The organism is Campylobacter concisus (assembly GCF_001891085.1).
In the GTDB taxonomy this organism is placed as follows: Bacteria; Campylobacterota; Campylobacteria; order Campylobacterales; family Campylobacteraceae; genus Campylobacter_A; species Campylobacter_A concisus_O.
In genome coordinates this window covers 228,893-286,563 of record NZ_JXUP01000003.1, presented here as the reverse complement: position 1 = coordinate 286,563, position 57,671 = coordinate 228,893, and the positions used below count along the sequence as shown (strand labels likewise).

The 57,671-nt window shown below is 38.9% G+C and carries 59 protein-coding genes, 2 tRNA genes and 3 rRNA genes (2 of these 64 running past the window's edge); 34 read left to right on the top strand and 30 right to left on the bottom strand.

Annotated features, from left to right (window positions below; all coding sequences use genetic code 11):
* From TH67_RS03440 to TH67_RS03430, 3 genes are all read left to right on the top strand, one after another.
* Positions 1-901, top strand: the 3' portion of a protein-coding gene (locus TH67_RS03440; RefSeq protein ID WP_072594366.1) for a DKNYY domain-containing protein. Its footprint begins 611 nt before the window's first position; 901 of the gene's 1,512 nt are visible here — the last part of the coding sequence; its start codon lies off the left edge, out of view; the stop codon is at positions 899-901.
* Entirely contained in the window at positions 901-2,346 is a 1,446-nt protein-coding gene (locus TH67_RS03435; protein WP_072594365.1) for a DKNYY domain-containing protein, read from the top strand. Before TH67_RS03440 ends, TH67_RS03435 begins: the two co-directional genes overlap by 1 nt.
* A 126-nt stretch (positions 2,347-2,472) precedes the next feature.
* Positions 2,473-4,413 carry a BCCT family transporter gene (locus TH67_RS03430; RefSeq protein ID WP_072594364.1) on the top strand — a complete coding sequence of 647 codons (1,941 nt, stop codon included), beginning with the start codon at positions 2,473-2,475 and terminating at the stop codon, positions 4,411-4,413.
* Positions 4,414-4,770: 357 nt separating this feature from the next.
* Here TH67_RS03430 and modD read toward each other — a convergent pair whose 3' ends face one another.
* The 10 genes from modD to TH67_RS03380 form a co-directional block, all read right to left on the bottom strand.
* Positions 4,771-5,604 (bottom strand): ModD protein, encoded by an 834-nt coding sequence (modD, locus tag TH67_RS03425; protein WP_072594363.1) that lies wholly within the window; start codon positions 5,602-5,604, stop codon positions 4,771-4,773.
* Position 5,605: 1 nt separating this feature from the next.
* Entirely contained in the window at positions 5,606-5,863 is a 258-nt protein-coding gene (locus tag TH67_RS03420; RefSeq protein ID WP_103625175.1) for a helicase, read from the bottom strand.
* Between the two features lie 12 nt (positions 5,864-5,875).
* Positions 5,876-7,339, bottom strand: a complete 1,464-nt coding sequence (locus TH67_RS03415) for an alanine/glycine:cation symporter family protein (RefSeq protein WP_072594361.1) — start codon at positions 7,337-7,339, stop codon at positions 5,876-5,878.
* 15 nt (positions 7,340-7,354) lie between these two features.
* On the bottom strand, positions 7,355-9,445 hold the full coding sequence (locus tag TH67_RS03410) for a heavy metal translocating P-type ATPase (protein ID WP_374057343.1): 2,091 nt from the start codon (positions 9,443-9,445) through the stop codon (positions 7,355-7,357).
* A complete protein-coding gene (locus TH67_RS03405) occupies positions 9,414-9,737 on the bottom strand; it encodes an oxidoreductase (protein ID WP_072594359.1) in 324 nt (107 codons plus the stop codon). The genes TH67_RS03410 and TH67_RS03405 overlap by 32 nt, the downstream gene beginning before the upstream one ends.
* Entirely contained in the window at positions 9,737-10,051 is a 315-nt protein-coding gene (locus TH67_RS03400; protein WP_072594358.1) for a hypothetical protein, read from the bottom strand. The genes TH67_RS03405 and TH67_RS03400 overlap by 1 nt, the downstream gene beginning before the upstream one ends.
* Before the next feature lie 9 nt (positions 10,052-10,060).
* On the bottom strand, positions 10,061-10,372 hold the full coding sequence (locus TH67_RS03395; protein WP_072594414.1) for a hypothetical protein: 312 nt from the start codon (positions 10,370-10,372) through the stop codon (positions 10,061-10,063).
* 31 nt (positions 10,373-10,403) lie between these two features.
* Positions 10,404-11,054 (bottom strand): ferritin-like domain-containing protein, encoded by a 651-nt coding sequence (locus tag TH67_RS03390; protein WP_072594357.1) that lies wholly within the window; start codon positions 11,052-11,054, stop codon positions 10,404-10,406.
* Positions 11,047-11,370 carry an HMA2 domain-containing protein gene (locus tag TH67_RS03385; protein ID WP_021091233.1) on the bottom strand — a complete coding sequence of 108 codons (324 nt, stop codon included), beginning with the start codon at positions 11,368-11,370 and terminating at the stop codon, positions 11,047-11,049. The genes TH67_RS03390 and TH67_RS03385 overlap by 8 nt, the downstream gene beginning before the upstream one ends.
* Positions 11,371-11,472: 102 nt before the next feature.
* Positions 11,473-11,919: a Fur family transcriptional regulator gene (locus tag TH67_RS03380; protein ID WP_021091224.1), complete on the bottom strand. Its 447-nt coding sequence runs from the start codon at positions 11,917-11,919 to the stop codon at positions 11,473-11,475.
* Positions 11,920-12,069: 150 nt separating this feature from the next.
* Between TH67_RS03380 and TH67_RS03375 the strand changes: the two genes are divergently transcribed.
* Positions 12,070-12,279, top strand: coding sequence for a hypothetical protein (locus TH67_RS03375; protein ID WP_002942234.1), 210 nt, complete (start codon positions 12,070-12,072; stop codon positions 12,277-12,279).
* Positions 12,280-12,370: 91 nt separating this feature from the next.
* Here the strand turns inward: TH67_RS03375 and TH67_RS03370 are convergent, their stop codons facing one another.
* Complete coding sequence (locus TH67_RS03370; RefSeq protein ID WP_072594356.1) at positions 12,371-13,033, bottom strand: lipid-binding SYLF domain-containing protein; 663 nt, start codon at positions 13,031-13,033, stop codon at positions 12,371-12,373.
* Positions 13,034-13,151: 118 nt separating this feature from the next.
* Here TH67_RS03370 and TH67_RS03365 point away from each other — a divergent pair, with 118 nt between their 5' ends.
* Together TH67_RS03365 and TH67_RS03360 are read left to right on the top strand one after the other, a co-directional pair.
* Positions 13,152-13,760, top strand: a complete 609-nt coding sequence (locus TH67_RS03365; RefSeq protein ID WP_072594355.1) for a trimeric intracellular cation channel family protein — start codon at positions 13,152-13,154, stop codon at positions 13,758-13,760.
* Complete coding sequence (locus TH67_RS03360; protein WP_072594354.1) at positions 13,757-14,743, top strand: SAM-dependent methyltransferase; 987 nt, start codon at positions 13,757-13,759, stop codon at positions 14,741-14,743. The genes TH67_RS03365 and TH67_RS03360 overlap by 4 nt, the downstream gene beginning before the upstream one ends.
* On the opposite strand, the gene ybaK is transcribed toward TH67_RS03360, so the two are convergent.
* On the bottom strand, positions 14,732-15,214 hold the full coding sequence (gene ybaK, locus TH67_RS03355; protein WP_072594353.1) for a Cys-tRNA(Pro) deacylase: 483 nt from the start codon (positions 15,212-15,214) through the stop codon (positions 14,732-14,734). The genes TH67_RS03360 and ybaK overlap by 12 nt on opposite strands.
* A 58-nt stretch (positions 15,215-15,272) precedes the next feature.
* On the opposite strand from ybaK, the gene fliL reads away from it, so the two are divergent.
* The 3 genes from fliL to TH67_RS10605 all read left to right on the top strand — a co-directional run bounded on the left by fliL (position 15,273) and on the right by TH67_RS10605 (position 17,065).
* Positions 15,273-15,809 (top strand): flagellar basal body-associated protein FliL, encoded by a 537-nt coding sequence (gene fliL, locus TH67_RS03350; RefSeq protein ID WP_072594352.1) that lies wholly within the window; start codon positions 15,273-15,275, stop codon positions 15,807-15,809.
* Positions 15,806-16,150, top strand: a complete 345-nt coding sequence (acpS, locus tag TH67_RS03345) for a holo-ACP synthase (RefSeq protein WP_072594351.1) — start codon at positions 15,806-15,808, stop codon at positions 16,148-16,150. Before fliL ends, acpS begins: the two co-directional genes overlap by 4 nt.
* 144 nt (positions 16,151-16,294) lie before the next feature.
* A complete protein-coding gene (locus TH67_RS10605; RefSeq protein ID WP_072594350.1) occupies positions 16,295-17,065 on the top strand; it encodes a hypothetical protein in 771 nt (256 codons plus the stop codon).
* 145 nt (positions 17,066-17,210) lie between these two features.
* Here the strand turns inward: TH67_RS10605 and radA are convergent, their stop codons facing one another.
* From radA to TH67_RS03320, 4 genes are read right to left on the bottom strand one after another with little or no spacing between them, the layout of a single operon-like run.
* Positions 17,211-18,551 (bottom strand): DNA repair protein RadA, encoded by a 1,341-nt coding sequence (gene radA, locus TH67_RS03335; RefSeq protein WP_072594349.1) that lies wholly within the window; start codon positions 18,549-18,551, stop codon positions 17,211-17,213.
* Complete coding sequence (locus TH67_RS03330; protein WP_072594348.1) at positions 18,526-18,888, bottom strand: VanZ family protein; 363 nt, start codon at positions 18,886-18,888, stop codon at positions 18,526-18,528. Before TH67_RS03330 ends, radA begins: the two co-directional genes overlap by 26 nt.
* Complete coding sequence (gene ftsY, locus TH67_RS03325; protein WP_072594347.1) at positions 18,881-19,747, bottom strand: signal recognition particle-docking protein FtsY; 867 nt, start codon at positions 19,745-19,747, stop codon at positions 18,881-18,883. The genes TH67_RS03330 and ftsY overlap by 8 nt, the downstream gene beginning before the upstream one ends.
* Complete coding sequence (locus TH67_RS03320) at positions 19,747-20,379, bottom strand: TlpA family protein disulfide reductase (protein WP_054196779.1); 633 nt, start codon at positions 20,377-20,379, stop codon at positions 19,747-19,749. The genes ftsY and TH67_RS03320 overlap by 1 nt, the downstream gene beginning before the upstream one ends.
* A gap of 49 nt (positions 20,380-20,428) precedes the next feature.
* Here TH67_RS03320 and TH67_RS03315 point away from each other — a divergent pair, with 49 nt between their 5' ends.
* The 11 genes from TH67_RS03315 (at position 20,429) to TH67_RS10775 (ending at position 31,239) form a co-directional block, all read left to right on the top strand.
* The gene (locus tag TH67_RS03315) at positions 20,429-21,061 is read left to right on the top strand and encodes a 5-formyltetrahydrofolate cyclo-ligase (RefSeq protein ID WP_072594346.1); all 633 of its coding nucleotides are present in this window, start codon (positions 20,429-20,431) and stop codon (positions 21,059-21,061) included.
* On the top strand, positions 20,994-22,547 hold the full coding sequence (rny, locus tag TH67_RS03310) for a ribonuclease Y (protein WP_072594345.1): 1,554 nt from the start codon (positions 20,994-20,996) through the stop codon (positions 22,545-22,547). The genes TH67_RS03315 and rny overlap by 68 nt, the downstream gene beginning before the upstream one ends.
* A gap of 9 nt (positions 22,548-22,556) precedes the next feature.
* Complete coding sequence (locus TH67_RS03305) at positions 22,557-23,153, top strand: lipid-binding SYLF domain-containing protein (protein WP_072594344.1); 597 nt, start codon at positions 22,557-22,559, stop codon at positions 23,151-23,153.
* Positions 23,153-23,719, top strand: coding sequence for a DedA family protein (locus TH67_RS03300; protein WP_072594343.1), 567 nt, complete (start codon positions 23,153-23,155; stop codon positions 23,717-23,719). The genes TH67_RS03305 and TH67_RS03300 overlap by 1 nt, the downstream gene beginning before the upstream one ends.
* Entirely contained in the window at positions 23,716-25,056 is a 1,341-nt protein-coding gene (locus TH67_RS03295) for a DUF945 family protein (protein WP_072594342.1), read from the top strand. Before TH67_RS03300 ends, TH67_RS03295 begins: the two co-directional genes overlap by 4 nt.
* A 263-nt stretch (positions 25,057-25,319) precedes the next feature.
* Positions 25,320-26,830, top strand: a 16S ribosomal RNA gene (locus TH67_RS03290).
* Positions 26,831-26,924: 94 nt separating this feature from the next.
* Positions 26,925-27,001, top strand: a tRNA-Ile gene (locus TH67_RS03285).
* A gap of 12 nt (positions 27,002-27,013) precedes the next feature.
* A tRNA-Ala gene (locus TH67_RS03280) sits at positions 27,014-27,089 on the top strand.
* Positions 27,090-27,415: 326 nt separating this feature from the next.
* Positions 27,416-30,321: ribosomal RNA gene (locus TH67_RS03275) — 23S ribosomal RNA — on the top strand.
* Positions 30,322-30,454: 133 nt separating this feature from the next.
* Positions 30,455-30,573 (top strand): 5S ribosomal RNA (gene rrf / locus TH67_RS03270).
* The 16S, 23S and 5S rRNA genes sit together here with 2 tRNA genes alongside, the layout of an rRNA operon.
* A 222-nt stretch (positions 30,574-30,795) precedes the next feature.
* Positions 30,796-31,239, top strand: a complete 444-nt coding sequence (locus TH67_RS10775) for a ComEA family DNA-binding protein (RefSeq protein WP_072594341.1) — start codon at positions 30,796-30,798, stop codon at positions 31,237-31,239.
* Positions 31,240-31,388: 149 nt separating this feature from the next.
* On the opposite strand, the gene TH67_RS03260 is transcribed toward TH67_RS10775, so the two are convergent.
* The 3 genes from TH67_RS03260 to TH67_RS03250 form a co-directional block, all read right to left on the bottom strand.
* Positions 31,389-31,805 carry an Rrf2 family transcriptional regulator gene (locus TH67_RS03260; RefSeq protein WP_072594340.1) on the bottom strand — a complete coding sequence of 139 codons (417 nt, stop codon included), beginning with the start codon at positions 31,803-31,805 and terminating at the stop codon, positions 31,389-31,391.
* A 124-nt stretch (positions 31,806-31,929) separates the two neighbouring features.
* Positions 31,930-32,367 carry an NAD(P)-dependent oxidoreductase gene (locus tag TH67_RS03255; protein ID WP_257638030.1) on the bottom strand — a complete coding sequence of 146 codons (438 nt, stop codon included), beginning with the start codon at positions 32,365-32,367 and terminating at the stop codon, positions 31,930-31,932.
* Positions 32,368-32,552: 185 nt separating this feature from the next.
* On the bottom strand, positions 32,553-32,819 hold the full coding sequence (locus TH67_RS03250) for a cupin domain-containing protein (protein ID WP_257638024.1): 267 nt from the start codon (positions 32,817-32,819) through the stop codon (positions 32,553-32,555).
* Between the two features lie 259 nt (positions 32,820-33,078).
* On the opposite strand from TH67_RS03250, the gene TH67_RS03245 reads away from it, so the two are divergent.
* From TH67_RS03245 to TH67_RS03215, 7 genes are all read left to right on the top strand, one after another.
* A complete protein-coding gene (locus TH67_RS03245) occupies positions 33,079-33,963 on the top strand; it encodes an ABC transporter six-transmembrane domain-containing protein (RefSeq protein WP_072594339.1) in 885 nt (294 codons plus the stop codon).
* Positions 33,941-34,861 carry a cation diffusion facilitator family transporter gene (locus tag TH67_RS03240; protein ID WP_072594338.1) on the top strand — a complete coding sequence of 307 codons (921 nt, stop codon included), beginning with the start codon at positions 33,941-33,943 and terminating at the stop codon, positions 34,859-34,861. The genes TH67_RS03245 and TH67_RS03240 overlap by 23 nt, the downstream gene beginning before the upstream one ends.
* A 118-nt stretch (positions 34,862-34,979) precedes the next feature.
* Positions 34,980-36,770: a translation elongation factor 4 gene (gene lepA / locus TH67_RS03235; protein WP_072594337.1), complete on the top strand. Its 1,791-nt coding sequence runs from the start codon at positions 34,980-34,982 to the stop codon at positions 36,768-36,770.
* A gap of 172 nt (positions 36,771-36,942) precedes the next feature.
* The gene (locus TH67_RS03230; protein WP_009294206.1) at positions 36,943-37,173 is read left to right on the top strand and encodes a 2-hydroxymuconate tautomerase family protein; all 231 of its coding nucleotides are present in this window, start codon (positions 36,943-36,945) and stop codon (positions 37,171-37,173) included.
* Positions 37,167-37,889 carry a hypothetical protein gene (locus TH67_RS03225; RefSeq protein WP_072594336.1) on the top strand — a complete coding sequence of 241 codons (723 nt, stop codon included), beginning with the start codon at positions 37,167-37,169 and terminating at the stop codon, positions 37,887-37,889. Before TH67_RS03230 ends, TH67_RS03225 begins: the two co-directional genes overlap by 7 nt.
* An 11-nt stretch (positions 37,890-37,900) precedes the next feature.
* Positions 37,901-38,458, top strand: coding sequence for a YajG family lipoprotein (locus tag TH67_RS03220; protein WP_072594335.1), 558 nt, complete (start codon positions 37,901-37,903; stop codon positions 38,456-38,458).
* A complete protein-coding gene (locus TH67_RS03215; RefSeq protein ID WP_072594334.1) occupies positions 38,458-39,027 on the top strand; it encodes a ComF family protein in 570 nt (189 codons plus the stop codon). Before TH67_RS03220 ends, TH67_RS03215 begins: the two co-directional genes overlap by 1 nt.
* A gap of 99 nt (positions 39,028-39,126) precedes the next feature.
* Here the strand turns inward: TH67_RS03215 and TH67_RS03210 are convergent, their stop codons facing one another.
* From TH67_RS03210 to murJ, 10 genes are all read right to left on the bottom strand, one after another.
* Complete coding sequence (locus TH67_RS03210; RefSeq protein WP_180371720.1) at positions 39,127-39,765, bottom strand: YggS family pyridoxal phosphate-dependent enzyme; 639 nt, start codon at positions 39,763-39,765, stop codon at positions 39,127-39,129.
* Positions 39,762-40,871 (bottom strand): RIP metalloprotease RseP, encoded by a 1,110-nt coding sequence (rseP, locus tag TH67_RS03205; RefSeq protein WP_072594333.1) that lies wholly within the window; start codon positions 40,869-40,871, stop codon positions 39,762-39,764. Before rseP ends, TH67_RS03210 begins: the two co-directional genes overlap by 4 nt.
* A gap of 196 nt (positions 40,872-41,067) precedes the next feature.
* Positions 41,068-41,613: a CDP-diacylglycerol--glycerol-3-phosphate 3-phosphatidyltransferase gene (pgsA, locus tag TH67_RS03200; RefSeq protein ID WP_072594332.1), complete on the bottom strand. Its 546-nt coding sequence runs from the start codon at positions 41,611-41,613 to the stop codon at positions 41,068-41,070.
* 33 nt (positions 41,614-41,646) lie between these two features.
* Complete coding sequence (locus TH67_RS03195) at positions 41,647-42,435, bottom strand: enoyl-ACP reductase (RefSeq protein WP_054196728.1); 789 nt, start codon at positions 42,433-42,435, stop codon at positions 41,647-41,649.
* Positions 42,435-43,304 (bottom strand): 4-hydroxy-tetrahydrodipicolinate synthase, encoded by an 870-nt coding sequence (gene dapA / locus TH67_RS03190; RefSeq protein WP_054197407.1) that lies wholly within the window; start codon positions 43,302-43,304, stop codon positions 42,435-42,437. The genes TH67_RS03195 and dapA overlap by 1 nt, the downstream gene beginning before the upstream one ends.
* A gap of 26 nt (positions 43,305-43,330) precedes the next feature.
* Complete coding sequence (locus tag TH67_RS03185) at positions 43,331-44,572, bottom strand: M16 family metallopeptidase (protein WP_072594330.1); 1,242 nt, start codon at positions 44,570-44,572, stop codon at positions 43,331-43,333.
* An 11-nt stretch (positions 44,573-44,583) separates the two neighbouring features.
* Positions 44,584-45,657 carry a quinone-dependent dihydroorotate dehydrogenase gene (locus tag TH67_RS03180; RefSeq protein ID WP_072594329.1) on the bottom strand — a complete coding sequence of 358 codons (1,074 nt, stop codon included), beginning with the start codon at positions 45,655-45,657 and terminating at the stop codon, positions 44,584-44,586.
* 52 nt (positions 45,658-45,709) lie between these two features.
* Positions 45,710-47,434, bottom strand: a complete 1,725-nt coding sequence (locus tag TH67_RS03175) for an ABC transporter ATP-binding protein (protein WP_072594328.1) — start codon at positions 47,432-47,434, stop codon at positions 45,710-45,712.
* Positions 47,427-48,821 (bottom strand): cysteine--tRNA ligase, encoded by a 1,395-nt coding sequence (gene cysS / locus TH67_RS03170; protein ID WP_072594327.1) that lies wholly within the window; start codon positions 48,819-48,821, stop codon positions 47,427-47,429. Before cysS ends, TH67_RS03175 begins: the two co-directional genes overlap by 8 nt.
* The gene (gene murJ / locus TH67_RS03165) at positions 48,808-50,208 is read right to left on the bottom strand and encodes a murein biosynthesis integral membrane protein MurJ (RefSeq protein ID WP_072594326.1); all 1,401 of its coding nucleotides are present in this window, start codon (positions 50,206-50,208) and stop codon (positions 48,808-48,810) included. The genes cysS and murJ overlap by 14 nt, the downstream gene beginning before the upstream one ends.
* Positions 50,209-50,331: 123 nt before the next feature.
* On the opposite strand from murJ, the gene TH67_RS03160 reads away from it, so the two are divergent.
* The 7 genes from TH67_RS03160 to TH67_RS03130 all read left to right on the top strand — a co-directional run bounded on the left by TH67_RS03160 (position 50,332) and on the right by TH67_RS03130 (position 56,797).
* A complete protein-coding gene (locus TH67_RS03160; protein WP_072594325.1) occupies positions 50,332-52,245 on the top strand; it encodes a flagellar assembly protein A in 1,914 nt (637 codons plus the stop codon).
* 17 nt (positions 52,246-52,262) lie between these two features.
* Positions 52,263-52,817, top strand: coding sequence for a Holliday junction branch migration protein RuvA (gene ruvA, locus TH67_RS03155; RefSeq protein WP_072594324.1), 555 nt, complete (start codon positions 52,263-52,265; stop codon positions 52,815-52,817).
* A gap of 11 nt (positions 52,818-52,828) precedes the next feature.
* The gene (locus TH67_RS03150; protein WP_072594323.1) at positions 52,829-53,869 is read left to right on the top strand and encodes a D-alanine--D-alanine ligase; all 1,041 of its coding nucleotides are present in this window, start codon (positions 52,829-52,831) and stop codon (positions 53,867-53,869) included.
* Between the two features lie 64 nt (positions 53,870-53,933).
* On the top strand, positions 53,934-54,164 hold the full coding sequence (locus tag TH67_RS03145) for a type II toxin-antitoxin system Phd/YefM family antitoxin (protein WP_072594322.1): 231 nt from the start codon (positions 53,934-53,936) through the stop codon (positions 54,162-54,164).
* Positions 54,154-54,939 (top strand): alpha/beta fold hydrolase, encoded by a 786-nt coding sequence (locus TH67_RS03140; RefSeq protein WP_072594321.1) that lies wholly within the window; start codon positions 54,154-54,156, stop codon positions 54,937-54,939. Before TH67_RS03145 ends, TH67_RS03140 begins: the two co-directional genes overlap by 11 nt.
* On the top strand, positions 54,936-56,360 hold the full coding sequence (locus TH67_RS03135) for a Mur ligase family protein (protein ID WP_072594320.1): 1,425 nt from the start codon (positions 54,936-54,938) through the stop codon (positions 56,358-56,360). Before TH67_RS03140 ends, TH67_RS03135 begins: the two co-directional genes overlap by 4 nt.
* Positions 56,357-56,797 (top strand): hypothetical protein, encoded by a 441-nt coding sequence (locus TH67_RS03130; protein WP_072594319.1) that lies wholly within the window; start codon positions 56,357-56,359, stop codon positions 56,795-56,797. Before TH67_RS03135 ends, TH67_RS03130 begins: the two co-directional genes overlap by 4 nt.
* Before the next feature lie 11 nt (positions 56,798-56,808).
* Here TH67_RS03130 and TH67_RS03125 read toward each other — a convergent pair whose 3' ends face one another.
* Positions 56,809-57,671: the 3' portion of an HdrB C-terminal domain-containing protein gene (locus TH67_RS03125; protein ID WP_072594318.1), read on the bottom strand. It continues 151 nt past the right edge of the window; the window shows 863 of its 1,014 coding nt (coding positions 152-1,014); its start codon lies off the right edge, out of view; it ends in the stop codon at positions 56,809-56,811.

The window sequence follows — 57,671 nt, the reverse complement described above, 5'->3', positions numbered from 1 at the left end:
CGAGCAGGCATCTGGCAGAAAGAGCGTGCATTTTACGACTGATGGGGAAAATGTCTATTATGACAGCACAAAGCTAGGGATCAAATTTAGCCCACAAATGCGTGATATCGGCGAGATATGGCGCATTCACTATCTTTATGAGCCAAATTCTGGCATGGTCTATGCAAACGATCATGAATTTGACCCCAAATTTGCCCCATACGAGCCACTTTTTAACCTAAAAGATGAGCACGCCTATCACGCTCTTTTTCGCGGTAAAGGCGGTATCTATCACTGGGAGCGAAAGTGGCAGTGGTATAACAGCATAGACGAGGGTGAGTTTGTAAGAGACGGCGATGATCCATTTAAAGGCGAGATAACGCCGCTATATGGCGACGTGGTGATAAGTGATGGCAAGACATATTTTTTAAAAACCTATGAAATTTGGCACAACACAAAAAATAACCACAGCCTAAGCTCACGCCACACGTCTATCGTTAGGCTTGATACAAAAGAGCAGTGGCGAAAGATAGGGCTTGTTAGAAACGATGGCTACGGAGCGGTCTATGCAAACGGCGATAAGACATATTATTTTGATAATGTCGGCTACGGCTGGCATTTTAACAGCAGCGTTTATGATATAAACGACCTTGGCGTGGTTGAAATTCTCACTCGTCCTTATGGTCCAAATGTTGAGAATTTAAAACTAGATGAGATAGTAAAAATGGTAGATCAAGGCGCTATGGTGCCAGCTGAGGGCGAGGTGGTGATCGATGCGATAAGCGACTTTGATGATTACTCGCAAAAATATGCCTACTGGATATTTTTAGCCATTGCATTTATACTCTCAGTAGTTGGCGCTATTTTTAACAATAAAAAGCAAAAAAGCGAGCTTAAAAAAAGGGTGGATGATTATAGATAATGAGAAAAATTACTATTAGATTTGTTTATTTTTTAGTCATCTTGTCGCTATTTTTTGTTTTGGCTATGCTTTATCTATGGCATGAGGGCGAGTATCAAAGAAATTTCGCAAACATCGATAATAGCGAGTTTTACCGCTCGCCTGAGGGTAAAATTTACGTTCAAATTTCAGGTAGTGGCAAGTATGAGCTAAAAGGCGTCGATGAGGCTAGTTTTAGGGTCTTAAAGCTAAAACACGCATACGACTACTCAAATGTGGGAGCTGATAAAAACAGTGTCTATTGCGCTAGAGAAATTTTGCCAGGACTTGATCCAAACAGCACAAAAGTGCTTGGCAATGGCTATATAAGTGATGGCAAGATAAGCTATTATTGCGCTACTAGAAGCGAGAAAGAGGCGGGATTTAGCGAATTTGGCGCCATTATAAAAAACCTTGTTCACGTTTTTATAAAAAGCTACGATGATGGCCCTTATTTTTACAGGACAAAAAGGGTAGAAAGCACAAATTTAGAGCCTATATTTGACGCTGGCTTTGCAAGAGATGGAGCTACGCTTTACTACAAGGGCGAAAAGCTTGACGCAGATCCTAGTGAGCTAAGATACATCACGACAGAAAGCGGCGCTGCTAGCGGATATTACACAGATGGCAAAAGTTTGTTTATGGGCTTTTATAGGCTTGACACAAGCTACTCAAATGAGACGCGCCGGATATGCTATGACCCAAAGCATGACATAGAATATCTTTTTGAGCCAAAAAGTGGAGCGGTGTTTGCAAATGAGCATAAATTTAGCGCCCAAAATATGCCTTATAGCGCCATTTATAGCGTGGATAATGTGCATTCGTTTTGGCCTCTTTTTGCCAGCAAAGATGGGATTTACTTTTGGGATGGCAGTAAAAACGAACAAGCTAAAATTTCAGACTATCAGCTAAAAGGCGAGCTAAAAAGGCTCTATGCTGACGTTTTTGTAGATGAAATTTCAGCCTATTTTTTACAGCAAGGCGAAGAGTGGCAGCGCTCAAAGCATGGCAGGCACTTAGTGGCACAAACGGTCTCTTTATATAAATTTGCCCCAAGCAGCTCTTGGCGTGAGATAGGGCTGGTAAAAGATGGCGAGTATGGCGCGGTCTATGCAAACGGCGATAAGGTCTATTTTTTTAGCAGCATAAAGCCATTTTACGGCATTAGACATAGCGTTTATGAGGTGGCTGATCTTAGCGTCATAGAAATTTTAACAAGGCCGTCTAAAGAGCTTAGCGCAAAAGATATCAGCCAGATGATAAAGCGCGGTGAGCTAGTGGAGGCAAGTGGCGAAGAGGTCGCAAGGTCGAGGGTAGAGTTTGACTCGCCAAAGATCATCTTGTACATCACATTTGGCATCGCTTTTTTCGTCATAGTGCTAACAACTCTTGCAAAACCAAAGAGAGATAAAAGAGACTTGAGATAAATTTCAAAGTGGCTATTTTTGGTGGCTAAAGCTTAAAATTTCATAAAAAATTTAAAGAGAAAATTTGACCTATTTACTCTTTTTTGTTAGTTTGAAAAGAAGCTAACATTACAAAAAGGAGGAAAAATGATCAAATTTCAACGATCAAAATTTAATAACTCAGTATTTATCCCATCGCTTGTTGTTATAGTTTTAATAACGGCATTTGCAGCGATATTTCCAAATTTCTCAAATGAGTTTTTTAAAGGTATGCAAAACTGCATCGCAGCGAAATTCGGCTGGTTTTACATCCTAGCCGTCGCCGTCATACTTCTAAGCGTCATCATACTTGGCTTTAGTAAGCTTGGTGAGATCAAGCTAGGGGCTGACCACGTAAAGCCAGAGCACAAAAATATCTCGTGGTTTTCTATGCTTTTTGCCGCTGGCATGGGCATAGGACTTGTGTTTTTTGGTGTGGCTGAGCCGCTCATGCACTATCTAAACCCGCCAGTTGGCGACCCGCAAAGCGTCGCTGCAGCAAAGCTTGCAATGAATATCACCTTTTTTCACTGGGGCATGGGCGCATGGTCGGTCTATGCTATCGTGGCGTTAATCCTCGCCTTTTTCTCGTATAGGCACGGCTTGCCGCTAACGCTTAGATCGGCATTTTATCCGATCATCGGCGATAAAATTTACGGCAAGATAGGTAGCGCCATCGATACATTTGCCGTTGTGGCGACCCTTTTTGGTGTGGCGACCTCGCTGGGATACGGCGTACTTCAGGTAAATGCTGGCCTTACGCACGTTTTTGGGCTGCCGACCATGCATATCACGCTTCTAATAGTGCTTTGTTTTGCAGCTACCATATCAGCGGCAAGTGGCGTTGATAAGGGGATTAAAATTTTATCAAACTCAAATATCGCGCTAGCTATATGTTTTATGTTTTTGATACTATTTTTGGGCGATACGACGCAGCTTTTAAAGTCGTTTGTACAAAACAGCGGCGACTACGTCTCGACGCTCATCTCAAATACATTTAATCTCTACGCCTACGAGAGGCAAAACGAGAGCTGGCTTGGCGGCTGGACGCTGCTATACTGGGCTTGGTGGCTATCTTGGTCGCCGTTTGTGGGGCTTTTTATAGCTAAAATTTCAAAAGGCAGGACGATAAGAGAATTTGTGATCGGCGTGCTTCTCGTGCCAACTGGCTTTACTTTTGCTTGGATGAGCTTTTTTGGTAACTCAGCGATCGCTTTAGTGCAAGGCGGCTTTAGCGAGCTAGCGACCACGGTAAATTCCGACTCAGCCTCAGCACTTTTTATGTTTTTGGAGAAATTTAGCTTCTCAGGCGTGCTAAGCACCATCGCAGTCTTTATGATCGTCATATTTTTCGTGACTTCCGCTGACTCTGCGGCGATCGTTATGAACATGCTTTGCTCAAACGGCAAGGACGATACACCAGTTTGGCAAAAGGTCTTTTGGGGCGTTACAGTGGGCGTCGTGGCGGCATTTTTGATGCTAGCAGGCGGTCTTGGCTCACTTCAAGCACTTACGATCACGACCGCACTGCCATTTGCCATAGTGCTACTTGGCGCTATTTACGGGCTATTTAAGGCGCTACGTGTGGATCTAACCAAAAAAGAGACAAATAACTTTAGTAACATGCCTCTTAGCGATCTTTCAAAGCCATGGCAAGAGCGCCTAAGTGCGATCATCACGCTTCCAGGCAAGAAAGATGGCAAGAAATTTTTAAACGAAGTCGTGCTAAAAGCGTTTAACGAGCTAAAAGAGGAATTTGCCAAAAATGGGCTTGAAGCAAAGGTCACAAATGGTGAAAATTTTGTAAATTTAAACGTTGGACTTGGCGATGAGATGGACTTTAGATATGGCGTCTATCTCACCAAAAGCCAGAGCCCAGACTACACCAGAGAGCTTGACGGCGATGATCTTTACTATAGAGCTGAAGTCTATCTAAAAGAGGGCGGTCAGGACTACGACGTGCTTGGCTGGAGCGAAGCCACGCTGATAAACGACGTCATCGAGCAATACCGCAAACACATGCAGTTTTTACATGTTGTTAGAGAGTAGATTTGAGTGAAATTTGCCTGGAATTTGAAAATTTCTAGGCAAATTCTAAATTTTACTCACTCGTTATCGTTTGTTACTGAATTTAAAAGCGTGATATACTTGTTTGTAAATTTTAAAATTTGATTGAGTTTTATACACGTGGTGTTAAGCAAGACATAAGTGTCCTTATTTTTTAGAGAAAACAAATTAGAAAATTTAACTTTATTAGTTTGTATTTTTGCTTGTAGCTATGAGATAAATTTGAAATAAAAAATGTTAATTTTTTGTTGCGTATCGTTCAAATTCCAGAGCCAAAATGCATTTTCTGTAAATTTTTAACTTTGATAGATGTTTTTCTGCATCGGTCATTGTAAAAATTTATAAAATCTCAAGTCTGGTGCTGATATCAGCAACGCCTTTTGAATACATAGCTGACGTTACTATCGCATCGGCTTTTGCGTATTCTTTTACATTTGCTAAATTTATACCACCGGCTGCTAGTATCATTGTATTTGGCGAAATTTCATCTCTTAAAGATAGTACGTTTTTGATAAGCTCAGGGCTAAATTTATCACACTGCACAACATCGCAATTTGCTTTTAAAAGCTTGCTTGCTTCGTCTAAATTTTCAGCTTCAACGCAGATTTTTTTCTCAACCATTTTGGCCTTAAACTCCGGCAAAAGAGATACAAACTCATCAAAATTTCTATAAGCTTTTATGTGGTTTTTAAAAAATAAAATGCTATCACTAAGCCCAAGCCTATGCATTTTACCGCCACCTTCAAGTACTGCTTTTACGCAAAATTTCTTAGCAAATGGAAAGTTCTTTCTGGTTGCTAAAATTTCACATTTTTCATTGACGCACTTTGTGGCATTTACCATTTTGTTTGTATAAGTTGCAATGGCGCTGGCATATTCTAGTGCGACTTGAGCTAACTTCCAAGCTTTATGCACATTTTCATAGTTTCCATAAATTTTTATGATCACATCGCCAGCTTTGCAGATTTGAGAATTTTGCACAAAAATTTTACTCTCACACCCAAGTAGCCTTGCAACACTTACGGCTACATCAACGCAGCTAGCACAAATTTCATCGCGTGAATAAATTTCAAGTGAGGCTTTTTTATCGATATTTTGAAGCGACGTAGTAAGATCAAAGTAAGGTATATCTTCGTTTATATAGCTTAGAATTTCTGCGTCGCTAAGTATCATTTTATGCCTTTTTTGCCTCATTTTTTGCTTTTATTATCATTTTTTTAAAGATTCCATTGTCATAAAGCCCAGCATGATAAAGAGCAAAGCAAGTAAATGCAATGCCTGAAACTGTGTGTAATTTTTTCATACCTCTGCCATTCATGCAAAGTGCCGTTAAGCAAACTGTCGCTAAAGTAACGCCCATACCGACCTTTGCTACCTTTCTGTGAGTATTTATGTCAAGTAGTTTGCCACTTATTTTTGTATCGTTTTTCAAATTCTTCTCCATTTAGTTTTTATTCCAGCAACTTGTATTTTTGATGCTAAGACTTTCTGGGTCAAATTCTGGATTTATCCCAGCTTTTCTTTGAGCTTCGTAGTCTTTGACTGCTATTATCACTACTTTTGAAAGTAAGAATATAGCGATAATATTAATAGTTGCCATTGCAGCCATTGTGATATCAGCGATATTCCAAGCGAGCTTTAAATTCATCTGAGCACCAATAAATATCATAACGACAGCCGTTATCTTAAATAGCAACGTAAGCTTGTGGTTTTTTGTTAAAAATTTCATATTTGCCTGAGCGTAGTAGTAGTTGCCAATAAGCGAAGTGATGGCAAAAAGTACGACTGCAAGAGTGGTAAAATGAACTCCAAATTCACCAAAATACTCTTTCATAGCGGCTTGAACGAGAGGAAGTGCTGTTAGCACCTCACCACTTGATCCAGTTTGCTTCGTAAGATAGGCCTGTGAAAATAGCACGATCATACCAGAAGCGATACATATAGTCATGTCTATAAAGACTGCCATTGCTTGAACTAGGCCTTGTTTTACTGGGTGGCTAGTATGTGCTGCGGCTGCTGCGTTTGGAGCTGAGCCCATGCCAGCTTCGTTTGAAAAAAGGCCTCTTTTGATGCCTATTACGATCACGCTGCCGGCAAATCCGCCAAATATCGCTTTAAAATCAAAGGCATTTTCTAAAATCATCTTAACAACATCAGGAATTTCTTTGAAATTTAAAACAATAGCGATAAGTGCTAGCGAGATGTAGGCAAGTGCCATGAAAGGCACGATGTATGAGCTTACTTTGCCGATGATGTGGCTTTTGCTAAAAAACATTACCGCCGCAAATGCCGTAAGAATAAGGCCAATGCCAACAGGTAGGCCGCTTTGTGCAAAGCTAACGTTGCTACCAGCTTTGTCATAGTAAATTTCAAAGGCTGATGTCATGGTATAGCTTTGAAGCCCGTTAAAGCCGTATGCGTAGGTGATGATGAGAATAACCGCAAAAAGTGAAGCTAGCCACTTTATGCCAAGGCCATTTTTTATGTAATAAGCTGGACCGCCTTTAAACCCAAAAACGTCTTTTGTTTTATAAATTTGTGCAAGTGTGCTCTCTATAAAAGCCGAAGCTGATCCTAAAAAGGCCATCAAGCACATCCAAAAAAGAGCTCCAGGACCGCCCGCGACGATGGCAGCTGAAATTCCAGCGATATTGCCTATGCCAACACGTGAAGCAGTCGAGATCATAAGTGCTTGAAACGGCGTTAAATGGTGCTTATTGTACTTGTCTTTTTTTTCTACTAAGACCCTGCAAGCCTCAAAAAACATCCTAAACTGCACAAAACGAGTCAAATAACTAAAATAAATTCCCGTAGCTACAAGAATAATGACTAAAAAATATCCATATAAAAAGTCGTTGGCTATGTCCATTTTGCCGTTTAAAAAATTTAAGAAACTATCAAGCACCATTCTGCCCTTTCAAATTTATTTTGATTTGAATTTTACGCCCTTCATTGAGTTTAATAAAAGCCAAATCGTTGTGCCATTGTGAAGCATGGCAGTTGCTATTGGATTTAACATACCAAGTGTCGCAGCACTTAGTATAGCTGTGTTTACGCCAACGGTTGAGCGGAAATTTGAGCTAATTAAATCCATTGTTTTATTTGCTAGCTCTTTTACGAGAGCTACGCTCATGATGTCGTCTTTTAAAAGACTTATATCAGCCGTCGCTTTAGCTATATCAGCACCCTTGTGCATACTTATACCCACATTTGCCTTAGTTAGGCTTGGAGCATCATTTATGCCATCTCCCACAAAGGCTACTTTTTTGCCCTCACTCTTTAGCTCTTCGATGATAGCTGCTTTATCTGTTGGCAAGCACTCCGCATAGACCCTATCAAGTCCTAGCTCGCGTGCCACCTCTTCAGCCTTGCTTTTGATGTCACCACTTAGCATGACGACCTCTTTTACACCAAGGCTTCTTAGCTTTTTAACCATATCTTTTGCGTTTTCTCTCATATCATCTTTCATAGCGATGACGCCGACTAGCTCTTTATCATATCCTACGTAGAGTAAAGTTAAACCGCTATTTAATGCTTTGCTTATTAAAGCTTCATGATCTTTAAAACTTATCATCTCGTCATCTTCTAAAAAGTGTCTACTGCCGATAACTACCTCTTTGCCGTGCATCGCAGTTTTTACGCCGTGAGCTACGATAAATTCAACTTCATCGTGATGAATATGGTGGAAGCCACGCTTATTTGCAGCTTCAACTATTGCTTCAGCCACCGGGTGAAAGTAATGCTCCTCGGCACTTGCAGTTAAATTTAATATATCATTTTGAGAAAAGCCCTCTTTAAATGAGTAAATTTCAACTACGCTTAGGCGTCCATGTGTCAGAGTGCCGGTCTTATCAAAGACAAAAGTATCAACTGAGCTTAAAGCCTCGATCGCCTTTGCACCTTTTACAAGAATGCCATTTCTGCCTGCTTTTGAAATACTTGATTTAAAAGCAACTGGTGTAGCAAGCTTTAATGCGCAAGAGTAGTCCGCTTGAAGTACGCTAGCAACACTATTCATATTTTTATTTATAATGTATGAAAGTCCAGCAAGCGAGAGAGTAACAGGCACAAGTTTATCGGCTAGTTTTAACGCTTTTACGCCAATGGCTGATTTTTCATTGAGTGAAGTTTGTATGTACTCTTTGATCCTAGCTGTAGCTGTGTCGCTACCTACATTTTCAGCCCAAATTTTTATCCTACCTTCATCAACCACGGTGCCACTTATAACACGGTCGCCTCTAGCTTTTGGTATAGGTTCAGCCTCTCCAGTCATTGAGACTTGATTTACATCAGCGTTACCTTCAACGATATAACCATCAACGCCTATCGTCTCACCAGCTCCGACTACTACGATGTCGCCCTTTTTTAAATTTTCGGTTTTTACTTTTTCAAGCGTCTTTTCACCATTTAAATTTCTCTCGACCCAGACTTCTTCGATATTTGGTTTTGCTAGCTCTTTGATGAGATCATCACTTCTGTGGCTAGCACTTTCTTCCATATATTCGCCGATATTTATCATCAAATTTGTGCTATTTGCTGCTAAATGATCACCCATTGCTAGGCTAGTACCAATAGCAGTTGCCTCAAGTACTTTTGAAGTGACGCCCTCATGCCTTAGCTCTTTTGCACCTTCTATTAAATTTGGTGCTGTGGCATAAAGAGTCACAGCTGATTTTAGAGTTTTATTGCTCATAAATGGAGTTATACCAAGTGCAGCAGCAGCCTTATAGATATTTGCCTTGCTTGGCAAATTTGGATCTTTTGCCTTTGTTGGAAATTCGTAGCTCTTTATAAAGTTTAAAATTTTATCGTAGTTTTTACTGTATTCAACGATAATGCTTTTTGCGTATTTATTTACACGAACACTTAGTGCATCAGTTCGCTCTGAGATCGCAGCCTCGATAGCGCTGACGTCGCTTCTAGCGTTTAGGCTCTCGCAAATAAACCTCGCTCTATTTTTACTCTTGTGAGCTAGAGTGATATTATTTTTGTGAGTCAAGTTCTGCTTTGACATCTTCAAAACGCTCTTTTAGTTCTTCTATGCCAGCATTTATAAGCTCGCCACCTTTGATAATCGCTTTAAATACGCACTCTTGTGCTTTTGGATTAGTTAGTACATAAGCTGCGATACCACCTAAAACCAGACCTTTTACAAAGCCAGCAGCATTAAAATTTTCAGGTACAAATGGTAAATTTTGAGCTGCATTGTTTATTGCATTATCGATTGCGCTTGGCTGAGTAGCTGCTGCATTGTTAGCCACAGTTTCACTTGTTACGTTTTCTTCATTGATGTAAGGGTTATTCATTATTTACTCTCCAATTTTATTAGTTTTTCTGCTATCAAAAGACCGCCGATACCAGCTGCTGTAAAAGCTGCTGCATTTAGATATTTTTTTTGTGCTATTAAATTTGAAGCATGAATGCCAACAGCGCCTACGAAGCCACCTGTTACAGCGTATTTTGCTATCTTTTTAGCAACATCTTTTTTAGTCGCTCTATTATTTAGATAGTCGCTAAAGCCAAGTGCAGCTGCACCCATGCCAGCGACTAAAGCACCGCTGATGAAGTGATCAAATGGAAGCCTTGTGCTTGAAAGCGTAAAAAGACTATTTCCTTGCATTCTCTATCCTTATGCTATATCGTTTGGTGTGATAGCTTTTGGAGCAGCTGGCTTTTTAGCGCGTGGTTTTCTTGTTTTCTTTACCACTTTTTCAGCCTCTTTTTCTATTTTTTTAGCACCACGTTTTGCTTTTTTCTCTTCTTTTACTATAAAGTCTTTTGCATCTTTTGCAACGCTTTTACCTTTTTTGTAAAGATCTTTTGCAGCCTCTTTGCCTTTATCAAAGCCATCTTGGGCGTACTCTTTGATCTTATCTCTTTTATTCCAAGCAGCTATTGCTAAACCGCCTACTGCTAAACCTGCTAAAAATGGTAATGCCATTTTAAATCCTTTCTTTGTTTGATTTTGTAAATTATTCATTTTCTTCATCCTTATTAAAATTTTTGCTAACTACTGAAATGCCTAATGCCCCAAGCGCAAGCCCGCTAAAAAACGAGAAATTTGGATTATTAGTTATCTTTGCTAACTCGCTTTTATCAGCTTTGCCGCTTGCGATATTTTGCAAGCTTTTAGTTATCTCATTAAAGTCATTTTGATAGTTTTCTAAAATATTTGTTATGCCATTTTGCTCAAAATTTTGTGAAATTTCATTTAAATTTAGCTCATTTTTTATTTCACAGCCACTATAAATTTCTTTTAAGCGTTGCTTTAAAGAGGCAACGTATTCGTTATTTGAAGTAGCCCAAAGTCTAAAAAATAGATCTTTTAGCTCTTCATCATCTAAGCTTTCACAAAATTTTTCATACATTTTATTTAGCTCTAACTCATAGTTTAAAGCTTGTATCAGCGCATCTTCTTTATTTTTTGCTGGCAAAAATATAGCTTCATTTTCGCAAGCAAGCTCATAATCATGTGTGCTCGCAAATTTTTCTATCAAGATGATCGCATTTTTTCTGATATTTGCGATCTCGTTAAAAACATCACCAAATAAAGCTAAATTTTCATATAAGCTAAGTGCGTTCTTTTCGCTGGTGTATGATGCATTTAAAAGTTCATTAAGCATATTTCACTTCTTTTGCAACTTCATTTACTCTAGTTGAAATCTCTTCTAAATTTTGCCCTTTTAAAAGATCCTCCCAAAGATTTTTTGGAAAAATTTCATGATCGTATTCGATCGTTACAGAGCCGATTAGCTTGTTAAATTTTACATTTTTTATACCATTTATCTGAGCTATCACATCATCTAAGCTAGCTAAATTTACGCTGCTACTTAGCTCTTTTATCTTTGGGCTAACTCTTACTCTTAGTCTGCCGTTTGTGTGAGCTATCATTGAAAAATAGCTTGCAACTTGTGCTAAAGTTTGTGTTTTTATATCCATTTTCATCCTTTTTTTTAATTGCGTATTATCTATTTCACAGCTTAAATAAATCTGAAATTTTTTTGTTTTTCATTATCAAAAAGTAAAATGAAATGATAAAATTTAATTTTCATTTTTCTCTTGGCAATCACTGCAAATACCATAAAGTATCATTGTATGCGACTGCTCGCTAAAATTTTTTTCTTTGCAAATTTGCTCTTGCCTTTGCTCTATTATCTCATCTTCAAAATCAACTATCTTTTCACAAATTTCACATATCAAATGATCGTGCGAGGATTTTAAATTTAACTCAAATTTTTTTACTCCATTTTCTTCAAAACAATTTGCAAGATGATGCATTTCGAGAAAATTTAAAAACGAGTAAATTGATGTCATTGAAATTTCATTCTTGTGGATTTTGTAAATTTCTGAAGAAATTTCTTGAGCACTTAGATGAGAGTTGCTAATGAAAAGTACATGCAAAATTTGTTCTTTTAACTCTGAGCTTTTCTGCCCAAAGGCTTCTAAAAATTCTTTAAAATGCTTATAAAATAGTTCAAAATTATCCACAAAAACCTAACTAAAATGATAATGAATATAAGGATTTTACAACTTTACTTATAAAAAAAGCATAAAATTTCTTACGAATTTCAAGTAAAGTATTTTATAAGATTGTTTTGGTATAGTGTCGCATTTTTTAAATCAAAATTAAGGAATGAAATGACTTACGACGAGCTTGAATTAGACGCCGTTTTGTTAGAGGTTTTAGAAAATAGAGGCAGTTTTGATTCTATGGACGATGAGGAGCTTTATGAGCTTATCGAACAAGTTGCACAATATACAGATGGCGATTACGAAGAAGCGTTTGAGTATATGACTCAATTTTCTCCAATCCCTAAAAAACGCTTCGTTTCACTATTTATGGTTTAGCAAAAAGCTAAGCCATAACTTCTATAAAATTAATCATAAAAGTAAAAATAAAAAGAGCTCTTGACTCACTTAATGAGTCAAGGAATTTGAGCTATAAGAAGTATTTTGAGATTATTTCTTTAAATTTTAGAGTGTATTTACTAGCTTTTGGGCTATTGTTGTAGATATTTTCAAAATCATACATTCGCTCATAGTAATCATTTGTATCTTGTATATTTATTTTAAGCCTTGCCACATCTAGGCTAACGCCTACAAAAGCACCACTTGTCTTGCCACGCTCCTCAGCAAATGCTGAAATTTCAGGCAAATCACTTGTGATCGCTGCTTCATTACCAACGCCACCAGTTGCTTCTGCTTTTAGGCTGATCGTATCTTTTGCATTAAATAAATTTGCATAAGCTTCTGAATTTTTAAATAAAATGATCATATCAGCTGAACTGTAACCAAGCTGCAAGCCTATGCTACCAGATGTGTAATTTACAAAAAATGGACTTGACCATTCACCATCATCGTTTTTAGCGATAAATACGCCTTTACCTGTTGAGCCAGTAACGATAGCGCCTGCTTTTGTCACATCAGGGATTATGGCAATCGCTTTTATACCTTCAAATTTAGTGTTTGGCTTTAAATTTCTTGCACCAAAAGCGTTTAAGATATTTATTGCATTTTTTAGCTTTTGATTTTGGATCACATCAGCATTTAAACATGGCGTGAAAAATAAACCAGCAAGAAATATGATTAGTAGTCTTTTCATTAAAATTCCTTCCTTAAATTTTTTCGTTATTATAGCCTAAAATAAACTAATGGTAAAAATATTATTAATGATTTTTTATGAGAGTTCATTATAAAATGCGACCTTTTAAGGAAAAAATATGAGTTTAATACTTTTTGTCGAATACGTCGGTATCGCATCAGCCGCACTTAGTGGGTTTTTATTTGCAGTAAAAAAGGAGTGCGACTGGCTTGGAGTCTTTTTGTCTGCATTTTTGACCGCACTTGGTGGCGGTATCATGCGTGATATGCTTGTTGGTAGGGCGGTTTATTCATTTACGCACTACATGCCAGTAAGCGTTGTTATTTTTATGTTGATTGTTTCAAGAGTGGCAAATTTACACATAAAAAGAGAAGGTTTGGAGCGAAAATTTGTATTCATCTTCGCCGATGCGATCGATGTTATTTGTTTTTCGATCGTCGGAGCGATGGTTGCTATTGAGTACAACTACAATATCTTTGGCGTCATGATGATCGCCTTTTTTAACGGGGTTGGCGGCGGTATCTTAAGAGATATTTTGCTAAATGAAATTCCATGGTTTTTACGCACCGGACTTTACGGCACGATAAGCCTTGGCGTGGGGCTTGCTTACTTTATCCTCTATCATCTAGGCCTTACCAATATATTTTTTACTATGCTCTTGCTTGCTGCTGGCATTACAGTTAGGATGTTTGCGTTTTATAGAGGCTGGAAGCTACCTGATCTATGAAATTTAGCGAGTTTTTTGATATCTGGGTCAATGAAAACTACTATAAATTTGGTATTGATATCGGCAAAAAGGGCGATTTTTATACAAATGTAAGCGTTGGCTATCTCTTTGGCGCTTGCCTTGCAAACTATTTTTTAAAACTGCTTAAAAAAGGCGAAATTTCTAGCTCTTGCAAGGTCGTAGAGATTGGCGCAAACTCTGGCAATATGCTAGCTGATTTTGCGCAAGGAATTTTTACGCTTAAGCCAGAAATTTTGTCAAATTTAGAGTTTATCATCATCGAGCCTCATGAAATTTTACGTAAAAAACAGCTTGAGACTTTTACAAAACGCTTTGGTGACGAAGTTAGAGTAGGGCACTATGAAAATTTAGACGAGTACTCGTTTGATGAAATTTTTGTCATCTCAAATGAGCTACTTGACGCATTTAGTTGCGAGGTTATAGATGGGCAAAATATGCTTTTTGTGGACGAAGACCTAAAATTTCACTGGCAAAAGGCGGATCAAAATTTACTAGCTCTTGCAAAAAAATTTGGCATAAAAAAGGGCGAGATATCAACTAGCTACGCTAAATTTGCGCTCCAGCTTGCAAGTGTGGCAAAAAAGGTGAGATTTTTAAGCTTTGACTACGGCGAATTTGAGCCAAAAAATGAGTTTAGTTTAAGAGTCTTTAAAGATCATCAAGTTTTTTCTTTATTTGAAATTTCAAACCTCGCGTCATACTTTAAAAGATCGGATCTAACATATAGCCTTTGCTTTAAGCAGGTAAAAGAGACTTTTTGTGAGGCTGGCTTTGAGATGCTTAAATTTAAAAAACAAAACGAAGCTTTAGTTTGTGATCTTGGCATGGATGAAATTTTATCTTTAGTGCTTGAAAAAAGTAGCAAGCAAGCCTATGAAAATGCAACCAAACAAGCAAAATTTCTAATCTCGCCTGAGTTTTTAGGCGAGAAGTTTAAATTTATAGAGTTTTTAAAGAGCTAGCCTAGCGATATTGGCAAAACTTGCTTCGCAAGTCTTTAAAAGATCATTTGGTGCTATTTTTATTTGTTTGCCTCTTACTCCAGCACTTACTAACACGTATTCTTGTTCTTTCGCGCGTTCATCGATAAATGTTGCAAAGTGTTTTTTCATAGCAAGCGGTGAACAGCCGCCCCTAATGTAGCCAGTGATCTTTTCTAAGTCTTTTAAATTTATAAGCTCGCAGCGTTTGGCGCCACACGCGTGAGCAAGTGCTTTTAGATCAAGCTCCAAATCGCCCTGTAAGCAAGCAACAACGAAATTTTTAGGCTCACACTCACAAACGATAGTTTTATAAATTTGCTTTATATTTTGCTTGGTGCTAGCTGCCACGTGAATGGCTGAAAGATCGTTCAAATCAACCTCATACTCTAAAATTTCATAATTAATTTTTAGCTTATCTAAAGCTCTGGCAGCATTTGTCTTATGCATCATTTTTTCTCATTTTTGCGAATTTTTTGTATAATTATAGCCAAAACTTAAAGGAGGAAAGATGGCTGAAGAAGTTGAAGAGAAAAAAGCAAAAAAAGGTGGCAATGGTGCATTAATGATAATTATCATTGCGATATTTGTTTTGCTACTAGTTATTGGAGGGCTAGTCGCGTTTTTGATGCTTAGTTCTGACGAGCCAAAAGAGGCAAACATGATGCAAGCACCAACTCAGACTCAAACGCAGTCCATGCCAGCTCAAAATAAAGCAAAGCATGGTAGCAACGACTATTCAAATATGGGGCCGATATATCCGCTTGATCAGTTTATTGTAAATTTGCTTAGCGAAAATGGCTCAAGATTTCTTAAAACTAAGATCGATATGGAGCAAAGCGATGAGTTGCTAACTCCTGAGCTTGATAAGAAAAAGGCACTTTTAAGAGATATTATCATCAGGACACTTTCGTCAAAAACTTACGAAGAAGTAAGTACCGCAAAGGGCAAAGATAGGCTAAAAGACGAGATCGTGGGTAAGTTAAATGAAGTGCTAAATGATGGCTACATCAAAAACATATTTTTTACTGATTTTGTGGTGCAATGATAGGTATTGATATCGTTAGGATAGATAGGATTTCAAGACTAAAGGCTCGTCATGGCGAGCTTTTTTTAAAGAGATTTTTAAGCGATAGCGAGATCGCGCTAGCAAAAAATGATGCGACTTTGGCTGGATTTTGGGCGGCCAAAGAAGCAGCTAGCAAAGCCCTTGGTGTGGGGATTAGTAAAGAGTGTGGCTTTTTGGACATTGAGCTTAGCAAAGACGCAAAAAACGCACCAAAGATAAAATTTAGCCCAAAAATTTATACAAATTTTAATATCAAAGAAGCAAGCCTTAGCATAACTCACGACGGCGGTTTTGCTGTAGCTGCAGTGATGATTGTATGAAATTTACACATTTTTACAAAACTTTTTAATGTCTTTTAACTACTTCTGATAAATTTAAAAAACGTATTTTTATAAAATTTTTTAAAGAAAAGACGATATCTTTAATTAAGATTTAATGGAACTAAAGAGACTAAGGATAGTAAAATGCGAATTTCTAATAATCTCCCAACTACTAACTATCTCTCAAGAGAAAACATAGCAAGAGAGATGGGCTTTCAATTTAACGATATAAATGAGATACTTAGTAACGATATGGGTCATGGCATGACATTTCCTAAGTATATGAGCCTAGACGATAAAGCTAAAGCAAGGGAATACGACAGATATGAGCACTCACTCACTGGCTTCGTAAAAGGTGAAGGAGAGGCAAGGATTAGCATACTTGGCAAGCTTATGGGCTATGACGACACTTTTTCAAAAGATGAGATAGATGAGCTAAAGAAATTTATAGATGATAGCGGTGCTTTGGGGCTTGAGAGAGCTTTTGGTGACTCAGAGACTTTATCTGTTAACGAATTTATAAAAAGATATACCAGAAAGCATGGTTTCTCTGACTTTACCTTTGGTGGAACAAAAACAGCCGAGTTACTTGATAGCGATATGAGCGTTGATGAGTTTAAAGCTAATTGGACTAAATTTGCACTAAAGAAGCGCTTTGGTTTAGAGCTTGACGAGGAGTTAGCAAAAGAGACTATAAATTCCATTAATGATCTTGAAACACAAAACGAAGAAGATAAAAAAGAGAAGAAATTTACACCTATACAAGTTACTAAAAAGTCTCAAACCTATAAGCTTGAAGCCGATGAGAGATTTAAAGAGCTTTATAAATTTATAAAGAGTGAATTTGATAGTGGTAAGAGTATGTTTGAAATTTTAGAAAAAGTGGCAAAGCTTAAAGTGGATAAGAGGGCATAGGTATTTTATAAGCAAAGAATGGAATTTTTATAATTTAAATTTCAAAGAAAAAGCATAGATGCTCTCAGTCTTATGTAAAAGATAAATTTCAAAAAACATGGCCTAGCCAGCAAAGTATTGATATTAAGTCGCTGGCAAGACAAATTTACATCCATTCAAGCACTTGCGTGATATCTTTGGCGTAAAAGCATTTTAGCCCTTGCGTGTCAAGCGGTTTGTTTGGGATGATAGCATTTTTAAATTTCTGCATTTTTGCCTCTTTTAGGCGCTGATCGAGGTTGAAAATTTCTCTTATTTCGCCGTTTAGGCTTAGCTCACCGATGAATACGCTATCCTTGCTAATAGGGCGATTTTTGAAGCTACTGATTATCGCTGCTATGACGGCTAGATCGGCCGCTGTTTCGCTTATCTTAACGCCACCTGAAACGTTTATGAAGACGTCGTAGTGCCCAAGTGGAATTTCTAGCTTTCGCTCAAGTAGGGCTAGCAGCATATCTAGGCGGTTTCTCTCAAAACCAGTCGAGCTTCTTTTTGGGTAGGCACTTTCGCAAACAAGTGCTTGTATCTCGATGCTAAGCGCTCTTGAGCCCTCCATTATGATGGTGATCGCACTACCACTCATAGCCCCACCACGTGTGAAAAATTTACTCGATACCTCATTTGCACTCACCAGTCCGTGCTGGCTCATCTCAAATATACCAACCTCACTCGTCGAGCCAAAGCGGTTTTTAAACCCACGCAAAATTCTCAGCTCTCTGCTCGCGTCACCCTCAAAATAAAGCACCACATCGACCATGTGTTCAAGCACTCTTGGCCCTGCGATCGAGCCCTCTTTGGTGATGTGTCCGATAATGAAGACGCAGATATTTTGGTTTTTTGCAAGTCTCATTAGCTCAAATGTGATCTCACGAACCTGCGTGATCGAGCCTGGGGCGGAGGTTATATTTTGGCTATAAAGCGTTTGAATAGAGTCGATTACTAGCACTTTATAGTCGCTCTTTTGCACCTCTAGCAGGATATCTTCTAGGCAAATTTCAGTTAGCAGGTATAAATTTTTATCCACCGCATTTAGCCTATCAGCTCTCATTTTTATCTGGCTTTGGCTCTCTTCGCCGCTTACATAGAGCGTTTTTTTGCCGTCTTTTGCTAAATTTGAGCCGATTTTTAGAAGCAGGGTTGATTTGCCAATTCCTGGGCTGCCACCTATTAAAACGAGCGAGCCTTCGACAACGCCACCACCAAGAACGAGGTCTAGCTCGCTATCTTTGGTGCTAAATCTCGTGAAATTTTGAATTTCAACTTCGTCTATGCTTATGGCTTTGCTAGGTGTGCTAGCACTTTTTGCTATCTCTTTGCTTATCTTTATCTCTGCTTGACTAAGCTCGATAAAGCTATCCCAAGCACCACATTGTGGGCATTTGCCCAGCCACTTTGCCTGTTGATTACCGCAGGCTTGACACTCAAAAACTGGCTTTGCTTTTGCCATAAATTATCCTTTTTAAAATTTCAACTACTATCACTCCAAAAGCCGCTCCGATCATGTCAGCCACGATGTCAAGCAAGCTAAATTCCCTATTTGGTAAAAACGCCTGAACGAGCTCTATTTGCACACCAAAGGCTAAAAGTAGGGCTAAATTTTTTAAAATTTTAAACTCATAGCCAAGGTAGAGCAGTATATAAAGGACGAAAAAAGCTAAAAAATGGTTAGCTTTATCCCACGAATTTTCGATGATAGTAGGAGATTTTGGAGTAAATGCAAGAAAATCAATTGCCAAAAGAGCAGCGAAAAAGCAAATTTTACTAAGAAATTTTACCCTACTCAAAAATGGCGTCCATTAGCTCGTCTAAAAACTCGTCTGGATTAAATTTGATGATATCATCCATGCTCTCGCCAACGCCTATATAAAATATAGGTAGCTCAAGCTCTCTTGCCACGCCAAATAGCGCTCCACCCTTTGCGGTACCATCAAGCTTTGTGATGATGACACCATCAAGCGAGACAATATCGTTAAATGCTTTCGCTTGCGCAACTCCGGCGTTACCTTGCGTGCCATCAAGAATCAAAATTTTTCGGTGAGGCGCTTTTTCGTAAGCTTTTTTGCTAATGCGAACGATCTTTTCTAGCTCGTTTGCTAAATTTGTCTGGTTTTGAAGTCTGCCGGCTGTGTCAAGGATGACTCGGTCGATACCTTTTGCAAGGGCTGAGCTAATCGTATCGTAAGCAACAGCTGAAGGATCATGACCTTGCTGTGTGGCGACTATTGGCACATTTAGTCTAATTGACCACTGGCGCAGCTGCTCGATAGCTCCAGCTCTAAATGTATCACAAGCGCCTAAAATAACGCTTTTGCCGTTATTTTTATATAAATTTGCAAGCTTTGCGATTGTAGTCGTCTTGCCAGCACCGTTTACGCCAAGGATGAGATCGACAAATGGCTTATCAGGCTCGATCACGCGCTCATTTTCGTAGATAAAATAGCTACTCATAACGCGCCTAAGATCAGCTCTGCTCACTTCATCTTGTGGCGGCAAGTAGTATAAAATTTCCTCCACGATCTCGTAAGCTACGTCAGCTTCAAGCAAAATTTCTTCTAAGCTCTCTTTGTCTATCTTTTTTGACTTCTTAGCTGAGCTTATCGCTCCAAAAGTCTTCTCAAAGCCTTTTTTTAGAAAGTCAAGCATTATTTTGTTGCCCTATTTATGTCATTTTCAAGCATCTCTTCAGGCACAAGACCGATGTAGCCTTGAACGTAGTCGCCATTTGCTTTAAAAAGTGCTGACGCAGGCAAGCCTTTTATGCCACCCATTGCTTTTTCAAATAAAAAATTTCCCTCACCAACCGCAACTTCATATTTTATTTTATACTTTTGAGCAAAATCTTTTACTTCATCTTCACTTTTGTCTTCAAGTAGCACACCAACGATATCTAGCTCGTTTTTAAATTTCTCGCTTAGGTTGTTTAGGTGCGGGATCTCGGCCTTACAAGGTGGGCACCAAGTGGCGAAAAATACGTAAAGAGTTGCTTTTTTGCCATCTTTTACATCAAAGCCATTGCTTCTTTTTGTAATCTGCATAGTTGCTCCACTTAGCAGCTTTAGATTTATCTCTTTTATCTCGCTATCTTGGGCATTTTCACTCATTTTTGGAGTGAGTGAGTCTTTGCTTAAATTTTCATCTTTGCTAGCATTTTTATCTAAAATTTTGCCTTGCGTTTGTTCGCTTGTATTTTGCTCTTTTTTTTGCTTGTTCTCGTCGCCGCATCCAAAAAATGCAAAAATGCAAAGTGATGTTATAATTGCTCGTTTTAATGTCATGAATTTCCTTTTGAATAAGATTTCAGGATTATACAAGAAAGAGCATAAAATGAGCGTTAATTTAGAAAAAAATGAATTTAGAAAAAATGCAAGAGCAAATTTGATAAAACTTACTAAATTTAAGGCCAAATGCTCGCACTATAAAGCTACAAAAACGCTTTTGAAATTGATAAATTTTACAAATTCTAAGAAAGTATTGTTTTATTTGCCACTTAACTACGAAGTCGATGTGCTTAAAATAAGGCGAAATTTATCACGTAAATGTGAAATTTTTGCCCCTTTTATGGTAGGTCTTAGCTTAAAGATGGTAAGATTGCGACTGCCATTTATAACTTATAAATTTAACGTCAGACAGCCATCTGGCAAAAAAATGAATAATGTTAGACTTGATATGGCAGTAGTTCCAGCGATTGGGGTTGATGGAGCTATGGCTAGGATAGGGCATGGAAAAGGATTTTATGATAGATTTTTTGACTCTTTGCCTATTAAGCCAAAACGGATAGTTTTTCTTGAGATAAAAGACTTTTATACCAAAGATGTGCTTTCAAATACACAAGACGCGGTAGCAGACTTTTATATAACCCCAAATAAAAATTATATAAAAAGAGGAATAAATGATAGAGGTTTTAATAGGCTTAGGAGCCGGTGTGGCGGGCGTTGGAGCAGGGTATCTATACGCTAAAAAGATAAATGATGCAAACTACAACATCTTCTTAGAACAAGCAAAAGCAAAAGCAAAAGCAATAGAATACGAAGCTGAACTAACGCTTAAAAATTCTAAAATTTCAGTACAAGAAGCTGAATTTGAGGCCAAAAAAAGATACGATGACAAGACGACAAAGCTTCAAAAAGAGTATGCGAGTAAATTTGATGAACTAGCCAAAAAAGAGAAAATTTTATTAAATGAGCAAGAGCTTTTAAACGAAAGTAAAGAGCTTTTTGAAAAAGATAAGCAAGATGCAAAGATAACTTACGAAGAGGGCTTAAATTTAAAAGCGACTTATCAAAACAAGGTAGAAGAAGCGATAAGAGTGCTTGAGCACGCTGCTGGCTTAACGGAAGAAGAAGCAAAAGAGGTCGTGCTTAAAAAGGTCGAGGAGAAGTCTCGTGCGGATATCGCTCATATCGTTAGAAAATACGAAGAAGAAGCAAAAAGAGAGGCTAAAAAGAGGGTTAATTACATATTGGCGCAGGCTACGTCAAGATTTGCTGGAGAATTTGCGGCTGAGCGTTTGATAAATGTAGTAAATATCAAAAACGATGAGCTAAAAGGTAGGATTATTGGTAAAGAAGGACGTAATATCAAGACCCTTGAAATGGTGCTTGGCGTTGATATCATCATCGACGATACGCCTCATGCGATTATACTAAGCAGCTTCAATCTTTACAGACGTGCGATCGCAACAAGAGTGATTGAGCTTTTGGTAGAGGATGGAAGAATCCAGCCTGCGAGGATAGAAGACCTTCACAAAAAAGTGACTGAAGAATTTGAGCAAAGTATACAAGAAGAGGGCGAAAATATCGTCATGGATCTTGGTCTAAATAAAATTCATCCAGAGATCGTAAAACTAATAGGCAAGCTTAAATTTAGAGCAAGCTACGGACAAAATGCCCTAGCGCACAGCCTTGAAGTAGCTCACCTTGCTGGTATCATCGCGGCTGAGTGTGGCGGAGATGAGAAGCTAGCAAAAAGAGCCGGCATACTTCACGATATCGGTAAGGCGCTAACTCACGAGTACGAGGGTAGCCACGTCGATCTTGGAGCAGAAATTTGTAAACGCTATAAAGAGCATCCAGTAGTTATCAATGCCATTTATGCCCATCATGGACACGAAGAAGCAACAAGTATAGAAAGTGCGGCTGTTTGCGCAGCTGACGCACTAAGTGCGGCTCGTCCAGGTGCAAGGCGTGAGGTGCTTGAGAGCTTCTTAAAGCGTGTCGAAGAGATCGAAAACATCGCAAAAAGCAAAGATGGCATCAAACAAGCTTATGCAATAAATGCAGGCCGTGAAATTCGTGTCATCGCAAATGCTAAACTCATAAATGACGACGAGGCCGTGCTTGTAGCAAAAGAGATAGCTCAAGAGATTGAGAGCAAGGTGCAGTATCCTGGTGAGATAAAAGTAAGCGTCATCAGAGAGACTCGTGCTGTTGATTTTGCAAAATAACGGCAAGATATGAAATTTCTTTTTTCAATTTTATTATTTTTCTCACTTGCCTTTGCCAGTGAGGAGCTCGTGCTAGACTCGGCAAACTCGTTTATAACAACTATGAGAGGTGCTAGAAACGCTCCTATAAAAGAGCTAATCGAGCAGTCAAAAGCAACGATCATCTTTCCAAGTGTTAAAAAGGTCGGTTTTGTCGTTGGTGGCATGGGCGGAGATGGCATTATGGTTGTTGGCAACATTAACTCGCCAAGTGAAATTTTACCAGTTAGCATAAGTGGCGGTAGCATCGGTATACAGCTTGGTTATGAAGATAGCTCGCTTGTGCTTTTTATATTTAAAGATAGCATTATCCATGATATCAAAGATGCCAAGATCACGCTTGATACAAAGCTATCAGTAGCTTTTGGTGACATTGGACGCAATTATAGTAAAGTAAGCGATTTTAAATTTTCAAGTGATATCTACGCATATGCCGCAAATGATGGTTTTTTTGCGGGAGCTAGCTTTGGCGGAGCAGTCATTAGCGCAAGGGAAGAAATTTTAAAGCAAAGTGGCTATGCATATGAACAGCTAATAGCCTCTGCATCTAAACTTTTAGGAGATTAATGCAAGATATCATAAACTCAGTTTCAACATACGGCTATATTATATTGTTTTTTTATAGCCTTGGTGGCGGCATGGTTGCATTAATCGCCGCTGGAATTTTAAGTTTTGCTGGCAAGATGGATATCACTCTTAGTATAATTGTCGCTGCTGTGGCAAATACAATCGGCGACACGCTAATTTTTTATGTCGCAAGATTTAATAAAAACTCACTTATGCCTTATATCAAAAATCATAAAAGAAAGCTTGCTTATGCAGGAATTTTGGCCAAAAAACACGGCGATAAGATAATATTTATCAAAAAATTTATCTACGGCGTCAAAACTTTGGTTCCTATCGCACTTGGACTTACGAAATATTCATTTTATAAATTTAGCATTATAAATTTGATCTCGTCAGTGCTTTGGGCGGTCATTATCGGATTTGCCAGCTTTAAAGCGGGTGATTATTTTGTAGGTGCAAGCGACTATCTTGGCGAGCATGGATATATTATGCCTCTTGCTATGGTTTGTTTGTTGCTTGGAATTTGGTTTTTTTTACAACATATTACAAAAAGGAGAAAAGCATGAAAAAGGTGATATCTGCTTTAATCGTAGTTATCATGGTAGCCATTGGGGCGGTTTATTTTGCTTCAAATGAGGTGGAAAAGAACTATCAAAGGATAGTGAATGATCTAAACAATATTAAGGGCTTTAAAATTTCTAATAACAATTACAAAAAAGGTTTTTTTGGCTCAAAAGGATCATTTGATTTTAGTGTTTCAAAAGATCTTTTGGAAAATATATTTGGTAAAAATGTAAATGAGGATTTGGTTTTTAAAGTAGAAAATGAAATTTCTCATACAGTGCTTGCTTTTATAGATGGCTTTGAAATAGACTCAAAAATTTCTATTCAAAACGATATGATTAAAAACATTATCGCAACATTCATGGGTTCAAATGTTATTGCAACAACTAAAACAAAAGTTAGCCTAACTGGTGATAAAGATATGGATATTAAATTTAGCAATATTGAATTTAATGATAAGCAAAAAACTGCATTTAATACAAAAGATATAAAGATTGGTATGACGCTTGATTCAAAAGATAGTATAAACAGCTTAAAGATTGAAGCGGACAAGATCGCTTTGAAAGATGTTAGTGAATACAACAAAGTTGATCTAAATATCGAAGGATTTTATATTGACTCAAGTTATAAAGAGCCAGTTAAGTTTTCAAAAATTTTAGAGAGCCAACTTGTACCTTATTTGGCAAAAGTTAAATTTAAAAGGGTCTCTTTCGCATCTAATGATGTAAGTAATATTTTGGTAGATGACTTTAAATATGACTCAAAATTTGAAATCTCAAATGATCTTGGAAGGTCAGACGATGTTATAAAAATAGGTATAGTAGCAGTTGATAAAGTAAAATATACAGATTTTGTCTTTGATAGCAAAATCGCAAATATAAATGTACCTGCTTTAAATAATGTATTAGAAAAGCTTAATAATTTAAATAATGAAGAAAATTATAATGTTTTAGCTGGATTAAATTTTGATGAGATAATAGATCAAATCTTAGAAAAGAATCCAAGCATAAAAATAGATACATTAAGCTTTAAAAAAGGAGATAAGACTTTAAAGCTAAATTTGGATGCAGCAGTAAATGGCTTTAAAAAGGGAACAAATCAGTCAGAAATTTTTGATAAATTATCTCTTAGTGGAAAAGTAAGTGTCGATGAAAGTCTGGCGAATTTTTTTGATACATTAGTGCCAGAAGTAGCTTTTGTTGAGCCTACTTTGATATCTGCTGGATATTTTAAAGAAGAGGATAAAAAAGTAATAAGCGAATTTAAATATGATCCAAATAAAAAAGATATTATATTTAATGGAAAAGTTGGACTTCAAAATTTCTTTATGGGTTTTTAAAAATTCGCCTGATTTTTATCTGTATTTAAGCATCACTTATATATACTTCACTTTCTGTTTTGCAAAACGCAGAGCAGAAAGTTCTTTTAACTTACAATTGTTAAACTATTAGTCAATCTTTGAAATCTAAACAAGTGATCGATTGAGCCAGTCTATTATTTTATAATTATAATAGATTAGACAAACTAATAAATAAAACTAAAAGTTTTTTTGATTAAAAACTTCATAATAAAATCCTATCAAATAAATTTTGCTAGGTAATTAATATGGAGAGTTTGATCCTGGCTCAGAGTGAACGCTGGCGGCGTGCCTAATACATGCAAGTCGAACGGACAAGTAAGAGCTTGCTCTTATGAGTTAGTGGCGCACGGGTGAGTAATGTATAGCTAATCTGCCCTACACTAGAGGACAACAGTTGGAAACGGCTGCTAATACTCTATACTCCTGTCTTACATAAGTTAGATAGGGAAAGTTTTTCGGTGTAGGATGAGGCTATATTGTATCAGCTAGTTGGTGAGGTAATGGCTCACCAAGGCTATGACGCATAACTGGTCTGAGAGGATGATCAGTCACACTGGAACTGAGACACGGTCCAGACTCCTACGGGAGGCAGCAGTAGGGAATATTGCTCAATGGGGGAAACCCTGAAGCAGCAACGCCGCGTGGAGGATGACACTTTTCGGAGCGTAAACTCCTTTTGTTAGGGAAGAACAATGACGGTACCTAACGAATAAGCACCGGCTAACTCCGTGCCAGCAGCCGCGGTAATACGGAGGGTGCAAGCGTTACTCGGAATCACTGGGCGTAAAGGACGCGTAGGCGGATTATCAAGTCTCTTGTGAAATCCTATGGCTTAACCATAGAACTGCTTGGGAAACTGGTAATCTAGAGTGAGGGAGAGGCAGATGGAATTGGTGGTGTAGGGGTAAAATCCGTAGAGATCACCAGGAATACCCATTGCGAAGGCGATCTGCTGGAACTCAACTGACGCTAATGCGTGAAAGCGTGGGGAGCAAACAGGATTAGATACCCTGGTAGTCCACGCCCTAAACGATGTATACTAGTTGTTGCTAAGCTAGTCTTGGCAGTAATGCACCTAACGGATTAAGTATACCGCCTGGGGAGTACGGTCGCAAGATTAAAACTCAAAGGAATAGACGGGGACCCGCACAAGCGGTGGAGCATGTGGTTTAATTCGAAGATACGCGAAGAACCTTACCCGGACTTGATATCTAACAAATCATCTAGAGATAGAAGAGTGTCTGCTTGCAGAAATGTTAAGACAGGTGCTGCACGGCTGTCGTCAGCTCGTGTCGTGAGATGTTGGGTTAAGTCCCGCAACGAGCGCAACCCACGTCATTAGTTGCTAACAGTTCGGCTGAGCACTCTAATGAGACTGCCTTCGTAAGGAGGAGGAAGGTGTGGACGACGTCAAGTCATCATGGCCCTTATGTCCGGGGCGACACACGTGCTACAATGGCATATACAATGAGAAGCAATATCGCGAGATGGAGCAAATCTATAAAATATGTCCCAGTTCGGATTGGAGTCTGCAACTCGACTCCATGAAGCCGGAATCGCTAGTAATCGTAGATCAGCCATGCTACGGTGAATACGTTCCCGGGTCTTGTACTCACCGCCCGTCACACCATGGGAGTTGATTTCACTCGAAGCCGGAATACTAAATTAGTTACCGTCCACAGTGGAATCAGCGACTGGGGTGAAGTCGTAACAAGGTAACCGTAGGAGAACCTGCGGTTGGATCACCTCCTTTCTAGAGTACATATAGATATTCTCTCACAAGATATCTATAAGAAAGATATTCTCAATCATCCTTGTTTAGTTTTGAAAGATTGATAGACCTATAGGGGCCTATAGCTCAGCTGGTTAGAGTGCACCCCTGATAAGGGTGAGGTCACAAGTTCAAGTCTTGTTAGGCCCACCAGAGAATTTAATTGGGGAATTAGCTCAGCTGGGAGAGCGCCTGCTTTGCACGCAGGAGGTCAGCGGTTCGATCCCGCTATTCTCCACCATAAAATAGTTTAACTATATTAAGTCTAATTAGAGAGCTTAAAAATTAAACTTTCTAATTAGACTTTTGTCTAAATGTTCTTTTAATTAATATTGTTAATAGTCACAAGCAAGTTTTAAAAACAATTTTACAGGACTTGTTAAAGATTTAAATTTCTATTCTCTTTGCATTTAATGCAGAAGTTTGACATCACAAACTATTTAGGATTTAAAACTTATCTAAATAGTTGTCAATGCTTTCCGTCTTGAGAGCTAGAATTTAAATATAGTAACATAAAGTTATCTTTAACAAGGAAGTGATGCGAATTAGAATAATCTAATATAGAAAAGGTAAGCTACAAAGAGCAAGTGGTGGATGCCTTGGCTAGTAGAGGCGATGAAAGACGTGCCAGGCTGCGATAAGTCTCGGGGAGCCGTCAAGGGGCTTTGATCCGGGAATTTCTGAATGGGGCAACCCAACTAATAGAGATATTAGTTACCGTATAACGGAGCGAACGAGGGGAATTGAAACATCTTAGTACCCTCAGGAAAAGAAATCAAAAGAGATTACGCTAGTAGCGGCGAGCGAACGCGTAAGAGGGCAAACCGTTAGTTTACTAACGGGGTTGTAGGACTGCAATATAGACTAAACTTAGCTAATAGAATAATCTGGAAAGATTAAGCATAGAGGGTGATACTCCCGTATATGAAAGCTTTGTTTTACTTAGCAGTATCCTGAGTAGGGCGGAACACGTGATATTCTGTCTGAAGCTGGGTAGACCACTATCCAACCCTAAATACTACTACTAGACCGATAGTGTACAAGTACCGTGAGGGAAAGGTGAAAAGAACTGAGGTGATCAGAGTGAAATAGAACCTGAAACCATTTGCTTACAATCATTCAGAGCCCTATGATTTATCAGGGTGATGGACTGCCTTTTGCATAATGAGCCTGCGAGTTGTGATGTCTGGCAAGGTTAAGGAAACCCGGAGCCGTAGCGAAAGCGAGTCTTAATAGGGCGTTTAGTCAGACGTTGCAGACCCGAAACGATGTGATCTATCCATGAGCAGGTTGAAACCGGTGTAAGAGCCGGTGGAGGACCGAACCCGCTAGCGTTGAAAAGCTATGGGATGACTTGTGGATAGGGGTGAAAGGCCAATCAAACATCGTGATAGCTGGTTCTCTCCGAAATATATTTAGGTATAGCGTCATGTAGTAACACTAGGGGGTAGAGCACTGAATGGGCTAGGGCATACACCAATGTACCAAACCCTATCAAACTCCGAATACCTAGTGTGTAATCATGGCAGTCAGGCGGCGAGTGATAAAATCCGTCGTCGAGAGGGGAACAACCCAGACTAACAGCTAAGGTCCCTAAATCTCATTTAAGTGGAAAACGATGTGGAGTTACTTAAACAACCAGGAGGTTGGCTTAGAAGCAGCCATCCTTTAAAGAAAGCGTAATAGCTCACTGGTCTAGTGATTCTGCGCGGAAAATATAACGGGGCTAAAATGAGTACCGAAGCTTTAGACTTAGTTTTACTAAGTGGTAGGAGAGCGTTGTATTTGCGTTGAAGGTATACCGGTAAGGAGTGCTGGAGCGAATACAAGTGAGCATGCAGGCATGAGTAGCGATAATTGGGGTGAGAATCCCCAACGCCGTAAACCCAAGGTTTCCTACGCGATGCTCGTCATCGTAGGGTTAGCCGGGTCCTAAGCAAAGTCCGAAAGGGGTATGCGATGGAAAATTGGTTAATATTCCAATGCCAACTATAATGTGCGATGGAAGGACGCTTAGAGTTAAGCAAGCTAGCGGATGGTAGTGCTAGTCGAAAGGTGTAGGTTAAGATCCAGGCAAATCCGGATCTTTTTAAGCCGAGACCCCACAGGCGTTTGAAGTTCTTCGGAATGGATAGCGAATTGCCGATACTGTCGAGCCAAGAAAAGTTTCTAAGTTTAGTTATAGTTGCCCGTACCGTAAACCGACACAGGTGGGTGGGATGAGTATTCTAAGGCGCGTGGAAGAACTCTCTTCAAGGAACTCTGCAAAATAGCACCGTATCTTCGGTATAAGGTGTGCCTAACTTTGTGAAGGATTTACTCCGTAAGCATTGAAGGTTACAACAAAGAGTCCCTCCCGACTGTTTACCAAAAACACAGCACTCTGCTAACTCGTAAGAGGATGTATAGGGTGTGACGCCTGCCCGGTGCTCGAAGGTTAATTGATGACGTTAGCTCTGCGAAGCGTTTGATCGAAGCCCGAGTAAACGGCGGCCGTAACTATAACGGTCCTAAGGTAGCGAAATTCCTTGTCGATTAAATATCGACCTGCATGAATGGCGTAACGAGATGGGAGCTGTCTCGAAGAGGGATCCAGTGAAATTGTAGTGGAGGTGAAAATTCCTCCTACCCGCGGCAAGACGGAAAGACCCCGTGGACCTTTACTACAGCTTGACACTGCTATTGGGATAAAAATGTGCAGGATAGGTGGGAGGCTTTGATCCATAGACGCCAGTTTATGGTGAGCCGTTGTTGAGATACCACTCTTTTTTATTCTGATAGCTAACTAGCTTGAGTTATCCTCAAGTAGGACAATGTCTGGTGGGTAGTTTGACTGGGGCGGTCGCCTCCCAAAATGTAACGGAGGCTTACAAAGGTTGGCTCAGAACGGTTGGAAATCGTTCATAGAGTATAAAGGCATAAGCCAGCTTAACTGCGAGACATACACGTCAAGCAGAGACGAAAGTCGGTCTTAGTGATCCGGTGGTTCTGTGTGGAAGGGCCATCGCTCAAAGGATAAAAGGTACCCCGGGGATAACAGGCTGATCTCCCCCCAAGAGCTCACATCGACGGGGAGGTTTGGCACCTCGATGTCGGCTCATCGCATCCTGGGGCTGGAGCAGGTCCCAAGGGTATGGCTGTTCGCCATTTAAAGCGGTACGCGAGCTGGGTTCAGAACGTCGTGAGACAGTTCGGTCCCTATCTGCCGTGGGCGTAAGAAGATTGAGGAGAGTTGACCCTAGTACGAGAGGACCGGGTCGAACCAACCACTGGTGTACGAGTTGTTCTGCCAAGAGCACCGCTCGGTAGCTATGTTGGGATGTGATAACTGCTGAAAGCATCTAAGCAGGAAGCCAACTCCAAGATGAATCTTCTTTTAAGAGCTCATATAGACTATGTGTTTGATAGGCTGGGTGTGTAATGGATGAAAGTCCTTTAGCTGACCAGTACTAATAGCTCGTCTGCTTATCTTTTAATAAGCATCACTTCCTTGTTAAGGATAAAAACTTAATAAGATATGTTTTTATAAAACTTTGTTTATGACTTTTAACTTTATCAAGTAGTGTTAAATAAGAGATTTATATGATATATCTTTTATTTAACACTGCCCGTGACTATACAGACGAGGAAACGCCTTGCTCCATCTCGAACCAAGAAGCTAAGCTCGTCCTGGCTGATGATACTCTCCCTTACTGGGATGTTGGAAAAGTAGGTCGTTGCGGGCTTTGTTAGTTTTTAATCTTCTTTATCTAAACAATCTTCTTTTAATATTATTTTTTTAATTTATAACAAAATATCAAATATTACATTTATTTATATTTTTAAATAATCAGACTCTTTATCTCTATGCTTATAAATATCTCTTAGTTTATGCTTTTATACGAGTATTGACTAAAAACACCAAATATGATAGACTCCAAACCCAAATTTACCCAAAAAGGACAAAAATGAAAAAGATTATATTCTCACTATTAGCAGCAGCTTCTACATTACTAGCAGCCATAAATTTAAACACCGCCACAAAAGAAGAGTTAATGAGTTTAGATGGCATAGGATCTTCAAAGGCAGATGCAATAATAGAGTATAGAAAAGCAAATAAATTTAACTCAATAGAAGATATAAAAAATGTAAATGGTATAGGCGACAAGACATTTGAAAATCTAAAATCAGATATATCAGTATCAGGCACTACAAAGATAGATGACACAAAATCAAAAATAAAATCTAAAAAAGATGAGATAAAAGAAAAAGCAAGTAAAAAGAGCGATGAAGTAAAAGAGAAAAAAGATAGTGCTAAAGATGATAGTATAAAAGAGATAAAAGATAATAAAGAAAAGCTAAAAGATAAAGCACAAAAGAGTAAAGCTAAAAAAGAGAAAAGCAAAGAGTAATATAAAGCTAGAAATTTATAAAAATTCTTACATAAAGTATATAAAAATAGTTAGGAGCACATGGTGCTCCTAATAAATAAAATAGATTGGTTTTTATATATTTGCCTACTTTTTAAATTCTATAACTTAGTTTGCCTACTTTTTAAATTTTATAAATTAATAAGTTCATCTAATAGATCTTGTAAAGTAATACTTCTTAAACTATCCTCTAAAGCTTCTTGTGCTTTTAGGAGGTGGTTGGTTAAGAGTCCCTCGATCTTGCCACCAAGCGGGCAGGCTTTAGGTGAGTCAGAGTGGATCTTAAAAAGTTTTTCTTTATCATTTACTGCGTTAAAAATTTGAAGGAGGGTTATATCTTTTGGCTCTCTCGCAAGACTCACACCACCAACTCCAGCTACAACATTCACAAGTCCTGCAGCCTTTAGAGTGCCAAGCAGGCGCCTAACTATGACAGGATTTGTGTTTATACTACCTGCTATAAATTCGCTCGTGACTTTCTCGTCTTTGAAAAAACAAGCTGCTAAAATTACATGGATCGCGGTTGAAAACTTAATCCCTACTTGCACAATCGTCCTTGAAATTTTCTCTGATTATACTTTAAATTTTTACTAAAAGCAGTTTTTTTAGTTTAGATTTGACAAGCTAGCTTTTTTGCCAGCTATGTCAAATCTATAATTTTATGCTCGCTCACTAACTGCTGTGAAGCGTTTTTGTATAAATTTTTTGTTTTTTTAGCTCGTCTATGATCGCAAGCGCAAGGTCTGCATAGCTTATATAGCTCTCATTTTTTGAGTTTAAGATGAGATTATCTCCACCAAGCACGTATTTACCGGTGTGAGCGCCGTTTGCGTTGTAGTCGCCTGCTGGACTTACATACGTCCAAAGCACATTTGTGCTACCTTTTAGCTCAAAATATGACTCCGCCGTAGCCTTTGCCACGCCCATATATGCCGCTGGGAAGTCTGGGGTGTCCATGACCATAGTGCCTTTGCTATCAACAAATAACGTACCAGCGCCAAGAGCTACGATGAGCCTTGTACTAGTGCCTTCTAGTAAATTTACTAGGTGAGCGGCCACTTTTTTGTGAAGTGGAAAAGTCTCTTCGCTCCATGCTGCAAATGCGCTGATAACCGCGTCAAAGCCTGTTAGATCAGCTTTTGTAGGCTAAAAAATATCTTTTATAGATGACTTTTGCGTCGTCGTTTTACTCTTTGTTTCTAACGATCGCCGAGTTTTGAAGCCATTTTTAGATAAATTTGCACCGCTTTTGCCGTTTGTGCCTAAGATTGCTATTTAAATTTTGCTTTTTAAATTTACAGCCAGCTTGGCTTTACGTCATCAACTATCACGCCGTCAGTCATAGTGTATTGCTCTAGGCTACCGCGTTTTGTCTGGATGCAGATCATTTTGATGCCGTTTTTGCCAGCTTTAAAGCACCTTTTACCATCTGGATCTATGCGCACCGCGTCGCCTTTGCCTACTTTTAGCACCTCACCGTCGATGAAAAGCTCACCCTCACCCTCTAGGATGATGTAAAGCTCCTCGTTTTGCTTATGTGCATGGACAAATGGCACGCTCACATTTGCTGGAAGCTAGTTTATAGATACTTCACAGCCAGTTAAATTTAAAGCCTCTTTTAGCTCGACTCTTGGCGCATTTGCGATCTTTGCAACTTGAAAATTTTTCATTTTATTCTCCTTATTTTTTTGTTGTAATCTTTTTTCTTACAACTGATGAGCGAAGTATAATAATTTTTAGCTGTAATGTCAATAGTTACAACAAAAATTTTTCGAAATTTATAAATTTTGGCTAGAATTCGCGAAAATTTTAGGAGTAAATTTGCAAAATAACGCCTTTAAAACGCTAAAGAGCATAGCTACCGAGCACAACAAAAGGCTTATTTTGACCTTTGCTTTAGTGCTAGCAGAGAACGGACTTTTTCTAGCATACCCGATATTTGCGGGCTTTGCGATCAACGCAATTATGCAAGGAAACACATCAAATGCCCTCATTTACGCACTTTTTGTGCTCATAGCGTGGCTTGTAGGAGCCATTAGGCGCCGCGTGGATACGCAAGTTTTTGCAAATATCTACGCAAAGCTTGCTGTAAATGTCATCATGAATGAAAAACAAAATGCCAAAGACGACTCCGCCATCATCGCCAGAGTAGCGCTCTCGCGAGAGTTTGTAAATTTCTTTGAGATGCATTTTCCTATGTTTTTTACATCGGTTATTTCGATCATCGGCTCAGCGTTTATGCTCATCTTTGTTGAGCCAAAGGTCGCTGTGGCGTGCTTTGCCGTGATGATCGTTTTTCTTATATTTTTACCAAGATATATCAAGAAAAATGACGACCTTTATCTTCGCTTAAATGATCGCCTAGAAAAAGAGGCAAAGGTGATAGGTGTTTTTAATAAAAGCACGCTAAATAGGCACTACGATGTCGTTTCTAAATTTCGTATAGCGATCTCAAACAGGGAGGCGATGAGCTATTTTATCATCGGTATTAGCGCTTCGCTGCTCTTTTTGGTGGCGATAATAGTGCTAAGCTCGCAGCAGACAAATGCCGGCAACATCTACTCTGTGATGACCTATATATGGAATTTCGTCATCAGCCTTGACGACTCGCCAAAGCTCATCGAGGAATTTTCAAATTTAAAAGATATCGGCAAGAGGATCGACGCCGAAAAGAAGGATAATGATGCACAACAAGAGCGTTCTTAGAAATTCGTTTTTTCTAATTTTCACGTTTATGATAGTTGAGGCCGTTTTTGGCTTCGTTTCAAACTCGCTTGCGCTTATTAGCGACGCATTTCACATGCTCTCAGACGCTGCGGCTCTCTTTTTGTCGCTGGTTGCTTTTAAGATCGCAGAAAAAAGGGCAAATTTGCAAAAGACCTTTGGCTACAAAAGGGTCGAGATCATCGCTGCTTTCATAAATGCTATCGCTCTTATCGCGCTGGCTATCTTTGTCATAGTCGAAGCTATCATCAGACTTTTTAACGAGCCAGAGATCAAAGCTGAGACGATGCTTTTTGTTAGCATTTTGGGGCTTGTGGTAAATTTAGTCGTGGCTATTTATATGCATAAAAGTGCTGATGCAAAAGAAAATTTAAATATGAAAGGTGCTTATTTGCACGTGCTTGGCGATACGCTTGGCTCGGTTGGTGCCATTATTGCAGCGCTTCTTGTGATGAAATTTAACTTCACTCAGGCCGATAGCATCGCAAGTATCTTTGTCTCGCTACTCATCATAAAAAGTGGCGCTAGCTTGCTAAAAGATAGCTTTAATATCCTGATAGAAGCCGTGCCGCTTAAGCTTGATACGGATGAAATTTTAGGCGTTATAAAGGGCGTAGATGGCGTTAAAATCGTGCATGACCTGCATATCTGGGCGATAAATGCTGGCACAAATGCGCTCATAGCCCACGTGGTGGTGGATGATGCTTTAAGTGTGGCTGAAATTTCAAAGATGATAAAGCGCATTGAGCATGAGCTTTCTCACGCAGGCATCGGTCACGTCACGCTTCAGTTTGAAAGTGAGAATCTTGGACATAAAGACGATCTCATCTGCGAGTTAAATGACGATGAAGGACATGAGCACTTTGGACATTGTCATTAAAATTTTTAAGAATAGAGCCAAGCTCTATTGGCGGGCTTATGATAAAAATATATTTATTGGCATTTAAATCAACTTTAGGCAAAATAAAGCCTAAAATTTAGTAAAAAGTAAAACTTATATGAAAAACATTAGAAACTTTAGCATCATCGCTCACATTGACCACGGCAAAAGCACGCTTGCTGATCGCCTCATTCAGGAGTGTGGCGCCGTAAGTGACCGTGAGATGAGCTCGCAAATCATGGACACGATGGATATCGAAAAAGAGCGTGGCATCACGATCAAAGCCCAGTCTGTCCGCCTAAACTACGCACTAAATGGCGAAAATTTTGTTCTAAATTTGATAGACACCCCAGGACACGTTGATTTTAGCTACGAGGTAAGCCGTAGCCTAGCTAGCTGTGAGGGTGCGCTGCTTGTCGTGGATGCTAGCCAGGGCGTGGAGGCGCAAACCATCGCAAACGTCTATATTGCGCTTGAAAACAACCTAGAGATCATCCCAGTCATCAACAAGATCGATCTGCCAGCGGCTGACCCTGCTAGGGTAAAAGACGAGATCGAGCACATTATCGGACTTGACTGCTCAGGAGCGATCGAAGTGAGCGCAAAAACAGGCGTTGGCATAAAGGAGCTACTTGAAGCGATCATCACGAGGATCCCTGCGCCAAATGGCGACGTAAGTAAGCCTACAAAGGCGCTAATCTACGATAGTTGGTTTGACAACTACCTTGGTGCGCTTGCTCTTGTGCGTGTTTATGATGGTGAAATTTCAAAAAACGATGAAATTTTGGTCATGGGTACAGGTAAAAAACACATCGTGCTAGACCTCATGTATCCAAATCCTATAGCTCCGATCAAGACCAAAACGCTTAGCGCTGGCGAGGTTGGCATAGTCGTGCTTGGTCTTAAAAATGTTAGCGACGTGCAGGTGGGCGATACGATGACGCAGGCTAGAAACCCGCTAAAAGAGCCAGTTGGCGGCTTTGAGAGGGCTAAGCCGTTTGTTTTTGCGGGACTTTATCCAATAGAAACTGATAAATTTGAAGATCTGCGTGACGCGCTGGATAAGCTAAAGCTAAATGACAGCTCCATTAGCTATGAGCCAGAGACCTCGGTCGCACTTGGATTTGGCTTTAGGGTTGGCTTTTTAGGCCTTCTTCATATGGAGGTCGTCAAAGAGAGGCTGGAGCGTGAATTTGACCTAGATCTCATCGCCACAGCGCCAACTGTGACTTATGAAGTCATCCAAACTGATGGGCTAAATTTAAAGATCCAAAACCCAAGCCAGCTGCCGCCTGTAAATAAAATAGACTCGATCCTTGAGCCATACGTGAAGGCTACTATCATCACGCCAAGCGAGTTTTTGGGCAACATCATCACGCTCTTAAACAACCGCCGCGGCATACAAACGAAGATGGACTACATCACGATTGACCGCGTTTTGCTTGAGTATGACATACCGATGAATGAGATCGTGATGGACTTTTACGACAAGCTAAAGTCAAGCACCAAAGGCTACGCGAGCTTTGACTATGAGCCTAGCGACTACCGCGTGGGCGATCTAGTAAAGCTTGATGTCAAAGTGGCCGGCGAGACGGTCGATGCGCTCTCTATCATCGTGCCTGAGAGCAAGGCGCAGACAAAGGGCAGGGACTTTGTAAAAGCGATGAAAGAGATCGTGCCGCGTCAACTCTTTGAGGTGGCGATACAAGCGAGCATCGGCAATAAAATCATAGCTCGCGAAACCGTAAAATCAATGGGCAAAAACGTCACAGCCAAGTGCTACGGCGGCGACATCACTCGTAAGAGGAAGTTGCTAGAAAAGCAAAAAGAGGGTAAGAAGAGGATGAAGGCGATAGGAAAGGTGAATTTGCCGCAGGAGGCGTTTTTATCCGTCCTAAAAATAGACTAGAGGCGTGCCGTGAGCGCCTTTGAATGAGCTTTAAATTTTCTCTCTTCGATGGACTATTTGTCCTATCTTGATCGAAAATTTATGCGCAACATCCAAAATCATCTCACGACATTATGACTTGTCTTATGCTGTTTTGATAGGTTTAAATACTAAATTTGCAAAAAGGAGCACTATGCCATTTGTGAAAATTTGCGTGACAAAAGAGGGCGATAGCCCAAGTGTGGAGCAAAAAGAGAAGATGATAAGCGGAGTTACAAAGCTAATAAGCGAAATTTTAGGTAGAAGCGCTCAAAATACCGTTGTCATTATCGATGAGATCGATACGAATAACTACGGCATCGCAGGCGAGAGTGTGAAAAATCTCCGCAAAAAACAAAAAGAGCAAAAGGAAGTAAAATGCTAAGAATGACATTACTAGCAGTTTTTGCAGCTATCTTTCTAACTGGTTGCGTGGCTAAAGCTAGCCTTTGTCTATCGTGTGAGGGTATAGACGGTGTGCAAAGTGCGAGCATAAACAGCGAAGATAAGATGTATTTTGAAGAGGTTATGAGGATACCGGCTGACTGCAGCGCTTGTAAAGGCAGGGGCGATGGTCTTTTTATAAATGGTGTTAAATACAAAAGTGATGTAGCAATAAACTGCTGCTTGGAAAAAAACATGATCGATACTAATGTTGGATTAAAAAAGGTTTATTTCCACAGGATCGTCGATGCCAGAAGTAGTGCAAGATCGATATATTACACAGGTGTTGAAGGAAATACTGCAGTTTTTAACTCAAATCCGCGCCTTGAAGTGCTTTTTTACATGTTTTTGCAGCGTGAGTTAAATTCTCGCGGGATCGTTGTTGTCGATACTCAAACATCGCCTTATACGTACAGGCTTGATTTTAGATTTGACGAGCTTAGAGGAAGCTATTCGGGAAGTTCAGAAATTTTAAATGGACATCTAAATGGGCTTCTTATCCTTTCAAATATAAATTTCAAAAAAACGTTACCTATCTCGACTAGGCACCATGTGGAGAAGCTAGAGGCTTCAGAGTCTGGTCAGTTTGACTTTTTTATCGCACTTTTAGTTAAACAAGCCGCGATAAAAGTAGCCGATGAGATCACTAAACTTTAAAAGGAAAAACGATGAATAAATTTAAATTTTTAGCTATTTTTGGACTTTTTGTTTTGTTTTTAACTGGTTGTGCGCCAAGTCAAAGTGTTGTCGCATTTGATCCATATAAGGCTGCTGCAAGCCAGCAAAATAGCGGCTTTGAGGCCTATATAAGCGCAGTGTATGACAACCGCAAAAACAAAAGTACCATTGCTACGATCACTGATAGTAAAGGCACAGTAAAAGAATATGTCGTGCTTCAAAACGATCTTGCTACTTATTTTAGCGATTCGCTCAAAAAAGAACTTATGGCGCGCGGTGCAAATGTAAATGGCATGGGTGGCGTTGTAGTTGAAATTTTTATCAACGAATTTGAAGCAAATATGAGCGGATACGGCACTGATAATACAAAAGGCAATATTAAGATTACACTTAAGATCCAAAAAGGCGATCAAAGTATCGTTAAAAATATTTCAAATAATCAAACCAAATTTGAGTTAATTCCCACAGGTGGAGCGTTTAAGCCATTCTTAACAGACATCATCAACGACGCCGTTAAACGCTCTGCGATCGCTATCTTAAATAGCTGATGTTTTGTGCGTTTTGCAAGAGCTTTACGCTAAAGACATTTTGTAAAACCTGCTCGCAAATTTTAAGCGAGCCAAGCCCTGTAGTAAGAGAGCTAGAGGGCTTTAAAATTTATAGCTTTTACGGCTACTCTGAGATCAAAGAGCTTATCCACTCAAAGCACCAAATGCACGGACTTTTTATCTATAAAAATTTAGCCAAATTTGCATTTAAGAAATTTGCTAAAAGCTTTAGCTTTCCGGAGAAAGTCTATGCTCTGCCTATAGATGATAGAGTTCATTTTGGCTACTCACACACGGCTATTTTGGCAAATGCACTAAGGGCTAAAAATCTAAAGCCCATATTTCATGCACTGCATGCAACCAGTAAGATCAGCTATAGTGGTAAGGATTTACAATTTAGACAAAATAACCCAAGAAATTTTAAAATCCTAAAAAAGATCACTGCTCCAGTTATTTTAGTAGATGATATCGTAACTACTGGCACTACGATACTTGAGGCTAGAAATACTCTAGAAAAAGCTGGCGTAAAAGTACTTTTTGCTCTAGTTTTGGCTGACGCTAAACATTAAATTTTAATTTTTTTTGCCTAAGTCTTTTTGGCTAGAAATTTACATAGCTCCAGCAGTAATCTATTTCATTAGTGGTAGGGGCGTACAAAAGCGATAAATTTATAGATAAAGCATTGTCCCAAGGCGAATCATATTTGAGCCGCATTTTATCGCTAGCTCGAAGTCACTACTCATACCCATCGAGCAGATAGTTGCACCTTTTGGCTTTAGGCTATCAAAAATTTTATAAGTTAGCTCAAAGCTCTTTTGAATCTCTTTTGGCTCATCCACATGCGCTCCGATACTCATCACGCCTTTTAGATTGATATTTTTGCACTCGCTTTGGATGCGCCCATAAATTTCTGCCGCATTTGCTACGCTTACACCTTGCTTTGTATCTTCATCAGCTGAGTTTATTTGAAGCAAGGTGTCTAGCTTGTAGCTAAGCCTTTTATCGACCTCTACGGCCCTTTCAAAGCTATCGCAGCTTTGCCAAAGTGTGGGCTTTAGGCTTATCATTTGATTTATTTTGTTATTTTGCAAACGGCCGATCATATGCCATTTTATATCAGTAAAATTTTGCAGTTCTAGCTCTTTTTTGGCTAGCTCTTGGACTCTATTTTCGCCAAAATTCCTTTGCCCTTGTGCGTAAAGCTCTCTTACTTCAGTACTTGTGACATTTTTGCTAACGGCGATTAGCGTCACGTCTTTGCTTAAATTTTCGATCTTTTCTAAAAGCTCTCTTAAAACTATCATCATAAACCTCCACTTAATCTCATAATATCATTAAATGTCGCGAGCACCATGATGCCAAGCAGTAGCGCCCAGCCACAGTAGGTAAGAGCAACAAGCACTCGCTCATTTATTTCGCGTCTAAAAGTTAGCTCATATAAGTTAAAAAGTATGTGCCCACCATCAAGTGCTGGGATGGGGAATAAATTTAGGACACCTAAATTTACTGAGATTAAAGCGACGATCGTCAAAAGTACGCCAAGACTTATTTTTGCGGCTTTTGAAGTGACATCAGCGATCTGTACGATGCCACCGACCTCTTTTAGCGGCACAGCTCCACTTACTAGTTTGGTAAAGCTTTTAAAGATTAGTTTTGATGCCTCGATCGTCTCACTAAAGGCAAAATTTATGCCTGCAAGACCAGTATGGTAAATTTTTATCACTTCTCCATTTGGAGAAATTCCGATCAGTGGGCGCTGCACCTTTTCATTAAATAGATTTATCGTCTCGCCTATTTTTGGTGTTAAATTTATAGTCATTTGCGAGCCGTTGCGATCTATCAAAATGGTGCTTGGCTCAAGCTTTACATTTTTACTGATCTCATCCCACTCGTTTATCTTTACGCCATTTATTGCTAAAATTTTATCATTTTTAGCTAGCCCAGCACTTGCAGCTGCCGAGCCTTCAGCTATGTGGCCTATACTTGGCGCAAGTCTTTCAACTCCGATAGATCCAAGCAAAATGTATATGAAAAACGCCAAGATAAAGTTGAAAAATGGCCCAGCAAAGAGGATGTAAATTCGCTTTATCGGACTTAGCACGTTGTAGCTGTCAGCGTCGTAGTTTTTTGCCTTTGGGTCGGTGTCGTCTTGCCCTTTTAGCTGCACGTATCCGCCAAGTGGGATCGCGCTTAGGCAGTAGTCGGTGCCGCCAACGTTTTTGGTGTAAATTTTCTCGCCAAAGCCAATACTAAAGGTATTTACCTTTACGCCAAGCGTTCTTGCTGCCAAAAAGTGGCCAAGCTCGTGAAAAAATATGAGAAAACTAATGGCTAAAACGGTCACTAAAAAATAAAACGAATACGCATAAAGCCCGATGCAAAGCAGGGCTAGCGTGAAGAGAATGCCTTTCAAAACTTACCTTTTTTTGAAAAATTGATGAGATTTTAGCCAAAATTTATAAATTTACTCTCAAACGGCATTTAACTAAAAATTTCTTTTAGCTAGGAGAAATTTTTAACTTGATTTTACTTATTTTGAAAATGAAGATTTGATTATTTATATAAATTTTTGCAAGTAAAAACTTTGGGTCTTACGAGCGAAAGAAATTTTAGCTCTTTTTCATCGCCTTTACATAGGCAAAAATATACTCAAATCCAGAATAAAGCGTAAGCGCAACAGCTATCCAGAGCAAAAGCTCGCCACCAGGCCAGCTCATCAGTAAAAATCCAACCGCAAACATCTGCGAGACTGTTTTTACTTTGCCAGCCATTGATGCAGCGACCTCGACACCATCACTTGCCATCACGACACGAAAGCCAGTTATAAAAAACTCCCTTACCAAGATGAGATAAACAGCCCAAGCGCTCGCTCTACCAAGCATCATAAGGCCTAAAAATGCAGCCAAGATCAGCATCTTATCAGCTAGTGGGTCAAGGATAGTGCCAAGTTTGGTCTTTTGATCCCAACTTCTGGCGATGTAGCCGTCAAAAAAGTCAGTCACCGAGGCGATCACAAAAATAAGAGCTGCGAAGTAGTTTATCCAGCTTATGTGAATTTGCGTAAAAATTCCTGGCGCATTTACAAGCATAAAAAACATAAGTGGAGCCAGTAGTATCCTAAAAAATGCCAATGCGTTTGGTAAATTTAAACTCACAAATATGCCTTTATGCTTAAAATTTCAATCTTCTCATTTAAAGGTCGTGCCACCATCTATTATAAATGTATGTCCAGTCACCCAGCTAGCCTTAGATGAGCACAAAAATAGACATGCTCCGGCTAGATCAGTCGGCTGTCCCATGCGGTTTAGTGGGCTAAGCTTTGCCGTCATATCGCGAACCTCTTCGTAGTTTGTAAAGGCTCTTAGTGCATCTGTCTCGATAGGGCCGCCACTTACGACGTTTACGCGGATATTTTTCTCGCCAAGCTCAGTTGCGGCATATCTTGCCATCGCCTCAACGGCTGCTTTTGCTGTGCCGTGACCTGCGTAGTTTTCGATATAGACTAAATTTCCAGTCGATGATAGGCTAATGATGCTGCCGCCACCCACTTTTTCCATGCGTTTTGCAGCTTCTTGAGTGCCTACGACAAAGGCATTTACTGTTGCTGTAAAGATATTGTTTATGCCTCTTGGTTTTAGCTTCATAAATTTAGTGTATCCACCAGCTACTGCGCGACCTGAGATGATAGCATTTGAGATGAAAAAATCAATCCTATCAAAATCCTCGTCTATCTTTAAAAATAGCTCTTTATAAGTCTCTGGCTCAAGGATGTTTAGCGCGTAGGCTCTAGCTTTTATCTTATAAGTAGCTTCAAGCTCTTTTGCTTGTTCTTTTGCAAGCTCTTCGTTTGAGTTGTAGGTAAATGCTATATTTACACCAGCTTTTGCAAATTCTTCGACTATGGCTCTACCAATGCCTCTAGTTCCACCGCTGATGACTAGTGTTTTACCTTTAAATTCGTTTAGTGTGTCCTTCATTAAAAACCCTTTATTTCGTAATTTTTTATTACTTCTTCTATCTTTTTAAAATTTTCTTTACTTGGTTTGCAAAGTGGCAAGCGGTACTCCAAAGAGTCGATGAGTCCAGCTAGATACATCGCTGCTTTGATCGGTATCGGATTGCTTTCGCAAAAGAGCGTTTTATTTATAGTATATAGATTATCGTTTATTAGTTTTGCTTTTTTGTACTCTTCGTTCATCGCAAGGTGTGTAAGCTCTGAAATTTGATCTGGTAAGAGGTTTGCAGTAACTGATATAACGCCTTTACCACCATTTGATATGATAGGATAGTTGATCGCATCTTCGCCGCTAATGACTACCAAATTTGGCTCGTGAGCCAGTAGATCGACGCATCTATCGATACTGCCTGTAGCTTCCTTGATGCCGTAGATATTTTTGCACTCTTTAAAAAGTCTAAAAACGGTCGCTGGCAAGATATCCACGCCAACTCTACCTGGAACATTATAAAGAAGCACAGGGATTTCAATGCTATTTGCGATAGCTTTGTAGTGCTCGTAAAGTCCTTCTTGGGTTGGTTTGTTGTAGTAAGGCGCAACTGATAGGATACCATCAGCGCCATGGGCTTGAGCAAATTTAGCGATACCAATAGCCTCGTGAGTTGCGTTACTACCAGCACCAGCTAGTACTTTTACATTTGTGCCTTTACATGCATCTACGGCTATTTCGATACAAATTCTATGCTCATCATGAGTTAGAGTTGCACTTTCGCCAGTAGTTCCTACCGGCACGACGACATCTATGCCGTGTTTTATCTGTCTTTTTATTAGTTTTTCAAAACTGACTTCATCTACTTTTTGATTTTTAAATGGCGTAATGAGTGCGGTCATCGCACCTTGAAGCGAATTTTCCACGTTTATTCCTTTTTTAATATTATTGTTGTGCTGGTTTTTTCATTAAAATATCTATTTGCTATCTCTTTTAAAAGCTTGGCATCAATTTTATCGATATTTTTTTCAAGCCCGTAAAGTGGCTTTATGTCGCCTCTAGCAAGGTATGAACCATATAAATTTGCAACCTTGCTTGCACTCTCAAATGAGTAAATAAAATCAGTTTTTATCAAATTTTTAACTCTTAAAACATCATCTTTGTCGATTGGTTTATTTTTTAAATCATCTATGATCTTTAAAATTTCAGCCTCAACCACGTTTGCTTCGACATCTGGGTTGCAAACTGTTAAAAATATAAATAAATTTTCATCAACGCAGCTCATATTATAAGCATAAATTTGATTTACGAGCATTAGCTCATCGATTAGACGTTGCTGTAAAATCGAGCTTTTGCCAGTAGCTAGATACTCGCTTATCGCGTTTAACCCCACTTGATCAGCATGCCTAAAGTCTGGGATCTTGTAAGCGATAGCTAGCATTTGTGTTTGGCTATCTTTATAGATAATGGCTCTTCTAGCTCCATCTTGCTCAGGTTCTTTACAGTGAGATTTTGGGATGGCTCTTTTATTTTTTATGCTGCTAAAATTTTTCTTAGCCAGTTTAAATGCCTCATCCTTGCCGATGTCGCCACTTATCATCAAAATGGCATTTTTTGGCTGATAATATGTAGCATGAAATTCTTTTATGTCGTTGATATTCCAGTTTTCGATATCTTTTATAAAGCCTATCGGAGTCCAGTGGTATGGATGGTAGATAAATGCGTGGTTGTAGAGTCTAAAGTAGAGGTATCCCATAGGGTTATTATCTGTTCGCCACCTGCGCTCTTCATGCACTACGTCTCGCTCTGGCTGAAATTCTTTATCTTTTAGGCTTAAATTTTTCATAAGCTCGGCAAAAAGACCAAGCGTTTTGTCTAAATTTTCATTTGACGCTTTTATAAAGTAGTGGGTATAGTCAAAGCCTGTACTTGCGTTATTTACGCCGCCAAAGCCTTTTACGATCTCATCAAACTCCCCGGCTCGTAAATTTTTGGTTGATTTGAAATTTAGATGCTCTAACATGTGAGCGATGCCACTTTTGCCCATCACTTCGTTTCTTGAGCCAACTTTATAAAAGACATCGACGCTTATCACTTTTGAGCCAGGATTTACTGGTACGTGATAAATTTCTAGTCCGTTTTCTAGTTTTGTTTTATTAAATTTTATCAATCTTTTGCCTTTTATTTTTTAACATCTATGCCGACTGCTTCGCTAATAGAGGCAAAGCCATCTCTTTTTAAAAGCTCTAAAATTTCTAAATTTATATCTCTTGCGATCATTGGCCCTTTAAAGATAAAGCTTGTAAAAATTTGCACTAAATTTGCTCCCATTTTTATGCGCTCATAAGCCTCTGCACCGCTATCTATGCCGCCGCATGCGATAAGTGTCGTCTTACCATAAAGCTCGTCTGCCACGGCTTTAAAGATATCTTTTGACTTTTTGGCGATCACCTTGCCGCTTAGTCCGCCAAAATCCTTTAAATTTGTTGAGTGAGAGAGCGAATAATCAACGCTTGTATTTGAAACGAGCACGCCACTAGCGCCGTTTTCTACCGCGCAGCTACAAAGTTTGATCGCATCTTCATGGCTCATATCAGGAGCTATTTTAAAGATGATCGGCTTTTTAGTTAGTGGCAAAATGACGCTAAAAAGTTCTTTTATGAAGCTCTCATCTTGCAGTGCTCTTAAATTTGGCGTGTTTGGCGATGAGACGTTTATGACAAATGTGTCGCAAATTTCACGAAATTCTCTTACTAAAATTTCATAGTCTTTTATTGCGTCTTCGTTTGGTGTAACCTTGTTTTTGCCGATATTTGCCCAGATCGGCAAAGTATAAGGATAAAGTTTTTTAACTCTATTTTTAATAGCCTCACAGCCATCGTTGTTAAAGCCCATCGCATTTTGAATGCTCTCTTCGTCTATGAGTCTAAAAAGTCTTGGTTTGTCGTTGCCAGGTTGAGGTTTTGGAGTAAATGTGCCAAATTCTAAATACCCAAAGCCAAGAGCTGTGAGCGCTTCAAACATCGTGGCGTTTTTATCAAAGCCGCCAGCTATGCCAACTGGGTTGTGGTAGGTGCTTGAGAATAAATTTTGTTTTAGCGCGTTGTCATCGACCACGCATTTGTGTGCCAAAAAGCTTAGCGAGCCAGGGAAGATTTTATTTGCTCCGACCATCGCTACTTCAGCGATCTTGTGGGCAGTTTCAGGATCAAATTTGAAAAATATAGATTTTAAAGTATTGTAGTTTAAGCTCATTTTAACCTCTTTAAAATGCCTAAAATTTCTGCAAATCTTAGCAAAAATCGCCTTAAACTAAGGCTTTGCCCTTAAGTCTTGCATAAATTTCATTTCTCTTGCTAAGCTCCTCGTCGCTTCCACTATCAATGATCTTGCCATCACTCAAAACTGCGATCTTATCGGCATTTTCAACCGTGCTTAAGCGGTGGGCGATGACGAAGATGATCTTTTTGCTTCTTAGATTATTTATCGCTTTTGTGATCTCTTTTTCGCTCTCGTTATCAAGCGCAGAGGTAGCCTCGTCAAAGATGAGGATTTGTGGGTTTTGATAAAGCGCTCTAGCTATGGCGATGCGCTGTCTTTGACCGCCTGAGAGGTTGGTGCCAAATTCATTTAAGATAGTGTTTATGCCATCATCAAGCTTGCTTACAAACTCATAGGCATTGGCTAGTTTTAGTGCGTTTATCACGGCATCTTCGTTAAATTCTCTGCCGTAAGCTACGTTTTTGGCAACTGTGTCGTTAAAGATATAGACGCGCTGGGTTACAAGCCCGATATTTTGGCGAAGTGAGTGAATTTTGATATCTTTTAAATTTGTGCCGTTTATCAAAATTTCTCCGCCATTTACGTCGTAAAACCTCATAAGCAAATTCATAAGCGAGCTTTTTCCGCCGCCACTTGAGCCAACAAGGGCTATAAATTCTGACTTATTTGCCTCTAAATTTATCCCTTTTAGGACCTCTTTGTCGTCGTAGCTTAGGCGGACACCCTTAAATTTGATCAAATTTATCTCTTCGTTTAGCTCTTTTTCGCCATCTTTTATCTGGCTTACTTTATCCATCAAGAAAAATGTCCTCTCGCTTGCTGCGATGGCGTCTTGCATTCTATTATAAATATTTACGATGCGTTTTAGTGGGGTGTAGAGCATAAAAAGCGCTGTTAAAAATGAAAAGAATGCGCCCATATTTATATGCCCGTCGATGACGTCTTTACCGCCTATTATTATAACCGCTGCCACGCCTATTGAGCCTATGGTCTCCATTAGTGGGCTTACTAGCTGCTCGATCTTGACGCTTTTTAAATTTAGTCTAAAAAATTTATTATTTTCATCAACAAAGCGTGAATGCTCGTATTCTTGGGCATTATTTGCTTTGATTATCTCGATATTTGTAAAAATTTCACTAAGCGCAGAGGTGATGTCTGATGTTTTTTCTTGTGACTGCTTTGAAATTTTCTTCATCCTTTTAGCAAGGCGCGAGATCGGATAGATCGCCACTGGCATGACGACAAGGGCGAAAAATGCCAGCTTTGGACTTTGATAGATGACGACGCAAAGAAGCCCTATAATGGTGACTGACTCTCTTGTTAGCTCAGGTATGATGCTTGAGACTATCGATCTTATGCGGTCGATGTCGTTTGTTGTTCTGCTGATTAGCTCGCCAGTTCTAAATTCATTGAAAAAATCCATATCTAAATTTAAAAGGTTTGCAACCATCTTTTCGCGAAATCTTCTAATCGTATCTTGCCCGATATATGCCGTAAAATAGGCCTGCATGAAGGTTCCGATGTTTTTTATCACATAGATCGCGATGATGGCGCAAGGCAAGATGTAAAGTAGCTTTTCGTTTTTCTCAACGAAAATTTTATTTAGTACAGGCTCTACCAGATAGGCACTTACCGCCGTTCCACCACTGGCAAGCCCCATGCCGATGATGGCAAAAATAAAGTGTGGGATATAGTCTTTAAAATATGGACCAAAGCGCTTTAGCACATCTTTTAAGCCAAAATTATTCATTATTTCTCTCCCAAACTGCGCCATTTGGCGTATCCATGATAGAGATATTCATTTTTGCTAGCTCATCTCTTATCTCATCAGCTCTTGCAAAATTTCTCTCTTTTTTGGCTACTGCTCGCTCATCAAGAAGCCTTTTAATTTGCTCTTTTTGCTTGCTAGTTACACCAAATTGAAAATACTCTACATAATTTGTGATAGCAATGCCTAAAATTTCGCCTATTAACTCTAAATTTGCCACCACTTCGGCCTTACATGCTTTATCTTTTGGATTATTATCAAGTCTTTCATTTGCCGTTTTTACAAACTCATCGACGCTTGCAAGCGCCTTTGAAGCGTTTAGATCATCACTTAGTGCCTCAAGCAGCTCGCTTTTAAAGCTCTCATTTGCCATGCCAGCTTGCACGCCATCAACTCTTTTTTTGAGGCGGTAAATTTTATCAAGCCTCTTTTTTGAAGCTACTAGATCTTCATCTGAATAGTTAAAATGAGCTCTGTAATGGCTCGTAAGCAAGTAATATCTAAGCACTTCGCCATGAACATTTTTTATGGCGTCCTTTACGAAAAAGCTGTTATTTAGACTCTTGCTCATCTTTTCGTTATTTACTTTTATAAAGCCATTGTGCATCCAGTATTTGCTCAAATTTTTATGATAGGCGCATCTGCACTGACTTGCTTCATTTTCATGGTGTGGGAAGAGTAAGTCAATGCCACCAGCGTGGATGTCGATCTCAAATTTATCGTTTTCTTTGTCGCTTAAAAACTCCCTTATCATCGCTACGCACTCGGTGTGCCAGCCAGGGCGACCCTTGCCAAATGGGCTTTCATACCATTTCTCGTCAAATTTCCAAAGCACAAAGTCTTTCTCATCTCTTTTCTCGCCAAAACTAGCCACGCGCGCGATTAGATCAGTATTGTTATCCTTGCCGCTAATGCTAAAATAGCCACTATCCTTGCTCGTATCGAAGTAAATTCCATCACTCGTCTTATACGCCACACCTTTATCCATAAGCACTTTAATGTAGCTAATGATCGCCTTCAAGCACTGCGTAGCCTTTGGTTTAAAGTCTGGATCAAGCACGTTTAAAGCGCCCATGTCGCTCTCATAATGCGCTATATATTTGTTTGTGATCTCCTCTAGGCTTTGGCCAGTTTGCGCCATTTTATTTAAAATTTTGTCATCAATATCAGTGTAGTTTCTTGCAAATTTGACCTTGTAGCCAAGCGCTTTTAAGACCCTTCTTAAAAGATCAAAGCTAACGGCTGACTTTGCATGTCCCAAATGTGCATCGTCATAGACCGTTGGTCCGCACAGATAGATGCTCGCTTCACCTTCTTTTATCGGGCTAAACTCAACCTTTTCTTTTTTAGAAGTATCAAAAATTCGCATTAAATATATCCTTTAAAAATGTTAAACCAAAATAGAGCAAAATCGCTAAAACAGCGATGGCGGCTATAAATTTAGGCTCGATTATAGCTAAAAATCGCTTAGCTCCAAAGGCTCTTATATATAAAATAAGCTGTAAAAATCCCCCAAGCGAGCTTGCAAATGCAAGACCAGCTGCTCCAAATTTCTGCATCAAAATGACTGCTAGGATCAAATTTATCACAAGGCAGATGATGGAAATTTTGGCTGCCTCTTTTTGCTTCATGTTTGCGTAGAGCCAAAGCGAGAAAATTTTAGCCAGACCAAATGGCGTAAGCCCCACCAAATAGGCGCTTAGCACCTTGGCACACTCGGTCGTATTTGCCCTTACGAAATTTCCCCTTTCAAACAAAAGCCAGATGATAAATTCGCTCATCACTACGCCTGTGATCGTGGCGGCTAGTAGAGCACAAAGAAGCAAGTAAAAGCTCTTTTTTGTCCAAACTAGAGCATTTGCCTCATCTTTTTGCTTTAAAAGTCTCGTAATCTTTGGAAAGAGTGCTTGAGATAGTGCGATCGCAAAGATAGCAAGCGGAAGCTGAAAAATTCTATTTGCATAAAAAAGATAGCTTATCGAGCCACTTACCAAAAAGCTCGCTAGCCAAGTGTCCATAAATGCGCTTATTTGCATCGCACTTGAGCCAAGTAAGCCGTGATAGAAATTTATAAAAAAGCCTTTGCTCTGCGCTCTTTTGCCTTTAAAGTATCCGCTTAGACCGCCCCAAAAAATTTTATTTAAAGCGTTAAATTTCATAGCGATTAGATGCACCAAAACTTGCAAAATACCGCCTGCAACGACGCCAAAGCTAAGATAAAGTGCGACCACGCTTTCACTCTTGCCACGAGCCAAAAGTAATGAAGCGATCATGGCTAAATTTAGTAGCGCTGTAGAAAACGCAGTCGTTGCAAAGTGCCCTTTGTACTGAAGCAGCGCACCCATGAAAGTGACGATATAAACAAGGGCTAGATAGTAGAAATTTATACACACAAGCGGCACTGCATCGGTGATATTTTGCTCGCTTAAGCCGCTTGCGATGATCTTTATAAAATAGGGCGTAAATAAATTTACAAGAAGCGTCAAAATGCCTATAAAAAGTAGAAATTTGATGAAAATTTCAGCTTGAAAGATCGCTTTTTTCTTGCTATTTGTAAAATTTGGCAAAAATGCCTGTGTAAAGGCACCTTCTCCAAAGATACGGCGAAATAAATTTGGGATTTTAAAAGCGATAAAAAAAAGATCGCTAAATATGCCAGCTCCAAGGATGGAAGCTGTTAAAAGGTCTCTTATAAGTCCAAGAATTCTTGAAACCATAATGCCAACTGAGTTTGAAAAAAAACCTTTTATAAACATCGCTCACCTAAATTAAATTTGAAAACGCAATAGTAACAAAAGATGCTTTAAAGCTTACATAACCCAAATTTAATAAAATTTTGGCGATAATAAGAGCCAAATTTTATGTGAAATGGATCAATTTTGAGCGAGAACGTGCAAGAAAACGAGAGATTTTTACCGCCAACGCAAATTCAAACTTCAACGCCTTATATATCGCTTAAAGAACTAAGCAAGCAACACAGCGTACCGGTAGAATTTATAGATTTTAAAATTTTAGATATTTTGACTTATTATAAAAATAAAGATAATGAAGAGCCAGTTTTTGTCCCTGAAGAAAATTTAGACTTTTTTGATGATAATGCATTTTATCTTGACGAGACACTAGAGATTGAGCAGGTCTATGATGTGGAATTTTTTGATGTTAGGCTAAATGCTGTACCAAAGCTTCCAAAGATAGAAATCGGTGTAAATTCAACAGTTACAAAAGTAGTCGCAAAGGTAAAAGCCACAAAATATTGTGAATACGAACAGCATTACGAAGATAAACTTTTTGAATATATCGCCAAACAGCTTATGAAAGCTCAAATTTTAATAGGTATAAGGATCGGCAAACTAAAAGACGAGCTAAAACAAATCGCCTCGGTTGTGCATGTAAAGGGCGAACTTGATAAAGACTACATACTAAACATAACACAAGGTATAAATCCAAAAAAAGCTACTGATGCAAAGATACTTTACTACTACAAAGATAAACTTGATGCGATAAAAGAGGAAGATAAGGTTGATTACGCTGATAGAGGTTTTGTTTTTGGCGTGGCACAAGATGAAGTGATAATGGAAGAGAAAAAGTCTCACGAAGGGCAAAATGGCCGTGATGCGAGAGGCAAATTATTAGCAGTAGAAAAGCCAAAAGAAGATACTGGCAAAGAGATAAGTATAAGTGAAAATATAGAGAGAGTAGAAAATGACGATAGCATAATATATATCGCTAAAAAATCAGGATATGTAGTTGAGAAAAATGGCTCATTTGACATAGAAGAGCGTATAGAGATAAATGAAGCAAATTTTAAAACAACTGGCTCTATTCAAGCAGGCACTGATACAAATGTGACTTTGGTGGTTAGGGAAACTGATACTATAAAAGATGCCATCGGCACTGGCATCATCGTGGAGGCTGACGAGATAGAGGTTAAAGGAAACGTCGGCGCAAATGCGATGGTTAAAGCAAATGAAGTAGTAATCGGCGGTCAAACACACCAAAAGGCTAAAATTTATGCAAAGAATGCAAAAATTTCTATCCATATCGGTAAGGTTGAAGCTGAAAATGTCGAGATAGATAGGCTAGAAGGCGGAAACGTCGTAGCAAAAAGAGTTAAGATAAATAGCGTCGTTGGTGGCTCTATAACCGCTCAAAATATCCAAATAAACACGCTTGGCTCAAACTGCACTATCACAGCTTCACATTTAATAGACGTAAGATATTTAAGAGGTACTGATAATAAATTTATAATCGATACCAGCAAAATGCCTGAGAGTGCTGAGGCTACGCAAGAGCAGTTAAATAAGATCGAAAATACAAAAGCAGAGCTTGCTTCACTTCTAAAAAATATTGAAACAAAGAAAAATGTCATAAATGAAAATAAAGACTCGATTTATACCATAAAAGCAAAGGTAGAAGAGCTCTCAAAAGCTAAAGTGATACCACCAGTTACCTTTATGAAAAAGCTAAAAGAGTATCAAGGTTTAGTCAATGAATACAACACTTTGCTAAAAATTTTTAAAGATAAAAAAGATTTGTTAGCTACTCTAAAAGATGAGCTTGAGATCATGCAAAATGGAATATTTTCTGCAAAAGTGATAAATAGAGGAAACTGGGTTGAATTAAATGAGATTAGATTTGTTATCGTTGATCCTCCGCAAAATGTCACTTATATCTCAAAGCAAAATGAAACCGCGCATGCTATTACTTTGGAGAAGATCGGCGATGGCGATGAGGCTGAGTATAAGATCAAAAAGTCAAATAAATTAGAAGACTACACAGATACAAATTTTTAAGAATAAAAGGTTAAATGATGATAAAAGCGATCGAAGGTATTGTCAGCAGAAAAGATCCCGCATTTGTGATACTTAAGACAAATAGCGGCGTAAGCTATGGAATTTTTATCTCACTTTTTTGCTCAGCCAAGCTTAGTAAGGGCGAAAAAGTCGAGCTTGCCATAACGCAGATCATAAGAGAGGACGCAAATTTACTCTACGGCTTTTTAGACGCAAATGAGCAAAAGATGTTTGAGATGCTTATCAAGCTAAATGGCATCGGGGCAAGTGCAGCGATGGCAGTTTGCTCAAGTCTTAGCTCGCAAGCATTTACAAATGCCATAATAAGCGGCGATGCAGATACCTTTAAAAGTGTGCCAGGCATCGGACCAAAGACTGCTAGACGCATCATAGCTGAGCTAAGCGACGCAAAACTAATAAGTGATGAGAGCGTGCCAAGCTATCAAAATGAGGCACTTTTGGCACTTGAGGCGCTTGGCTTTAAACGTGAGAAGATAGTGAAAATTTTGCCTGAGTGCAAGAGTGAAAATACGAGTGATCTTATAAAAGAAGCATTAAAGAAATTAGGATAAGGATTAAAAAGATGAATTTAGGTGTGATATTTGGAGCAAAGAGCTATGAACATGAGATAAGCATAGTTAGTGCAATAGTTTTAAAAAATGTCCTAAAACAAGAGCTAAAATTTATATTTTGCGACGCAAATAGAGATTTTTATCTTATCGAGCAAAAAGATATGAGAGCAAATTTCTTTAGTTCAGGCAAGTACAAAAATTCAAAAAAGCTCATTTTATCTAAAGGCGGATTTTTCATACACTCTCTTTTTGGCGATAAAAAAGTAGAGTGTGACGTCATTATAAATTTGATCCACGGCATGGACGGCGAAGATGGCAAGATAGCAGCACTTTTTGACTTTTACGGCATAAAATATATAGGTCCAAGGCTTGAAGTAAGTGCGCTTAGCTACAACAAAGAGCTTACTAAATTTCTAGCACAAAAAGCTGGTGTAAAGGCGCTTGATTACGAGATGCTAACTCGACAAAGCGAGCCAAAATTTCACTATCCTATTATATTAAAGCCAGCAAGGCTAGGCAGCAGCATCGGCGTAAGCGTAGTGCATGACGCCAGTGAGCTAGCTTATGCAAAAGACATAGCATTTGAGTTTGATAAAGATGTGCTTGTCGAGCCTTTTATAAAGGGAGTAAAAGAGTACAACCTTGCAGGCTGTAAGATAAATGGAAAGATAAAATTTTCTATCATCGAAGAGCCAAAAAAGAAGGAATTTCTTGACTACGAGCAGAAATATCTTAGCTTTTCAAATGAAAACAAGGTAAAAGAGGCTGAAATGTCTGAGGAGCTAAAACAAAAGCTTAAATTTAACTTTTCAAAAATTTATGATTGTGGATTTGACGGAGCGATCATTAGATGCGACTTTTTTGTGATAGATGATGAGGTCTATCTAAACGAGATAAATCCAAATCCAGGAAGTCTTGCAAACTATCTATTTGAGGATTTTGAGAGCACTTTAAACGCCCTTGCAAACTCACTTCCAAGAGAGCGTAATATAAAGATCGATTATAGCTTTATAAACTCGATCACTTCAGTAAAAGGTCGTGGGAAAATTTAGACCATTTAGTAGATTATAAAGTAGTTTGTGATATTTTACGTAAAATTTTACACAAAGAGCGACAATGGTAACTTTTACAAAAGATGAAATTTATACAGCAACTGAAGTGGTTAGAAATTTTAGTTCAGTGCTCTCTCGTGTGGGAGCTAATGAATTAAAAAGAGCGGTCATTGTTAAAAATAATAAATTTGAAGCTGTGCTTTTAAATATGGAAGAGTATGAGCGTCTTTGCGAAGCAGTGAACGTGCTTGAGAGCATTTATACTGCAAAAAAAAGAGAGAACGATGGCGAGTAGGGCGGTAAAGTACGGCTCAAATGAGTTTGATATAAACTACGAGATTGTAAATCCAAAATGCAAAAAAATAGTGCTTTTCTTGCACGGCTGGGGCGCTAATAAAGAGATAATGAAAAAGGCATTTGGCTCATATTTGAGCGAGCTTTGCCATGTCTATATCGACATGCCAGGCTTTGGTAAAAGCTCAATTACTGATCCTTTAAAAACAAGTGATTACGCAAAAATCGTTGAAAATTTCTGTGGTGAGCTTGGCATAAAGCCAGATATCATCGTAGGTCATAGCTTTGGCGGCAAGGTCGCAACGCTTCTAAAACCGCCACATCTTGTACTTTTAAGCTCAGCTGGCATAGTTGTCAAAAAGCCATTTATCGTGCGCACAAAGATCGCTATTTTTAAAATTTTTAAGCTTTTTGGATTTGGAAAATTTTATAAACTCTTTGCTACAAAAGATGTGAGTGGTATGAGTAGAGTGATGTATGAGACCCTAAAAAACGTTGTTGATGAGGATTTTACAAAGCATTTTGCTAACTTTAGTGGCAAGGCTTTAATATTTTGGGGAGAAAATGACAAGGCAACGCCTATAACAAGCGGAGAGAGCATACATAAGCTCATAAAAAATAGTTCATTTTTTCCGCTTAATGGTGATCATTTTTTCTTTTTACTTCACGCTAAATTCATAAGTGACGAGATAGAAAAAGGGCTAAAATTTGAGCCAAATGAAGCAAAAAATGTTGTGCTAGATGACGATGAGAGCGGGATCGAGGAGATAAGATGAGTATATTTTTAAGCATAAGCACAGTTTTATTTATCTTTGCGCTCGCTTTTTATGTGATTACTTGCTTTCAGTGGTTTTCATATAGGCCCGAGCGCGTGCTCTTTCACTTTACAAAGCCCGCTTGGCACGTCTTTTTCTTTATTGTGCCGTTGGTGCTATTTTACACGACTGGTAAGTGGTTTTTCATCTATTTTTACTTTGCGCTTTTGCCAGCTCTTTATCTTTGGTACAAAAAACTTGATAAAAAGTTAGTAATTACTGGCAGGATCAAGCACTTTTTTGTGATCCTTGCTTGCGCTATCATCTTAAACTACGCTCTAAATTTTATCATTCACAAGGCGTTTTTGGCTCCGATGCCGCTTTTTGTCTTGGTTGTAAGCCTATTTTTTAGTGAAATTTTAGAAAAGATTAAATTTCAAGGCTTTAAAAACAAGGCGCTTAAAAAACTGGGTGCAAATAAAGATCTAAAAATCATCTTGATCACAGCAAGCTACGGCAAAACGAGTATCAAAAATTTCTTATTTGAAATTTTAAAAGATAGCTTCGTCTGCTACAAGACGCCTCGCAGCGTAAATACAATGGCTGGTATCATCAAAGATATCAATGAAAATTTAAACGAGCAAACGCAAATTTACATCGCAGAAGCAGGCGCTAGGCTAAAGGGCGACATCCTAGAGATCACAAAATTTCTAAACCCGCAAATCGTCATCGTTGGCGAGATCGGCGCACAGCACATTGAGTATTTTAAAACGCTTGATAATATCCGCTCTACCAAGCTTGAAGCACTTCAAAGCGCTCGCTTGCAAATGGCATTTTTACATAGCTCGACAAAGAAAGAGCCAAGCCAAAATTTAGAAATTTACGATGAGAGTCTAAAAGATATCAATGCAAATTTAGATGGAATATCATTTATGCTTGATGGCAAAAACTACGCTTCGCCGCTACTTGGCAAATTTAACGCTACAAATTTAGCCGTTTGTATCAAGGTGGCAAGATATCTGAAAATGAGCGATGAAACAGTAAATAGAGCACTATCTAAGATGAAAAACGTCGAGCACCGCCTAAGCAAGATCGAGGCTGGTGGCAAGCTTATAATTGATGATAGTTTTAATGGAAATTTTTCAGGCATGAGTGCAAGCTACGAGCTAGTAAGCACCTACGCTGGCAGAAAAGTGCTGCTAACACCTGGTATCGTTGAGAGCGATGCAGAGCAAAATGCAAATTTAGCCAAGGTGATAAATGAAATTTTTGACCTTGTTATCATCACAAGCCCACTAAACGCCGAAGTTTTGCTAAAACACATCATAAAGCCAAAGATCATCATCTTAAAGGATAAAAATAAAATGCAAGAAATTCTAGCTCAAAATACGCGTGCTGGCGATCTCATACTATTTTCAAACGACGCACCGAGCTTTATATGAAAAAGATAGTTTTTTTAATCCTAGCTTTAAATTTGGTATTTGGCTTTGATATTGATGACTATGACAGAGGCATTGAGGCGCTAAATGCCGGAGATTACGCAAGTGCGTATGAAATTTTTTATGATGGTTGTGAGCAAAAAGATGTGCTTTCATGCGAGGCTTTGGGTGATATGTTTGTAAATGAAGAGATAAATGAGCAAATGGATAGCGATCTAAAAAAGCACTCAAATATCGAGCTTGGCGTGAGTTATTATATGAAAAGCTGCGACCTTGGCTACCAAAATGCTTGTGATGATGTGATTAGCTTAAGAGATGATTTAAATATAAGCCTACCAGCTGGTGTTTATGAAAACGCCAAAGCAAGGTACGATGAGATAAGACAAGAAGACGAAAAAGAAGAAGCCTTAAGCGAGCAAAATACGACTTTGCAAAAATAAATTCTCTAGTTTTAGACTAGATTTACTTTTAGCGTATGCTCTTTTAGGCTTGCTGGAATTTTGCCATTTTCAAGCTCGATCAGTTCGCTAACTCTTAAAATATAAAAATCCTGCAAACTTCTGTTTGCAAATTTTTCAAGCTTTTTTGAAAGCGTGTCAAACATATAAAACTCAGCTTCATTGCTAGCTAGTAAAAAATCACCCCCGCTATCAAACGCATTAAAGATGGTCTTGCTTGCAAGTGCAAATGCAAGCTTTTCGTTTGCTTTTAAAAGTTCAAATCCACAAGGAAATTTATTGTTTAGATTTATAAAATTTGCTCTAAATTTATCTAAATTTTCAGGGATTTTATCGCTTACGGCTATTTTAAACTCTTTAAATTTATCCAAGCTCTTTATCTTTTTAAGCTCATTTTTTGAGGTTTCATTCTCTTTTATCCCTAAAATTTCTTTAAAAAACCTAATCGCTTCGGTGTAAATTTCGCTTCCGCCAAAGATAAAATCATCAATCTTGCAAGCTATTAAAATACCATTTTCATTGTTGATAAGTCTTATGATCTCATCATTTTTTTCTTTTTTATAAAGACGATGAGCCAGTTTGATAGCAGCTGCACCTATAAAATTTGGCTCGTATTTTCTCACAAAATCAGCATAAAAATATGGCTTTAAGCTTGCATAAAATTCTTTGTCTACTTGATCGCAGAATTTATCAAATGGCTTAAATTTCTCCCAAAAGTCATCATCGTTTATCTCAAGATCTAAAACCGCTCTTTTTTCATCAAGTGGCGAAATCACAAGCTCGTCTGCAAATTTCTCATATAAATTCTCTAATGGTTCAGCAGTGCTCACTACGACATCATTTACTTTCACAAAAC

Coding starts and splice junctions, on each gene's coding strand:
- ybaK (WP_072594353.1), bottom strand. CDS start 15,214: ATGATGCATAAGACAAATGCTGCCAGAGCTTTAGATAAGCTAAAAATT.
- TH67_RS03225 (WP_072594336.1), top strand. CDS start 37,167: ATGCTAAGAATGACATTACTAGCAGTTTTTGCAGCTATCTTTCTAACT.
- TH67_RS03180 (WP_072594329.1), bottom strand. CDS start 45,657: ATGAGCTTAAACTACAATACTTTAAAATCTATATTTTTCAAATTTGAT.
- TH67_RS03370 (WP_072594356.1), bottom strand. CDS start 13,033: ATGAAAAGACTACTAATCATATTTCTTGCTGGTTTATTTTTCACGCCA.
- ftsY (WP_072594347.1), bottom strand. CDS start 19,747: ATGCTTGACTTTCTAAAAAAAGGCTTTGAGAAGACTTTTGGAGCGATA.
- TH67_RS03175 (WP_072594328.1), bottom strand. CDS start 47,434: ATGAATAATTTTGGCTTAAAAGATGTGCTAAAGCGCTTTGGTCCATAT.
- lepA (WP_072594337.1), top strand. CDS start 34,980: ATGAAAAACATTAGAAACTTTAGCATCATCGCTCACATTGACCACGGC.
- cysS (WP_072594327.1), bottom strand. CDS start 48,821: ATGCGAATTTTTGATACTTCTAAAAAAGAAAAGGTTGAGTTTAGCCCG.
- radA (WP_072594349.1), bottom strand. CDS start 18,551: ATGGCAAAAGCAAAGCCAGTTTTTGAGTGTCAAGCCTGCGGTAATCAA.
- TH67_RS03365 (WP_072594355.1), top strand. CDS start 13,152: ATGAGTTTAATACTTTTTGTCGAATACGTCGGTATCGCATCAGCCGCA.
- TH67_RS03195 (WP_054196728.1), bottom strand. CDS start 42,435: ATGAAGGACACACTAAACGAATTTAAAGGTAAAACACTAGTCATCAGC.
- TH67_RS03360 (WP_072594354.1), top strand. CDS start 13,757: ATGAAATTTAGCGAGTTTTTTGATATCTGGGTCAATGAAAACTACTAT.
- TH67_RS03130 (WP_072594319.1), top strand. CDS start 56,357: ATGAAAAAGATAGTTTTTTTAATCCTAGCTTTAAATTTGGTATTTGGC.
- TH67_RS03220 (WP_072594335.1), top strand. CDS start 37,901: ATGAATAAATTTAAATTTTTAGCTATTTTTGGACTTTTTGTTTTGTTT.
- TH67_RS03305 (WP_072594344.1), top strand. CDS start 22,557: ATGAAATTTCTTTTTTCAATTTTATTATTTTTCTCACTTGCCTTTGCC.
- TH67_RS03415 (WP_072594361.1), bottom strand. CDS start 7,339: ATGGTGCTTGATAGTTTCTTAAATTTTTTAAACGGCAAAATGGACATA.
- ruvA (WP_072594324.1), top strand. CDS start 52,263: ATGATAAAAGCGATCGAAGGTATTGTCAGCAGAAAAGATCCCGCATTT.
- TH67_RS03230 (WP_009294206.1), top strand. CDS start 36,943: ATGCCATTTGTGAAAATTTGCGTGACAAAAGAGGGCGATAGCCCAAGT.
- TH67_RS03375 (WP_002942234.1), top strand. CDS start 12,070: ATGACTTACGACGAGCTTGAATTAGACGCCGTTTTGTTAGAGGTTTTA.
- TH67_RS03140 (WP_072594321.1), top strand. CDS start 54,154: ATGGCGAGTAGGGCGGTAAAGTACGGCTCAAATGAGTTTGATATAAAC.
- TH67_RS03210 (WP_180371720.1), bottom strand. CDS start 39,765: ATGATGATAGTTTTAAGAGAGCTTTTAGAAAAGATCGAAAATTTAAGC.
- TH67_RS10775 (WP_072594341.1), top strand. CDS start 30,796: ATGAAAAAGATTATATTCTCACTATTAGCAGCAGCTTCTACATTACTA.
- TH67_RS03390 (WP_072594357.1), bottom strand. CDS start 11,054: ATGCTTAATGAACTTTTAAATGCATCATACACCAGCGAAAAGAACGCA.
- TH67_RS03145 (WP_072594322.1), top strand. CDS start 53,934: ATGGTAACTTTTACAAAAGATGAAATTTATACAGCAACTGAAGTGGTT.
- TH67_RS03395 (WP_072594414.1), bottom strand. CDS start 10,372: ATGGCATTACCATTTTTAGCAGGTTTAGCAGTAGGCGGTTTAGCAATA.
- TH67_RS03300 (WP_072594343.1), top strand. CDS start 23,153: ATGCAAGATATCATAAACTCAGTTTCAACATACGGCTATATTATATTG.
- TH67_RS03215 (WP_072594334.1), top strand. CDS start 38,458: ATGTTTTGTGCGTTTTGCAAGAGCTTTACGCTAAAGACATTTTGTAAA.
- TH67_RS03410 (WP_374057343.1), bottom strand. CDS start 9,445: ATGTCAAAGCAGAACTTGACTCACAAAAATAATATCACTCTAGCTCAC.
- TH67_RS03315 (WP_072594346.1), top strand. CDS start 20,429: ATGAGCGTTAATTTAGAAAAAAATGAATTTAGAAAAAATGCAAGAGCA.
- TH67_RS03400 (WP_072594358.1), bottom strand. CDS start 10,051: ATGCAAGGAAATAGTCTTTTTACGCTTTCAAGCACAAGGCTTCCATTT.
- TH67_RS03320 (WP_054196779.1), bottom strand. CDS start 20,379: ATGACATTAAAACGAGCAATTATAACATCACTTTGCATTTTTGCATTT.
- TH67_RS03295 (WP_072594342.1), top strand. CDS start 23,716: ATGAAAAAGGTGATATCTGCTTTAATCGTAGTTATCATGGTAGCCATT.
- rny (WP_072594345.1), top strand. CDS start 20,994: ATGATAGAGGTTTTAATAGGCTTAGGAGCCGGTGTGGCGGGCGTTGGA.
- TH67_RS10605 (WP_072594350.1), top strand. CDS start 16,295: ATGCGAATTTCTAATAATCTCCCAACTACTAACTATCTCTCAAGAGAA.
- TH67_RS03135 (WP_072594320.1), top strand. CDS start 54,936: ATGAGTATATTTTTAAGCATAAGCACAGTTTTATTTATCTTTGCGCTC.
- murJ (WP_072594326.1), bottom strand. CDS start 50,208: ATGTTTATAAAAGGTTTTTTTTCAAACTCAGTTGGCATTATGGTTTCA.
- TH67_RS03435 (WP_072594365.1), top strand. CDS start 901: ATGAGAAAAATTACTATTAGATTTGTTTATTTTTTAGTCATCTTGTCG.
- acpS (WP_072594351.1), top strand. CDS start 15,806: ATGATAGGTATTGATATCGTTAGGATAGATAGGATTTCAAGACTAAAG.
- TH67_RS03385 (WP_021091233.1), bottom strand. CDS start 11,370: ATGGATATAAAAACACAAACTTTAGCACAAGTTGCAAGCTATTTTTCA.
- fliL (WP_072594352.1), top strand. CDS start 15,273: ATGGCTGAAGAAGTTGAAGAGAAAAAAGCAAAAAAAGGTGGCAATGGT.
- dapA (WP_054197407.1), bottom strand. CDS start 43,304: ATGACCGCACTCATTACGCCATTTAAAAATCAAAAAGTAGATGAAGTC.
- TH67_RS03405 (WP_072594359.1), bottom strand. CDS start 9,737: ATGAATAACCCTTACATCAATGAAGAAAACGTAACAAGTGAAACTGTG.
- TH67_RS03150 (WP_072594323.1), top strand. CDS start 52,829: ATGAATTTAGGTGTGATATTTGGAGCAAAGAGCTATGAACATGAGATA.
- modD (WP_072594363.1), bottom strand. CDS start 5,604: ATGATACTTAGCGACGCAGAAATTCTAAGCTATATAAACGAAGATATA.
- TH67_RS03430 (WP_072594364.1), top strand. CDS start 2,473: ATGATCAAATTTCAACGATCAAAATTTAATAACTCAGTATTTATCCCA.
- TH67_RS03240 (WP_072594338.1), top strand. CDS start 33,941: ATGCACAACAAGAGCGTTCTTAGAAATTCGTTTTTTCTAATTTTCACG.